Origin of the sequence: Streptomyces sp. XD-27 (assembly GCF_030553055.1) — a bacterium.
GTDB lineage: Bacteria > Actinomycetota > Actinomycetes > Streptomycetales > Streptomycetaceae > Streptomyces.
In genome coordinates this window covers 1,838,334-1,895,599 of sequence record NZ_CP130713.1, presented here as the reverse complement: position 1 = coordinate 1,895,599, position 57,266 = coordinate 1,838,334, and the positions used below count along the sequence as shown (strand labels likewise).

Here is a 57,266-nt window from a genome sequence, read left to right as displayed (position 1 = left end):
CGGGGCGCGGCGCCGGCGCCCGGTTCGGTGCGCTGGTCCACCAGCCCGTTCTTCGCCAGCCTGCTGATCGCCGGGTACAGGGCCCCGTCGCTGACCGGGCGGACGTGTCCGCTCAGCCCCCTGATGCGCTCCTTGAGTTCGTAGCCGTGCAGCGGCTCGTCGTGGAGGAAGCCGAGGATGGTCAGTTCGAGCACGCGCGCACTCCGACGGTTGGATTCTCGGGCCCTGTCATGATACCTCTCATCGCTATACATCGATTCGATGTAATGAGGGAGGGAGAAGACCACCGTGGAACCCCGCACCCACCGCAGGAGACTCCTCACGCTGGCCGGGCCGGTCTACTTCGAGCTGCTCGCCGGGGTGCTGGCCGGGATCGTCAACATGGTCTGGGTGGCGCGGCTCGGCGGTGACGCCGTCGCCGCGGTCGCCGTGGCCACGAACGTCGAGAACGTGCTCCTGGGCGTGATCCTCATGGCGGGCTCCGGCACCACCGTCCTGGTCGCCCGCGCCGCCGGAGCCCGCGACCTGGCAGCCGTGCGCTCGGCCGTCCGGGGCGGCTGGGCGCTGTGCGCGCTGCTCATCCCGCCCGTGGCGATCGGCGGCTGGTTCCTGCGCGAACCGCTCGCCCGGCTGGTGCTCGGCGGCGCGGACGGGCCCGTACACGACCTGACCGTCGGCTACTTCGCCGTCTCGCTGCCCGGCGTCGCCGTGTTCTTCGCGCAGAACCTGCTCGACGGCGCCCTCAAGGGCGCGGGCGACACCCGCACCCCGATGCGGCTCGCCTTCCTGGCCAACGCGCTGATCCTCGTCCTCGACCCGCTGCTCATCCTCGGCCTGCTCGGACTGCCGGAACTCGGCGTCCAAGGCGCCGCCGTGGCCACCGTCGCCGGCCGGACGGCCGCGTTCGCCGCCGGATGCGCGGCGCTGCGCCGCAACCGGTTGCTGCGCCAGGCGCGCGCGGTGCCGCCCGCCGCGCGGACCGCCGCCGCGCTCCGTGCCACCGCCGCCACCGGGCTGCCGATGTCCGGCGACTTCCTTATACGGATGGCCGGCTCCCTGGCGCTGGTGGCGATCGTGGCGCGGCTCGGGGTCACCTCGGTCGCCGCGTACGGCATCGCGACGAAGGCCATGTACGTGGCGACGATGGCGTTCTACGCGGTACGCCAGGCTGCCGCGATCCACACCGCCCACACCCTGGGCGCCGGACGGGACCAGCGGCGCGCGATCGGCCGTCAGGCGCTGCTGCTCGGGGCCGCGTTCGGGGCGGTGGCGGCGGTGGCGCTGCTGGTCGTGGCTCCGTGGGTGATGCGGGGGTTCGGCGCGGAGCCGGACGTGGCCGCCGCCGGGGCGCTGTTCCTGCGCGGCATCGGCCCGTACCTGACGCTGCTGGCCTGCTTCATCGCCCTGGGCGGCGTCTTCGAGGGCGGGGGCGGCAGCCCGCTGATGCTGCGGGTCACCGCCGTCGGGACCGCCGTCCAACTGCCGCTCGCCCATGGCCTGTCGGGGCTCGGGCTGCCCGGGGTGTGCCTGGCGATGGGGCTCGGCGCCGCCGTGCAGTGCCTCGCCGTCGTGGCGCTGCACCGGCGGCTGGACCGCCGCCCGCGGCCGCACGCCGAGGCCCCGGCGCCGGCAGCCCGCCTGTCGTGACCGCGCCCGGCGCGCGGTTCCGGGTACCGGCACGGGCGACCCTCGGCACCGACGAGGGGGCCCCGCTACCGGCGCCGGCGGCCCCGGCGGCGAGGCAGGCGGTCCGGTCGGCGACGCGGGTGACCCGGCCCACAGCCCGGCCGCCCGCGGCCGCCCGTACCCGGTACTGTCGGCCGCGATGCACAAGACCCTCATCGTCACCAACGACTTCCCGCCCCGCCCCGGCGGCATCCAGTCCTTCCTGCACAACATCGCGCTGCGGCTGGACCCGGAACGGATCGTCGTCTACGCCTCCACCTGGAAGCGGGGACAGGAGGGCGCCGAGGCCACCGCGCGCTTCGACGCCGAACAGCCGTATCAGGTGGTACGGGACCACACCACGATGCTGCTGCCGACCCCGCGCGTCACCCGGCGCGCCACCGCGCTGCTGCGCGAACACGGCTGCACCTCGGTGTGGTTCGGCGCCGCGGCCCCGCTCGGCCTGATGGCCCCCGCGCTGCGGAAGGCGGGCGCCACCCGGCTGGTGGCCACCACCCACGGGCACGAGGCGGGCTGGGCCCAGTTGCCCGCCTCCCGGCACTTGCTGCGCAGGATCGGCGAGGGCACCGACGCCCTCACCTATCTGGGGGAGTACACCCGCTCCCGGATCGCGGACGCGCTCACCGAGCACGCCGCCGCCCGGATGGTCCAGCTCACCCCCGGGGTGGACGAGGAGGTCTTCCACCCCGACTCGGGCGGTCAGGAGGTGCGGGCCCGGCTGGGGCTCGCCGACCGCCCCGTCGTGGTGTGCGTCTCCCGGCTCGTCCCGCGCAAGGGACAGGACACCCTGATCCACGCCATGCCGCGCATCCTGGAGCGGATTCCGGACACGGCGCTGCTCATCGTCGGCGACGGGCCGTACGCCAGGGACCTCAAGCGGCTCGCGGAGACCACGGGCGTCGCGGACTCGGTGTACTTCACCGGTGCGGTCCCCTGGGAGGAACTGCCCGCCCACTACGGCGCGGGCGACGTCTTCGCCATGCCGTGCCGGACCCGCCGCCGCGGGCTGGACGTCGAGGGCCTGGGCATCGTCTATCTGGAGGCGTCGGCCACCGGGCTGCCGGTGGTCGCCGGGGACTCCGGCGGCGCACCGGACGCGGTACTCGACGGGGAGACCGGCTGGGTGGTGCGCGGCGCCTCGCCCAGGGACTGCGCCGACCGGATCGTCGAGCTGCTCCGGGACCCCGAACTACGGCGCACCATGGGCCTGCGAGGCCGGGCCTGGGTCGAGGAGCGCTGGCGCTGGGACCACCTGGCGGAGCGTCTGGAGCACATGCTCAAGTAGCGCATGGGTAAGGGGTGTGCACCATGGTGCACACCCCTTACCCATAGGCAGAGCCTCAGGCCTGGTAGATGGCCTCGATCTCGCTCGCGAAGTCCTTCGCCACCACGTTCCGCTTGAGCTTCAGCGACGGCGTCACATGCCCGGAGTCCTCCGTGAACTGCATCGGCAGGATCCGGAACTTGCGCACCGACTCGGCCCGCGACACCGCCGCGTTGCCGTCGTCCACCGCCTCCTGGATCGCCGCCAGCAGCTCCGGGTCCTCCCGCAGCTCCGCGGCCGTGGTCCCGGCCGGCTTGCCGTGCTCGGCCAGCCAGCGGGGCAGGAACTCCTCGTCGATGGTGATCAGCGCGCCGACGAACGGGCGGCCGTCGCCGACCACCATGCACTCCGCCACCAGCGCGTGCGCCCGGATCCGGTCCTCGATCACCGCCGGGGCGACGTTCTTGCCGCCCGAGGTGATGATGATTTCCTTCTTGCGGCCGGTGATGGTCAGGAAGCCGTCCTCGTCCAGCGTGCCGACGTCGCCGGTGTGGAACCAGCCGTCGGACATCGCCTCCGCCGTCGCCTGCGGGTTGTTCCAGTACTCGGTGAACAGGTGGTCGCCGTGCAGCAGCACCTCGCCGTCGTCGGCGATCCGCACCACCGTGCCCGGCATCGGCTGCCCGACCGTGCCGATCTTCTGCCGGTCCAGCGCGTTGAAGGTGGTCGGCGCGCACGACTCCGTCAGGCCGTAGCCCTCCAGCACCGTGAAGCCGATGCCCCGGTAGAAGTGGCCCAGCCGGGCGCCCAGCGGCCCGCCGCCGGAGATGGCGTGGGTGGCCCGGCCGCCCAGCACCGCCCGCAGCTTGCTGTAGACCAGCTTGTCGAAGACCTTGTGCTTGATCCGGAGCCCGAGCGACGGGCCGGACGGGCTGTCGAGGGCCTCGCTGTAGGCGATGGCCACGTCGGCGGCCTTGTCGAAGATCTTGCCCTTGCCGTCGGCCTGGGCCTTCGCCCGAGCCGCGTTGTAGACCTTCTCGAAGACCCGCGGCACGCCGAGGATCAGCGTCGGCCGGAAGGAGGCGAGCTCGTCGGTGAGGGTCTTGATGTCCCCGACGTGCCCCAGCTTGATCGGCGCCAGCACCGCGCAGATCTCCACCAGCCTGCCGAAGACGTGCGCCTCCGGCAGGAACAGCAGGATCGACGACTCGCCGGTGACGAAGATCGGCTTGAGCCGGGCGACCGCGTTGCCGCACACGGCGAAGAAGCTGCGGTGGGAGAGCACACAGCCCTTGGGGCGGCCGGTGGTGCCCGAGGTGTAGACGATGGTGGCCGGCGAGTCGGCGTTCGCCGCGGCGCTGCGCTCGTCCACCAGTTCCTCGGAGACCCCGCTGCCCGCGGCGGCGAGCTGCCCGACCGCGTCGGTCTCGATCCGCCACACGTGCTTGAGGCCGGGCAGGGCGTCCCGTACGGACTCCACCGCCTTCTCGTGCGCGGCGCTCTCCACGACACAGGCGACCGCCCCGGAGTCGCTGAGGATCCACTGGATCTGCTCGGGCGAACTCGTCTCGTAGACCGGCACGGTGACCGCGCCCGCGCTCCAGATCGCGAAGTCCAGCAGCGTCCACTCGTAGCTGGTACGGGACATCAGGCCGACCCGGTCGCCCGGCTGCACACCGGAGGCGATCAGCCCCTTGGCCGCGGCCCGCACCTCGGCCAGGAACTGCGTCGCGGTGACGTCCTGCCACTGGCCCCCGACCTTGCGGCCGACGACGGCGACATCAGGATGCTGGGCGGCGTTGCGGCGGATGAGGTCCGTCAGATTGCCGTCGGCCGGTACCTCATAAAGGGCCGGAAGGCTGAACTCGCGCAAGACTGGCTGCTCCTTGTCGGGCGCCGGCGCCACGACACTGTGGTTGCTCGCGTCGGCTGCGGTCCATGATCAGGCAAAGGGGGGTGGTGGACTGCCCGGACGTTACCCATCGGTATGGCTTCCGGGATAGGGGTTCCCGCCCAGATGTTTTATGCGTCACACACCGCGACACTGCTGCGCGCAGACTAGTCGACGGGCCCGGTGACGCGGAAGTAACCGCAGGTAGACGACCTTCCGATGGCCTACGCCGCAGCCGTAAGGTGATCGGCATGCGAGTCCACGTGGTCAGTGACGTACACGGCAACAGCCAGGCTCTCGGCAGCGCGGGCGACGGCGCCGACGCGTTGATCTGCCTCGGTGACCTCGTTCTTTTCCTCGACTACGCGGACCACTCGCGCGGCATCTTCCCGGACCTGTTCGGCGTGGAGAACGCCGACCTCATCGTGGAACTGCGCACCGCCCGCCGCTTCGAGGAGGCGCGGGCGCTGGCCGGGCGGCTGTGGGCGGGGCTGGAGGCGCGCGGCTTCACGGAAGGCAAGGAAGCCGCCATCGAGGCCGCCGTACGCAAGCAGTACGCGGAACTGTTCGCCGCCTTCCCCGCCCCTACGTACGCCACCTACGGCAACGTCGACATCCCCCGGCTCTGGCCCGAGTACGCCGCCCCCGGCACCACCGTCCTGGACGGCGAGCGCGTCGAGATCGGCGGCCGCGTCTTCGGCTTCGTCGGCGGCGGACTGCGCAGCCCCATGCGCACGCCCTACGAGATCGACGACGAGACGTACGCCGCGAAGATCGCCGCCCTCGGCGACGTCGACGTGCTGTGCACCCACATCCCGCCGGACGTCCCCGAGCTCTGCTACGACACCGTCGCCCGGCGCTTCGAACGGGGCAGCTCGGCGATCCTCGACGCCCTCCACGCCGTCCGCCCCGCGTACCACCTCTTCGGCCACGTCCACCAGCCGCTCGCCCGCAGGATGCGGATCGGCGCCACCGAGTGCGTCAATGTCGGACACTTCGCGTCCACCGGCACCCCCTGGGCCCTGGAGTGGTGAGTCGCGCACGGTAGCCTTCACCGGCAGGGCAGACCAGGCGGCGGACGGGTACGGAGGAGCCACGGCGATGGCCGAACACACCAGCTCAAGCATCACGATCGAGGCGGCACCGGCCGACGTGATGGCGGTGATCGCCGACTTCGACCGTTACCCGGAGTGGTCCGGTGAAGTCAAGGAAGCCGACGTCCTGAGCAAGGACGAGCTGGGGCGGCCCGAACAGGTCCGGATGGTGCTCGACGCCGGCGCCATCAAGGACGACTACACCCTCTCCTACACCTGGACCGGCGCCGACCAGGTCGACTGGTCGCTGGTCAAGTCGACCATGCTGCGCACGTTGGACGGGTCGTACCGGCTCAAGGCGATCGGCGGCGGCGAGCGCACCGAGGTGACCTACCAGCTCACCGTCGACGTCAAGATCCCGATGCTCGGCATGATCAAGCGCAAGGCGGAGAAGGTCATCATCGACCGCGCGCTGGCGGGCTTGAAGAAGCGGGTCGAGAGCGGCGCCTGACGCTTGCGGCGGTGGCCGCCCCTGCCGACCGGGGTGCGCCCGGACCCGGGTGCCACGCGTTGCCCGCCGGACCGTGGCCCTCGCGGTGCTTTGTTCCCCAGCCCCGCCCCTTCCCGAACCTGTGGGCTCCGCCCCCAGGCCCCCCGGGAGGTCAGGGAGCGGCGGCACCGCCAAGCGGCTTCCCCTGCGGGCCGGGCCCGCAGGGGGCCTCGGCGCCCCTCACCCATAGCCCTTCGGGCATGGGGCCCGAGGGGGCGGAGCCCACCCACGCGGCGGAGCCGCATATCGGACGCAGCCGGGAAGGTGGGGGCACCTCCCAGCGGCCGCGCTGGGGGAGGGGTGGGGAGCAGCCCGCCGCAGGCGCCGGCCGTCACCGGATGCGACCCAGCGTTGGGGCCGACCAGCGTGGGTCCCGAGCCGGGACCCGGACGCCACCCCGAGACCGGAGGCGGAGCCGAAGACCAGGAAGCAGCCGGGAAGGGGCCGGACCGGGGAACAGCCCACCGCGGCGCCCGGTGCCACCGGCCCCGAGCCCGGGAGGGCCTCCGCAGCCCTCGGACCCGACCGCCCCACCCTCGAACCCCAGGAGACCCCATGCGTACGGTCCTCGTCACCGGACTCGGCGGCGCGGGCCGCACCACCGTCGCGGCCGCGACCGCACTCGCCGCCGCGCGCCAAGGGCGGCATGTGCTGCTGCTGACCTCCGACCGGGGTGCCGCCCCGGACGCCCTGCTCGGGGCGGCCGGGAGCGAACCGATCGGCGCCGACCCGGCCGGCAGCGACCCCCTCGGCACCGAACCGGCCGCCGCCGGCATCCCCTGGACGGCGCCGACCGAGGCCGCGCCGGGCCTGTGGGCCGCCCGGATCGCCGCCGGCGAGCACGTCCGTGCGGAGCTCACTGCCCTCCAGGAGCGGGGCCGCGGTCTGCTGGACATGCTCGGCGCCACCCCCCTGGAGGGCGAGGAACTCACCGAGCTGCCCGGCACCGAGGCGTTCGCGCTGCTGCGCGCGCTGCACCGGGTGCGCGGGACCCGGCCCCCGGTGCCCGGGACCGCCGGGTGGGACCTGGTCGTCGTCGACATGCCGCCGGTGCCGGACACCCTCGCCGTCCTCGCCCTGCCCGAGCGGCTCCGCCGCTACCTGCGGCGGCTGCTGCCCGCCGAGCGGCAGGCGGCGCGCGCCCTGCGACCCATGCTCGCCCAGCTCGCCGGGGTCCCCGCCCCCACCGAGAAGCTGTACGAGCTCGCCGAACGCTGGGAGCGCGAACTCGCCGCCGTCCAGGCCGTGGTCGACGCGCGCGGCACGACCCTGCGGCTGGTGGCCGAACCCGGCCCGCTGGCCGTCCGCACCCTGCGCGGCCTGCGCCCCGGACTCGCGCTGCACGGCTGCCGGATCGAGGCCGTCGTCGCCAACCGGCTGCTCCCCACCGGCTCCACCGACCCCTGGCTGGCCGCCCTCTCCGGACGCCAGCAGGGGGCGCTGAAGGAACTCGCCGAGGAGTGGAGCCCGTACGCCCCGGTTCACGAACTGCCGCACCTGGGAGCCGAGCCGCAGGGCGTCGAGGAGCTGGCCGCGCTCGCCGAGCTGCTCCACGCCCCCGCGGGATCCCCCGACGAACGGCCGGACGCCCCGGCCCCCGACCCGTGGCACGTGGACGACCGGCTCGCCGACGACGGCGAACTGGTCTGGCGGCTCCCGCTGCCCGCGGCCGACCGCGAGAGTCTCGGGTTGGTACGCCGGGGCGACGAACTCATCGTCACCGCGGGGCCCTTCCACCGGGTGCTGCCCCTGCCGTCCGCGCTGCGCCGTTGCGCGGTCTCCGGCGCGGGACTGCGGGACGGCGAACTGCGCGTGCGGTTCACCCCCGACCCCGCGCTGTGGCCGCACCGCCCGTGACCCCGCGCTGTGGCAGCCACGCCCGCGCCCGCCCGCTGCGGCCACGGCGCGGCCGCTGATCCCGCGCTGCGGCCGCACCGCCCCTGACCGCTCGCGGCCCGCCCCGCGCCCACGGCCTGACCGGCGCCCGCGCCCCACGCCCCACCGCCCCGTTCCGGTAACGTCGAGGACGAGCCGAGTCGACACCAGCCCCGCCGCAGGAGCCCGTCATGAGCGATGCCACCGAGCGCCCCCACGCCGACGCCCCTCAGGAGGCGGAGCCCGGCGCGGCCGCGGGAGACGCGCGCATCACGGACGAGGACCCCGCGTACGGCGTCCGGTGTGACGACGACGCGTGGCAGCAGGCCTGCGCCGAGGACCTGGCGGCGGAGCGAGCCCGCCGCCGCGCCCGCGCCGCCGGGGAGCAGGAACAGCCCGGCAGCGCTGCCGAGGAACTGCGCAAGCTCGCCGAGGCGGTCGCCGAGAAGGTGTCCGCCCTGCAGGCCCCGATCGCCGGGACGGCGGTCCACGGTGCCGTACAACAATTGATCGCACAGGCGAAGGCGGCCGTGGAGCCCGTCATCGAGCGCAATCCCGACGTCTTCGACCACCTCGCCTCGGCCGGCAACGAACTTCTGGCCGCCTACCGGGCCGCCGTCGCCGGGCAGGAGCAGCGGTGGACCAGGGGCTCCGACCGTTCGAGTAGTGAACACATCGACCTCGACTGACCGGGTCCTCCGGTACGGTTGTCCCCGGCGGGGTTCGACCTAAAAACTGAGGGACACATGGGACTCACCATCGGTGTCGACATCGGCGGCACGAAGATCGCGGCTGGCGTGGTCGACGAAGAGGGCGCGATCCTCGACATCAGCACCGTGCCGACCCCGTCGACTCCCGAAGGCGTCATCGACGCCATCGCGGACGCGGTGCGCACCGTCAGCGCCGGGCACGACGTCGAGGCCGTCGGCATCGGCGCCGCCGGATACGTGGACGACAAGCGCGCCACGGTGCTGTTCGCCCCCAACATCAACTGGCGCCACGAAGCGCTCAAGGACAAGGTCGAGCAGCGCGTCGGGCTGCCCGTCGTCGTCGAGAACGACGCCAACGCCGCCGCCTGGGGCGAGTACCGCTTCGGCGCCGGCCACGGCCACGACGACGTCGTCTGCATCACGCTCGGCACCGGCCTCGGCGGCGGCATCATCATCGGCGGCCGGCTGCACCGCGGCCGCTTCGGCGTCGCGGCCGAGTTCGGACACCTCCGGGTCGTGCCGGACGGTCTGCTGTGCGGCTGCGGCAGCCAGGGCTGCTGGGAGCAGTACGCCTCGGGCCGCGCGCTCGTCCGCTACGCCCGGCAGCGCGCCGCCGCCGCCCCCGAGAACGCCACGCTGCTCCTCGGCCTCGGCGACGGCACCCCCGAGGGCATCCAGGGCAAGCACATCAGCGACGCCGCCCGCCAGGGCGACCCGGTCGCCATCGACTCCTTCCGCGAGCTGGCGCGCTGGGCGGGCGCGGGCCTGGCCGACCTGGCCTCCCTCTTCGACCCCTCGGCGTTCATCGTCGGCGGCGGCGTCTCCGACGAGGGCGACCTGGTCCTGGACCCGATCCGCAAGTCCTTCCGGCGCTGGCTGGTGGGCAGCCAGTGGCGGCCGCACGCCCAGGTGCTCGCCGCCCAGCTCGGCGGCAAGGCCGGCCTCGTCGGCGCCGCCGACCTGGCGCGCCAGGGCTGACCCGAAAGGCCCGCCAGGGCTGGCCGGAAAGCCCCGCGCGGGCCGGGCGTGTGTGAGATCGTCGGGGTGAACCGAGCGCAGCGCACCGCATCGAGCTGAGAGGGGCAGCGACGAAGATGCTCGCGGATCTGCCGGAGTCCCGTACCGAACCGGACGGCGCGGCGGTCGTCCGCGTGCTCAGCTACAACATCCGCTCGATGCGCGACGACACGGCGGCGCTGGCCCGGGTGATCCGGGCCTGCGCCCCGGACGTGCTGTGCGTGCAGGAGGCGCCGCGCTTCTTCCGCTGGCGCAAGGCCGCCGCCCGGCTGGCCCGGGCGACCGGCCTCACGTACACCACCGGAGGGGCCACCACCGCGGGCCCGATGATCCTCACCTCGCTCCGCGCCCACGTGGAGCGTACGGAGGAGGTCCTGCTGCCCCGTACCCCCGGCCTGCACCAGCGCGGCCTGGCCGTCGCCGAACTGCGCTTCGACCCCGGTGTCCGGCTGGGGGTGGTCAGCTGCCACCTGAGCCTGTCGGCCGCCGAGCGCCACGACCAGGCGGGGCTGGTCCTCGACAAGCTGGCCGCGCTGGACGTCCCGTACGCGGTCGTCGCCGGGGACATCAACGAACCCCCTGAGGGCAGGGCCTTCCGCAGGCTCTCGGGCGGGCTCCGGGACGGCTGGGCGGCCAAGCCGTGGGGCGGCGAGCTCACCAACTCGACCCGCGAGCCCCGCCACCGCATCGACGCGGTCTTCGCGACCAATGGCGTGGAGGTCCTGGGCTGCGGGGTGCCGGCCGGTCTGCCCGGCGTCAGCGCGGCAGACCTGAGGGCGGCCACGGATCACCTACCGGTCCTGGCCGCCCTCAGGATCCCCCGCGCCGCCCCGTGACCCTGTAGCGCCGTGGCCCTGTGCCCGCCCCGCGCCCCGGCCATCCCGTAACCGCCGCTTGCCCGTTCAGGACGTTCGGACGTTCAGACGACGGCGCCGCGCCCCGGGTCGTCGTCCTCGTCCTCGTCGCCGTCGCGCATCCGCACCACCAGGGTCGCGAAGCCGCCGAGGAAGCCGCCCACCCCCACGGTGCTGAGCCACCACGTCATCTCCCACCGGAAGACGACCGCGAGCAGGAGCAGCAGCGGGCCGCCGAGCACCGCCAGCCAGGCGAAGCGCGCGGTGGTGTCGGCGTGCGGCAGGGGAGGCGGCTCGGGCGGGACGAAATGGCCCTCGTCCGTCTCGTCGAAGTCATCCTCGGACGCCTCGGCGGGCTGCCAGTCGCGCGGGCCGACCCCGGGCGCGTACACGATGAAGCCGCCGGGCCGCCCGCCGGTGCCGCCCGCGCCGGAGACGCCGGACGGACCGCCGGGGTCCGCGCCGCCCGACGCCCCGGACGTCTCGGGCCCCTCGGACTTCTCCGGCGGCTCGGGAGCGTCGTCGCCATCCGGGCCTTTGGGGCCGGAGGACGCGCCCCGGGGGCCGGACCGGGGGGAGTCCCCGGGCTCGGCGGAGTCGTCCGGCAGCTCCCGCGGGACCCGCTCGGCGTCCGGCCACGGCGGCACGCCCGGCGGGTCCGCGGGCTCCTCGCCGTACGCCGCCACGATCTCGGCGAACGCGGCGTCGTCGTCGCGCGCGTCGGCCTCGTTCGCGTCACGCTCCGCCACGGGCCGTCATCCCTTCCACCCCGGCGCCGGGCGCGAGTCTGTCGATGAACGCGGCGGTCTCGGAGAAGATCAGCTCGGCGTCGTGGTCCAGCGTCGCCACGTGGTAGCTGCGCTCCAGCAGCCGCTCCGTCATGTCCCGCGAGGAGACCCGCGCCAGGATCCGGGCCGAGTCCACCGGCGGTACGACATGGTCCTGCGGGCTGTGCATCACCAGCAGCGGCTGCGTGACCTGCGGCAGCTCGGCGTCGACCAGCCGGAAGAACCGGCGCAGCGAGTGGGCCGCGTGCAGCGGCACCCGGTCGTATCCGCTCTCCACGGCGTCCGGCTTGGCGATGTCGCTGGCGATGCCCTTGGTGGTGGGCACCAGGTGGCGCAGCACGGGCAGCGCCGCGGCCGCCCGGTCGTGCATCTTGTTGGCCGGGTTGACGAGCGCCAGGCCGCTGATCGCCGCGCCGTGCCGGGCGGCCAGGCGCAGCGCGAGGGCGCCGCCCATGGACAGCCCGCAGACGAAGACCGTCCGGCAGCGCTCGGTGAGCAGGCCGAGCTCGCGGTCCACCTCGGCGTACCAGTCCTGCCAGCCGGTGACCGCCAGGTCCTGCCACCGGGTGCCGTGCCCCGGCAGCAGCGGCAGGGACACGGTGTGGCCGCGCTCCGCGAGGTGATCGGCCCAGGGGCGTACCGACTGGGGGAACCGGTGAAGCCGTGACAGACGAGGACGCCGATGTCTCCGCCGTCGTGGCGGAACGGCTCGGCTCCGGGCAGGAGCGGCACCGCGGATCTCCGTTCGATGAGAAGTGTCGATGAGAGGTGTCGGTGAGGGAGCGGTACGAGGTGTCGGTGGGAGTCGGTACGAAGGGTGCGGCGAGGGGTCGGTGAGCGGTGAGGGCCGGGCGGGGACCGGGGCAGCCCCGGTGGTGGAAGCGTACGCGGCGCGCCGCACGGCGGGTAGGCAGGTTAAGGTCTCCTCGTCAGACACAGGAGGTCCTCGGTTGTTCTACCGCGCAATGAAGCTGTCCGTCGGAGGGTCGCTGAAGCTCGCCTTCCGCCCGTGGGTGGAGGGGCTCGAGAACATCCCGGCCGAGGGGCCCGCCATCCTGGCGAGCAACCACCTCTCCTTCTCGGACTCCTTCTTCCTTCCCGCGGTGCTCGACCGCAAGGTGACCTTCATCGCGAAGGCGGAATACTTCACCACCCCCGGAGTCAAGGGAAAGCTGACGGCGGCGTTCTTCAAGGGCGTCGGGCAGCTTCCGGTGGACCGCTCGGGCGCGCGCGGGGCGGGCGAGGCCGCCATCAAGAGCGGTATCGAGGTGCTGGAGCGCGGCGAGCTGTTCGGGATCTACCCGGAGGGCACGCGCTCGCCGGACGGGCGGCTGTACCGGGGCAAGCCGGGCGGCCTGGCGCGGGTGGCGCTGGCCACCGGCGCGCCGGTGATCCCCGTCGCGATGATCGACACCGAGAAGATCCAGCCGCCGGGCAAGGTCATGCCCAAGCTCATGCGGCCGGGCATCCGGATCGGCAAGCCGCTGGACTTCAGCCGTTACCACGGCATGGACAACGACCGGTTCATCCTGCGCTCGGTGACCGACGAGGTCATGTACGAGATCATGAAGCTGTCCGGTCAGGAGTACGTCGACATCTACGCCACCGCCGCCAAGCGGCAGCTCGCGGAGCAGGCGAAGGCGGAGGCCGAGGCGGCGAAGGCCGCGGGCAAGAAGCACTGACAAGGGTCCGGCGGGGAGCACCGCCGGGCGGCGCGTGCGCGCGGGCGGCAGTGGTTGCCGCGGGCCCCGCGCGGGGAGGGCGGGGGAGCCGGATGCCGCGGGAGCCGAGGCGCGAGCGCGTCGTGCGCATGTCCGTGGAACAGCCGCTGTGGCATGCGCTCACCGCCTACCGGGTGCTGACGACCCTGTACGCGCTCGCGTTGTACGTGTTCGCGTTCCACCACTACGACCATCCGCTGGGCGCGGGCGCGTACCTGCTGGTGCTGACCGTGTGGACGGCCGTCACCGTGCGCAAGGTCTCCTCGGCGGAGCGCTGCACGCTGCGCTTCCTGGTCGCCGATCTCACCATCGCGGTCGTCGGCATCCTGCTGACCCCCGTGGTGGACACCCACGACCGCATCGCCGACGGCGCGCCCACGCTGCCGTCGATATGGACCGCGGGCGCCGTCCTCGGCTTCGCGATCAAGGGCGGCTGGCGGTGGGCCGCGTGGACCTCCGCGATCGTCGCGGTGGCCAACATCGCGGAACGCCGTGAGTTCGCCCAGGACAGCATCCACTCGGTGGTGCTGGTGTGGGTGGCGAGCGTGGCCATCGGCTACGTCGTCGAGGTGGCCCGCGCCAGTGAGCGCACCCTGGCCCGCGCGCTCCAGATCGAGGCCGCCACCCGGGAACGCGAGCGACTGGCCCGGGACATCCACGACAGTGTGCTCCAGGTCCTGGCGATGGTGCAGCGGCGCGGCGCCGCGATCGGCGGCGAGGCGGCGAAACTCGGCCGGATGGCGGGGGAGCAGGAGATCGCCCTGCGCACGTTGGTCGCGGGCGGGCTGGTGGGCGCCCGGCGCCCGATGGACGACGCGTACGACACCCCGTACGGCACCCACGACGCGTACGACGGCGGGTACGAGGCCGAGACCGTCGCGCACGTGGAGCACGCCCAGGGCGGTCGTGCCCATACCGCCACCGCCGTACGGGCGGCGCCGGCCGACGGCCCCCGGGACGACACCCCCTGCGACCTGCGGGCGCTGCTGGCCCCGTACGCCGGGTCCCGGGTGACGTTCTCCGAGCCCGGTGCGCCGGTGCTGCTGAACGCGGACGCGGCGGCGGAGCTGGCGGCGGCGGTCGGCGCGGCCTTGGACAATGTGCGGGTGCACGCGGGGCGGAGGCCCGCGCGTGGATCCTGGTGGAGGACGAGCCGGACGCGGTGACGGTGACGGTGCGGGACGACGGGCCCGGCATCCCGGAGGGGAGGCTGGCCGACGCCGAGCGCGAGGGGCGCCTGGGAGTGGCCCTGTCGATCCGCGGCCGGCTGCGTGACCTCGGCGGCAGCGCCGAGTGGTTCTCGGCGCCCGGCCAGGGCACCGAGGTGGAGTTGAAGGTTCCGCGGGGCGGGAAGGCTTGAGCGATGAGCGGTACACCGGAGGACCGGACCGACCGGGCCGTGACGGTGATGGTGGTCGACGACCACCCCATGTGGCGGGACGCGGTCGCCCGCGACCTGGCCGAGGCGGGGTTCGACGTGGTGGCCACGGCCGGTGACGGCCCGCAGGCGGTACGCCGGGCCAAGGCCGCCGAGCCCGACGTCCTCGTCCTCGACCTCAACCTCCCCGGGCTGCCCGGCGTCCAGGTCTGCAAGGAACTGGTGGCCGCCGACCCCGGCCTGCGGGTGCTGGTGCTCTCCGCGAGCGGCGAGCACGCCGACGTCCTGGAGGCGGTGAAGTCCGGCGCCACCGGCTATCTGCTGAAGTCGGCCAGTACGGAGGAGCTCCTGGACGCGGTGCGCCGGACGGCCGCCGGCGACGCGGTGTTCACCCCGGGCCTGGCCGGTCTGGTCCTCGGCGAGTACCGGCGGCTGGCCGGCCGCCCCGCAGCCGCCACCGCCACCCCCGGCGAGCCCGCCGTGCCCCAGCTGACCGAGCGGGAGACCGAGGTGCTGCGGCTGGTCGCCAAGGGGCTGTCGTACAAGCAGATCGCCGAGCGGCTGGTCATCTCGCACCGGACCGTGCAGAACCACGTGCAGAACACCCTGGGCAAACTCCAGTTGCACAACCGAGTGGAGCTGGTGCGGTACGCGATCGAGCGCGGCCTCGACTCCTCCGAGTGAACCACTCCTCTTCCGGGTGAACCCCTCCGCGCAACTCCCTTGACCGCCGCCGGAATTCACCTTCCACCCCATCCCGTGTGACCTGGATCACCGTTAGCGTGACCCGAATCGGGTCCTCACGGGAGAAGGTCCTCACGGGAGAAGGGAAGATGCGATGCGGGTCGGAGTACTGACCGGCGGCGGTGACTGCCCCGGGCTCAACGCGGTCATCCGTGCCGCGGTCCGCAAGGGCGTGCAGGAGTACGGCTACGGCTTCACCGGCTTCCGGGACGGCTGGCGCGGTCCCCTCGAAGGCGACACCGTGACCCTCGACATCCAGGCGGTGCGCGGCATCCTGCCGCGCGGCGGCACGATCCTGGGATCGTCGCGGACCAACCCCCTCAAGGTCGAGGACGGCATCCGCCGGATCAAGGAGAACCTCGCCAAGCACGAGGTGGACGCGCTCATCGCGATCGGTGGCGAGGACACGCTCGGCGTCGCGGCGCGGCTCAGCGACGAGTACGGGGTCCGCTGCGTCGGCGTCCCCAAGACCATCGACAACGACCTGTCCGCCACGGACTACACCTTCGGCTTCGACACGGCCGTCAACATCGCCACCGAGGCCATCGACCGCCTGCACACCACCGCCGAGTCGCACATGCGCGTCCTGGTGGTGGAGGTGATGGGCCGGCACGCCGGATGGATCGCCCTGCACTCGGGTCTGGCCGGCGGCGCCAACGTCATCCTCATCCCCGAGCAGCGCTTCGACGTCGACCAGATCTGCGCCTGGGTGAGCTCGCGGTTCAAGATCCGGTACGCGCCGATCGTGGTCGTCGCCGAGGGCGCCATGCCCAAGGACGGCGACGCGGTCCTGAAGGACGAGACCCTCGACTCCTTCGGCCACGTCCGGCTCTCCGGCATCGGCGAGTGGCTGGCGAAGGAGATCGAGAAGCGCACGGGCAAGGAGGCCCGGACGACGGTCCTGGGCCACGTCCAGCGCGGCGGCACCCCCAGTGCCTTCGACCGCTGGCTGGCCACGCGCTTCGGGCTGCACGCGATCGACGCCGTGCGGGACGAGGACTTCGGGATGATGGTCGCGCTGCGGGGGACGGACATCGTCCGGGTGCCGCTGGGGACGCCACGGCGACGCTGAAGACGGTGGACCCGTCCTTGTACGCCGAAGCCGGCGTCTTCTTCGGCTGATCGCCGCGGTCCCGGTCACCACCTCACCGGTTTGTGGGCAGTCGTCCGCCAGGGGCGGACGACTGCCCACAACCTGTTGGTCAGACGCGTACGGCCGCGAGGAGCTCCGACACGATCGACGCGCCGTCGAGTGTCAGGACCGACTCGGGGTGGAACTGGACGCCCGCGAACCCCGGGCCCCGCAGGGCGTGGACGTCGCCCGTCACCGCGTCCCGGCTCACTTCGACCCCGTGCAGGGCCAGCTCACCCGCCGCACCCTCGTCGCACCGAGCCGTGAACGTGTTGTAGAAACCCACGACCTCCTCCCGCCCGAAGAAGTCGATCCGCTCCTGCGCCCCCTGGAACGGCACGTCCTTGCGGACGATGTCGAGGCCCAGCTCCGCCGCGATCAGCTCGTGCCCCAGGCACACCCCCAGCAGACCGTGCCGGTGCCCGCGCACCAGCTCCGCCGCGAGCCCCCGCAGCAGCCGCATCTTCGGGTCCCCGGCCTGCGCCGGATCGCCCGGTCCCGGCCCCAGCACCACCGGTCCCCGGTGCGCCGGCGCCGCCTCCCGCAGGCCCGGCTCGTCGAACCGCCGTACCGTCACCGCCAGCCCCGACGCGCGCAGCAGATGCGCCAGCATCGCGGTGAACGTGTCCTCGCCGTCCACCACCAGCGCGTGCCCCGACAGCCGACCGGACGCCCCAGCGGCCCCAGCCGCCCCGGGCGCGTCGGACGCGTCGGGCGTCCGCATCCGCAGCCAGAACGGAGCCAGGTCCGCGCGCCGGGCGGCCAGCGCGGCCTGGACCCGCGGGTCGTCGGCGAGCGGGGCCGTCGTCGGCCGGGCGGGCCGCGCCGGGACGTCCGCCACGCCCAGCGCGGCGAGCACCCCCGCGGCCTTGGCGTGCGTCTCGGCGACCTCGCCGTACGGATCGGAGTGGCGCACCAGCGTCGCGCCGACCGGCACCCGCAGCCGGCCGTCGCCGTCGATGTCGGCGGTGCGGATCAGGATCGGCGAGTCCAGGGTCTGGGCGCCGCCCGCGTCGCGGCCCAGCAGGGCCAGGGCGCCCGCGTAGTAGCCCCGACCCCGGTAGCGCGGGCCCCCGCCCCGGCCCCGGCCCTGGGTCCGCCCCGCGCCGTCCGGCCCCGCGGCCTCGTACCGCTCGATCACCCGGCACGCGTTCTGCACCGGCGACCCGGTGACCGTCGCCGCGAACATCGTCTCCCGCAGCACCTCCCGCGCGTCCAGCGACGACCGGCCGCGCAGCTCGTACTCGGTGTGCGCCAGGTGCGCCATCTCCTTCAGCCGGGGGCCGACGACGACCCCGCCCATGTCGCCGACGGTGCACATCATCTTCAGCTCCTCGTCCACGACCATGGACAGCTCCTCCACCTCCTTGCGGTCGTGCAGGAACTCCAGCAGCCCGGCCACGCTCGCCCCGTCGCGCGGATAGCGGTAGGTGCCGCTGATCGGGTTCATCACCACGGTCCTGCCGGTCATCCGGACATGGACCTCCGGGCTGGCCCCGACCAGCGTCCGGTCGCCCAGGTGCACCACGTACGTCCAGTAGGCCCCGCGCTCGCCGGCCAGCAGCCGGCGGAACAGCGCCAGCGCGTCGGCCGCCGAGAAGCCGGGGATGCGGCCCTCGAAGGTCCGCCGGATCACGAAGTTGGCGCCCTCGCCGGTGCCGATCTCGTCCTCGACGATCCGCCGGACGATCTCGGCGTACTCCGCGTCGCCCACGTCGAACGCCCCGCCTTCCACCCGCACTCGGTGGCCGGGCAGCTCCGCCAGTACCTCCGCCAGCGGCAGCTCGTACGTCTCCTCGGGGCGCAGGACGGCCAGCGGCGTGCCGTCGTCGTACGCGTCGAAGCCGCGCTCGCGGATCTGTCGGAACGGGATCAGCGCCAGGGCGTCGTGGGACGCCTCGCCCGCGGGCGCGCCGGTCGGCAGCGGGATGTCGGCCAGCCGCTCCACCTCGCCGACCGGCCCGATCAGCACCTCGACGACGTCGTCCGGGTGACCGGGCGTGCGGCGACGCAGCAGGGCGAAGGGCGGGCAGTCGGCGGAGAGCAGCCGTCGCACGACGGCGGCGGTGTCGTGGTGCATGTGCGGGGTTCCTTCCGGGAGGAGGGAAACGGCCCGCGCAAGAAAACGCCGAAGGCCGCCCCTCGGCGGCCTTCGCGTGTCTTGAGTGCAAGCGCGATCAGTGGGCCGCCGGATGAGCGGTCCACCACCAGTCCATGGTCAGTCGCGCGAACATGCCCGGCACCCTACCGGACCCGGCGGCGCAACGGGCCACGCGGAACGGACGAGTTGTCTCACCTTTTGGGCATCCGGCTGGACGGCCACCAAGACCCCTTACTGTTGACAGCGTGACCGTGAATGCCGAAACCCACGCCGGTGGCAACACCTGGCGCTCCCTTCCCGCGGCGCAGCAGCCCGACTGGCCGGACCACGAGGCTCTGCGCGATGTGATCGCCGAGCTCGAGTCCTATCCGCCGCTCGTCTTCGCGGGCGAGTGCGACCAGCTGCGCGCCCGGCTGGGAGCTGTCGCGCGCGGTGAGGCGTTCCTGCTCCAGGGCGGCGACTGCGCCGAGGCGTTCGACGCCGTCGGCGCCGACCAGATCCGCAACAAGCTCAAGACGCTGCTCCAGATGGGCGCCGTGCTCACCTACGCCGGGTCCGTCCCGGTGGTGAAGGTGGGCCGGATCGCCGGGCAGTACAGCAAGCCGCGCTCCAAGCCGACCGAGACCCGCGACGGCGTGACGCTGCCCACCTACCGGGGCGACTCCGTCAACGGCTTCGAGTTCACCGCCGAGGCCCGGATCCCGGACCCGCAGCGGCTGAAGCGGATGTACCAGGCGTCGGCGTCGACGCTGAACCTGGTGCGCGCCTTCACCACCGGTGGCTACGCGGACCTGCGCCAGGTGCACGCCTGGAACCAGGACTTCGTGAAGTCCTCCCCGTCCGGTCAGCGCTACGAGGCGCTGGCCCGTGAGATCGACCGGGCGCTGAACTTCATGAACGCCTGCGGGGTGGACCCGGAGGAGTTCAAGACCGTCGAGTTCTACTCCTCGCACGAGGCGCTGATCCTCGACTACGAGTCGGCGCTGACCCGCACCGACTCGCGCACCGGCCAGCTGTACGACGTGTCCGGGCACATGGTGTGGATCGGTGAGCGCACCCGGCAGCTGGACGGGGCGCACATCGAGTTCGCCTCCCGGATCCGCAACCCGATCGGGGTGAAGCTCGGCCCGACCACCACCCCGGAGGACGCGCTGACGCTGATCGACCGGCTGGACCCGGACCGCGAGCCGGGCCGGCTGACCTTCATCACGCGGATGGGCGCGGACAAGATCCGCGACCGGCTGCCGAACCTGGTGGAGAAGGTCAGCGCGTCGGGCGCGCAGGTCGTGTGGATCTGCGACCCGATGCACGGCAACACCTTCGAGGCCGCCTCCGGCCACAAGACGCGCCGCTTCGACGACGTACTGGACGAGGTCAAGGGCTTCTTCGAGGTGCACAAGAGCCTGGGCACCCACCCGGGCGGCATCCACGTCGAGCTGACCGGCGACGACGTCACCGAGTGCGTGGGCGGCGGCGACGAGATCTTCGTCGACGACCTGCACCAGCGCTACGAGACGGCCTGCGACCCGCGGCTGAACCGCAGCCAGTCCCTGGACCTGGCGTTCCTGGTCGCGGAGATGTACCGGGACCAGTAAGAGCTGCTCTGACATGCGATGGGGCGCGGATCACAGCGATCCGCGCCCTCTTGCACTTTTGCCCGACGGCCAGGGCGGGTAAGGTGAGGGTAACCTTACTGATCATCGGGTCCATCCAGGAGCACCGCGTGTACGTCTGCTCATGCTTCGGCATCACCGAGAAGCAGGTGCAAGAGCACGCGTCTGCCGGTGCCTGCACCCCCCGGCAGATAGCCGGCGCGTGCAAGGCGGGGACGGACTGCGGCTCCTGCGTGCGTCGGATCCAGGCGCTGCTCGGCCGGGGCGCGTGCCCCCGCCGCGAACTGCTCGACCAGGGGGAGCCCGCCGCCGCGGTGCTGGCCGCGGAGGCCGGCCCGGTCCCGGTCGCCTCCCGGGCCGCCTGAGCCAGGCGCCCGACCCGGACCTCAGCCGCCGTTCGGGGTCGTCTGCTCGATCTGCTGGGCGATGTAGAGCGGCTCGCCGAGCTTCTCGATGAGGTCCAGCTGGGTGTCGAGGTAGTCGATGTGGTGCTCCTCGTCCGCCAGGATGCTCTCGAAGATGTTGGCCGAGGTGATGTCCCCCTTGGCGCGCATCACCTCGATGCCGCGCTTGAGCCGGTCGATCGCCTCCACCTCGACCTGCCGGTCGGCCTGGAACATCTCGGTGAGGGTCTGGCCGATCCGGACGTGGAAGAGCCGCTGGTAGTTGGGCAGCCCGTCCAGGAACAGGATCCGGTCGGTGAGCACCTCCGCGTGCTTCATCTCGTCGAACGACTCGTGCCGGGTGTAGGCGGCGAGCTTGGTCCAGCCCAGGTTCTCCTGCATCTTGGCGTGCAGGAAGTACTGGTTGATCGCGGTCAGCTCGCCGGTCAGCTGCTCGTTGAGGAACTCGATGACCTCGGGGTCGCCCTGCATCGAGGGGCTCCTTCCAATCCAGGCGGGGAACGGCAGATTGCGCGCATCGTCGCACCGCGCCCTCGGGGAGTCCAGTAAGTTCACGCTTAGTACGGCTTGCCCGAATCGCCCTCCCGTCTCCCACCGCCACCCTCAAGGGAAGATTCTCCCTGGCCTGCGCTGGTCACGACCACCCCTCACGGTCTGACACCATGGAGCCATGGGTCAGTCGGAACACCGCGAGGGGGAGCTCGCACAGCTGCCTCCGGGGCAGCGGCTGCAGCGCGGTTGGCCGGTTACGCACTACGGGCCGGTCCCGAAGTTCAAACCGGACCGCTGGGAGTTCCGGGTCTTCGGCGCCACCGCCGACGGGGACAAGCACACCTGGACGCACGACGAGTTCTCCGCGCTGCCGTACACCACGGTCGTCGCCGACCTGCACTGCGTCACGAAGTTCAGCATGCTGGGCGCGGAATGGGGCGGCGTGGCCGCCCGTACGATCCTCGAACTCGCCCCGCCCGCGCCCGCCGCCACCCATGTGATGGTGTGGGCGGAGTACGGCTACAGCGCCAATCTGCGGCTGGCGGACTTCACCGGCGAGCGCACGATTTTCGCCACCCACAAGGACGGTGAGCCGCTCACCGCCGAGCACGGGTTCCCGGCGCGGCTGATCGTCCCGCACCTGTATGCCTGGAAGGGCCCGAAGTGGGTCCGGGGCGTTGAGTACATGACCGCCGACCGCCGCGGCTTCTGGGAGGAGCGGGGCTACCACAACCTCGGCGACCCCTGGCGCGAGCAGCGCTACTCGTACCAGGAGGAGCCGGGCGACGGCCCCGAGCTGTGACCCGGCGGCCGCGTCCCGCGCGTTTCCCGGTCGCCCTCAGGCGTCGCGCAGCTCCTTGAGCCGGGCCACGTCGGCCGCGTACTGCTCCTTGGGGCCCGGCGTCTCGATCACCAGCGGCACCCCCGCCGTCGCCGGGTGCCGGAACAGCTCACGGAACGGCTCGGCTCCGATGTGGCCCGCGCCGATGTTCTCGTGCCGGTCCTTGCGGGCGCCGGCGACGTCCTTGGAGTCGTTGGCGTGGATCAGTTTCAGCCGGCCCTCGCCCACCACCGACACCAGCTCGTCGAGGGTCTGCTTCATCCCGCCGGGCGCCGCGAGATCGTGGCCCGCCGCGAAGGCGTGGCAGGTGTCGAGGCAGACACCCAGCCTGGGGTGGCGGTCCAACGCGTCGAAGTACGGGCCGAGATCCGCCACCAGCGAGCACAGGGACGCGCCCTGCCCGGCCGTCGGCTCCAGCAGCAGCCACGGGTCGTCGTCGTGGTCCAGCTCGTCCAGCAGCGGCAGCAGCAGCGAGCGGACCTGGGTCAGCGCGGTGGCGCGATCCCGCCCTCCGGTGGCGGAACCGGTGTGCACCACGACCCCCAGCGCGCCGATGGCCCGGCCGCGGCGCAGCGAGTGGCGCAGCGAGACGCCGGAGCTGTCGGCCGTGGCCGGGGTGTGCGAGCCGAAGTTGATCAGGTACGGCGCGTGGATGTACGCCGGGATCGACCGCTCGGCGCAGCGGGCGCGGAACTCCTCGTCCTGGGCGGGGCTGCCGGGCGGGGTCGCCCAGCCGCGCGGGTTGGCGACGAAGACCTGCACGGTCTCGGCGCCGATGTCGGCGGCGTACGACAGCCCCGTGCCGGCCAGGCCGCGGGCGGCCACCGGCACATGGGAGCCGATCGGATTGCGGGCGCGGCCCCGGGCGGGCCCCGGTCAGAAGACACCACCGTCGACCTCGATGGTGATCGTGCTGCCCTCGGCGGCCTTCTCGCCCGCCTCCACCGACTGGCCGCTGACCTCGTCGCCGGGGAACAGCAGCGGACGGTCCACCTCCACCTTGAAGCCCAGGTCCTCCAGCGTCTTCTTGGCGTCGTCGACGTTCTCACCCTCGACGTCGGGCACCTCGATCATCCGCGGGCCCTTGGAGACGCTCAGCGTGATCGTGTCGCCCTTGGCGGCCGGGCCCTCCGACGGCGACTGCTTGGCGATCGTGCCCGCCTCCTCCTGGGAGAACACCCGCTCCTCGGCGTACTCGACCTTGAAGCCCGCGTCCCGCAGGTCCGACTCGGCGTCGGCCACCGACTCGCCGATCACGTCCGGGACGTCGAGCTTCTCGCCCTTGCTGACGGTGATGCCGACGGCGGTGCCCGGGCGGCGGGTGGTGCCCGCGCGCGGGTCGGTGGCGAGCACCTGGTTCTGCGGGGTCTCGTCGCTGAACGCCCGGGTCACGGTGCCGACGCTCAGCCCCGCGTCCTGAAGCTGCTTGCGCGCCTCGCTGAGGGGCATGCCGACGACGTTGGGCACATCGGTCCGCGGCCGCCCCTTGGAGACCTTGATCGTCACGGTTCCGGTGTCGCGGATCCGGGAGCCGACCGCGGGCTTGGTGCCGATGACCTTGCCCCGCTCCGTGACGTCGCTGAACTCCCGGACGACCTTGACCTCCAGGCCCTCGTCGCGCAGCTTCTGCTTCGCCTTGGCCTCGGTCATGTCGATCACGCCGGGGACCTTGGTGAACTGGCCGGAGTTGATGTACCACACGCCCGCGCCGATGCCGAGGAGCAGCAGCACGGCGGCGACCATCGTCAGCAGCGGGCGCGGCGGCAGCCCGCGCCCCGCGCCGCGCCTGCCCCGCCGGGCCGGGGCGGGCGGCTCCGGCGGCAGCTCCAGGCGGCTGGTGTGCTCCATCACGTCGGCCCCGGCCGCCATCGGCACCGGGCGCGCGATGACGCTCGTACGGTCCTCGGAGTTGTCGTGCGTGTCGGAGGTCGCACGCGGCGGTACGAGGTCCAGCTGCGCCTCGGCGAGCTCGGCGCGGGCGGCCCGGGCCAGCCCCAGCAGCTCGACCGCGTCGTCCGGGCGCGACTGCGGGTCGCGGGCCGTGGCGCCCGCCACCAGGCCGTCCAGCGCGGGCGCGAGGCCCGGCACCGCCGCGGACGGCGCGGCGATGTCCTCGTGGAGGTGCTGGTAGAGGACCTGCGCCGGGGTGCCGCCCGCGTGCGGCTTGGCGCCGGTCAGCATCTCGTACAGGACCACGCCGCAGGCGTAGACGTCCGCGCGGGTGTCGGCGGTGCCGTGCTCGATCTGCTCGGGGGCCAGGTAGGACACGGTGCCCATGACCGAGTCGGTGGAGGTGCTGGTGGCGGTGTCGACGGCGCGGGCGAGCCCGAAGTCGGCGACCTTGACCCGGCCGTCGTCCCCGATCAGGACGTTCTCCGGCTTCATGTCGCGGTGCACGAACCCGGCGCGGTGCGCGGCGCCGAGCGCGGCGAGCACCGGCTCCAGGATGTCCAGGGCGGCGCGCGGCTGCAGGGCGCCGCGCTCGCGCAGCACGTCCCGCAGGGTGCACCCCGCGACGTACTCCATCGCGAGATAGACGTACGTCCCGTCGGTCCCCTGGTCGTAGACGCCCACCACGTTGGGGTGGGCGAGCCGGGCCACGGACTTGGCCTCGCGGATGAAGCGCTCGACGAAGGCGGCGTCGGCGGCGAGCGAGGGGTGCATCACCTTGAGGGCGAGCACCCGGTCCAGCCGGGTGTCCACGGTCCGGTAGACCGTGGCCATGCCACCGGCCGCGATCCGCGCCTCGACGCGGTACCGGCCGTCGAGCACCTGCCCGACCAAGGGGTCCTGGAGGGTCGTATCCACGACAACGCAGTCTACGAGCCGACTCGCACCGGCCCTCTACCCGTGGGTCCAGGCCGCCGTACTGCAGCCGAACGGTGACATGGCCACGGCCGGGGACCGGGCCCCGGCGGCGCGGGTCAGAACGCCGGACGCTCCGGGTCGAAGTCCGCCAGGCCCTCGGTCGGCGACGACGCCTGCGCGAAGTGCCGGCGCGGAATCCGGCCCGCGCGGTACGCCAGCCGCCCCGCCTCGACCGCGTGCCGCATGGCGCCCGCCATCAGCACCGGCTCCTGCGCCCGGGTGACCGCCGAGGCGAGCATCACCGCCGCGCAGCCCAGCTCCATCGCCAGCGCCGCGTCCGAGGCGGTCCCGGCGCCCGCGTCGAGGATCACCGGGACCCGCGCCCGCTCGACGATCAGCTGGAAGTTGTGCGGGTTGCGGATGCCCAGACCGGAGCCGATGGGGGACCCCAGCGGCATGATCGCGGCGCAGCCGGCCTCCTCCAGCCGGCGGGCCAGCACGGGGTCGTCGTTGGTGTACGGCAGGACCGTGAACCCGTCGTCGACCAACGTCTCGGCGGCGTCCAGCAGCTCGACCGGGTCGGGCAGCAGGGTCCGCTCGTCCGCCACCACCTCCAGCTTGATCCAGTCGGTGCCCAGCGCCTCCCGGGCCAGCCGCGCGGTCAGCACGGCCTCACCCGCGGTGAAGCAGCCCGCGGTGTTCGGCAGCACCCGGATGCCGTGCCGCTCCAGCACGGAGAGCACCGAGCCCTGCACGGTCGGGTCGAGGCGGCGCATGGCCACGGTCGTCAGCTCGGTCCCGGACGCCAGCAGCGCCCGCTCCAGCACGTCGAGGCTCGGCGCCCCGCCGGTGCCCATGATCAGCCGGGAGTCGAAGGCGGTCCCGGCGATGACGAGGGGGTCGTCCGCCATGGTCAGCCTCCCTGGACCGCGGTGAGGACCTCGACGCGGTCGCCGTCACGGAGCGGGGTGGACGGCCACTGGCCGCGCGGTACGACGGTCTCGTTGACGGCCGCCGCGACCCCGCTGGGGGCGGCGGTGAAGCCGGCCACGAGCCGGTCGAGGGTGAGGCCCTCGGGGATTTCGCGCGGCTCACCGTTGACGCTGACGGTCATGCGGACTGCTCCTGATCGGATGAGGGGGAGGTGGGGAACCGCTGCGGGGAGAACGGGCGGGCCTGCTCGGGCAGCGAGCCGGAGGTCAGCACCTCGGCCATGACATCGCCGGTGACCGGGGTGAGCAGGACGCCGTTGCGGTGGTGGCCGGTGGCCAGATGCAGCCCCGGCAGGGCCGTCGGGCCCAGCAGCGGGGCGTTGTCGGGGGAGCCGGGGCGCAGCCCGGCGCTGGTCTCGGCGAGCGGCAGCTCGGTGATGCCGGGCACCAGCTCGTGGGCGTCGCGGAGCAGCTCGTAGACGCCGCCCGCGGTGACGGTGGTGTCCCAGCCCAGCTCCTCGGTGGTCGCGCCCACCACCAGCTCGCCGTTCTCCCGCGGCACCAGGTAGACGTGTCCGCCGCGCACGACCGCCCGTACGGTCCGGGACAGGAACGGCGCGTACGCGGCGGGGACCCGCAGCCGCAGCACCTGCCCCTTGACCGGGCGGACCGGCGGCAGCACGGCCGGGGGCAGCCCCGCGATCCGCCCGCTGTGACTGCCCGCGGCCAGGACGGTCTGACCCGCGGCGAGGCGGGTGCCACCGGCCAGCTCGGCGCCGGTGACGGTGTCCCCGCTCATCTCGACCCGGTCCGCCCGCGAGGGGTGGAAGGCGACCCCGGCGCGCCGGCACGCGGTCAGCAGCGCCGCCGCGAGCCTCCGCGGATCGGTCTGGTGGTCGCCGTCCACGCGCAGTCCGCCCCGCACGCCGGGGGCCAGCATCGGCTCCAGGCGGCGGCACTCACGGCCGCTGAGCCACTGCGCGTCCAGCCCGCAGCGCTGCTGGAGCGCGTGCAGCTCCCGCAGGTGGGCGCGGTCGTCGGCGTCGAGGGCGACGGCGAGGGTGCCGCAGGCGCGGAAACCGGTGTCCTGCCCGCTCGCCTCCTCCAGCTCGGCCGTGAAGTCCGGGTAGCGGCGCGCGGAGGCGAGGTTGAGGCCGAGCAGTGTCTCCTCGCCGTAGTGGAGTTCGGTGACGGCGGCCAGCATCCCGGCCGCCACCTGGGCGGCGCCGCCGCCGGGCGCCGGATCGGCCACCGCGGTGCGCAGCCCCCGCTGCGCCGACCGCCAGGCCGTGACCAGGCCGATGATGCCGCCGCCGACCACGAGGACGTCGTACGGTCTGTCCGTTGCGTGCATGGGCCTTCTCGCCCCTCCCTTCGCCGGCATGACCCGGATCAGGTTCGTACGGTCGGAGGCCGCCTCAGCCTCCCTCTCAGCCCGGTGCGTCCGGGCTCCCGCGAGTGCGTGTGCCGACACCCTAGTACGCCCGCCGAAGCGGCCGGAAGGGCGAGCGAGACGGCCCGGATAGCTGACGATGTGTCAGAGATCTCCTCGCGCGGTGTTCCGGCCGACCGGCGGTACCGACCTACGATGATCAGGTGACCGATGGGCTGAGCGAGCGGAAGCGGACCGATACGGGCGACGGTGGACAGGCCCCCGGCGGGACCCGGGGGAGAGTCGTGATCGTCGGCGCCGGGATGGCCGGGGTCCAGACCGCCGTCGCGCTGCGCGAGGAGGGCTGGCCCGGCGCCATCACGCTGCTGGGCGCCGAGCCCCACCAGCCGTACGACCGGCCGCCGCTGTCCAAGGCGCTGCTGCTGGGCAAGGCCGAAGGCGCCACGTTCGACGTGGACTTCGCGGCGCTCGGCGTCGACCTGCGGCTGGGCAGCCGGGCCACCGGAGTGGACCTGGAGCGGCGGAGCGTGCGGACCGACGCCGGTCCGCTGCCCTACGACCACCTGGTGATCGCCACCGGCGCCGACCCGATCTCCCTGCCCGGCGCCGAGCAGGTGCCCGGCGTCCACCTGCTGCGCACCCTCGACGACGCGGAACGGCTGCGCCCGGTCCTGGCCGCGCGGCACGACATCGTGGTGGTCGGGGCGGGCTGGATCGGCGCGGAGTTCGCCACCGCGGCGCGCGAGGCGGGCTGCGCGGTGACCGTCGTGGAGGCGGCGGAGCGGCCGCTCGCGGGAGCGCTGCCGCCCGAGGTCGCCGCGTACATGGCGGGCTGGTACCTGGACAGCGGCGCCGAGCTGATCACCAGCACGCGGGTCGCCGCGGTCGAGGAGGGCGCCGTGCTGCTGGCCCCCGGCGGCGCCGCCCGGGCCGGGGGCCCCGAGGGCGGCAGGCGGCTGCGGGCGGACGCGGTGCTCGTCGGCATCGGCGCCCGGCCCGCGACCGACTGGCTGGCCGACTCGGGCATCGACCTGGCCGCGGACGGCTCCGTGCTCGCCGACGAGCGGCTGCGGACCTCGGCGCCCGACGTGTACGCCGTGGGCGACTGCGCCTCGTTCCCGTCCGCCCGCTACGGCAGGCGGCTGCTGGTGCACCACTGGGACAACGCGTTGCAGGGGCCGCGGACCGTGGCCGCCAACCTGGTCGGCTCGCAGCGGCCGCACTTCGCCGGCGCGGTGTACGACCCGGTGCCGTACTTCTGGTCCGAGCAGTTCGGCCGCTTCGTGCAGTACGCGGGCCACCACGCCGCCGCCGACGAACTGCTCTGGCGCGGGGACCCGAGCGGTGCGGCGTGGAGCGTGTGCTGGCTGCGGGACGGCGCCCTGGTCGCTCTGCTGGCGGTGGGCCGACCGCGTGACCTGGCGCAGGGCCGCAAGCTCATCGAGAGCGGCGCGCGGATCGACCGGGCGAAGGCGGCGGACGCCTCAGTTCCGCTCAAACTCGCGGCACGGTGAGCCCGGTGGCCCCGGCGGGGCACGCCGTGTGGCCCCGCGGGCGCTCCGCGGGGCGGCCGGCGGCGTGAATCAAGGGGACGCGGAGCGTTCGCCGGTTGTCAGTCCCGGATGGCAGTCTTGGACCCGTGACCGAGATTGACGCAAAGACCGATGCTCTCGTGGCCGCCTGGCTCACCCTTCCCGACATCGCGGAGCGGCTGGACGTGGAGGTGACCCGCGTCCGGCAGCTGGTCAAGGAGGGCCAGCTGATCGCCGTGCGCCGTGGCGAGAACCGGGTGCTCCAGGTGCCCGCCGACTTCATCGGAGACGGAAAGGTCGTCAAGGGGCTCTCCGGGACCCTGACGCTGCTGAAGGACGACGGCTTCAGCGACGAGGAGATGCTGGAGTGGCTGTTCACCCCGGATCCGACCCTGCCCGGCACCCCCGCACAGGCCTTGCGCGAGAATCGCGGCACGGAGGTGAAGCGCCGGGCCCAGGCGCTCGCCGTCTGATCCGGCACCAGGGCACCTGATCCAGCACCGGACGCCCGCCGTCCGACCCGAAGTCCGGACGCCCGCTGTCCGGCCCGAGGACCGGACGCCCACCGTCCGGCCATGAGAACCGACCGCGGTGTACGGGTCGGGGCGCCCCGCCCCGTACACCGCCTACCCGGGGGAGCGCACCCATGGCCCTTGCCGCCGACGCAGCACGCCGACAGCTGGCCGACGCCCGGCTGTATCTGTGCACCGACGCGCGCAAGCGCCAGGGTGACCTGCCCGAGTTCCTCGACGCCGTGCTGGCCGGCGGCGTCGACATCCTCCAGCTGCGCGACAAGGGCATGGAGGCGGGCGAGGAGCTGGCGCACCTCGCCGTCTTCGCCGACGCCTGCCGACGGCACGGCAAGCTGCTCGCGGTCAACGACCGGGCGGACGTCGCGCACGCCATCGGCTCGGACGTCCTGCACCTGGGCCAGGGCGACCTGCCGGTCCCGGCCGCCCGGGCGGTCCTCGGCGAGGGAGTCCTGATCGGCCGCTCCACCCACGCCGAGGCGGAGGTGGACGCGGCGATCGCCGAGGACGGCGTCGACTACTTCTGCACCGGCCCGTGCTGGCCCACGCCCACCAAGCCGGGGCGGTACGCGCCCGGTCTCCCGCTCGTGCGGTACGCGGCGGAGCGGGCGCCGGAGCGGCCCTGGTTCGCCATCGGCGGCATCGACGCCGACAATCTGGACGAGGTGCTGGCGGCCGGGGCGCGGCGGGTGGTCGTGGTGCGCGCGATCACCGAGGCCGACGACCCGGGGGCGGCCGCCGTGGAGCTGGCCAAGCGGGTGCGCGCTGCGGCATCGGAGCCGTCCGGAAAGTGAGACGTCGCACGCCGGAGCGCGGGTGACGTGCCCGCGCGTGGGCGGCGGTCTGTCCGCAGTGCGGACAGCGGCCGGGCAAAGCGGGCATATCGCCCTGGCCGACTGTGCCTGCGCCACCCCGCTGGCTAACCTGCCGATATGGCCCTAGGGACAGCTTCCACCAGGACAGACCGCGCACGTACGGTGCGTGACCTGCTCGCCTCCGGCGAGCAGTCCTATTCGTTCGAGTTCGCCGCTCCGAAGACCGAGAGAGGCGAACGGACCCTGTGGAACGCCATTCGCCGGATCGAGGCGGTCTCACCGACGTTCGTGTCCGTGACGTACGGCGCGGGCGGCTCGTCGCGAGAAGGCACCGTGCGCGCCACCGAGCGCATCGCCACCGACACCACGCTCACCCCCGTCGCGCACCTCACGGCCGTCAACCACTCCATCGCGGAGCTGCGCAACATCATCGGCCAGTACGCCGACGCCGGGATCCGGAACATGCTCGCCGTGCGCGGCGACCCGCCCGGCGACCCGATGGGCGCATGGGTGCGCCACCCCGAGGGCGTCACCTACGCCGCCGAACTCGTGCGGCTGATCAAGGAGTCCGGTGACTTCTGCGTCGGTGTCGCGGCATTCCCCGAAATGCACCCGCGCTCGGTGGACTGGGAGACCGACGTCGGTCACTTCGTCGACAAATGCCGGGCGGGCGCGGATTTCGCGATCACGCAGATGTTCTTCTACGCGGAGGACTATCTGCGGCTGCGTGACCGGGTGGCCGCGGCGGGCTGCGACACCCCGATCATCCCGGAGATCATGCCGGTCACGAACGTCCGCCAGATCGAGCGGTTCGCCCAGCTCAGCAACGCGGCCTTCCCGCCCGAGCTGGCGGAGCGGATCCTCGCGGTGCAGGATGACCCGGCGGCTGTACGCTCGGTCGGAATCGACTACGCGACGAATCTGTGCGCGCGGTTGATGGCCGAGGAGATCCCCGGGCTGCACTTCATCACCCTGAACCACTCCACGGCGACCCTGGAAATCTACGAGAATCTCGGACTGCACCAGCGGTCCGGATAACGACGGCCGGCGCACGGCGGCCGTCCGGGAGGGGCGCAGATGGGCTGGACGGTCCTCTACATCGCGTTCGGCGTCGTCGCGCTGTGGCTGCTCGCCGAGGTACTGCTGCAGCACAAGGCGCGGCTGCGCTGGCGGCTGGTCGCGTTCGCCGGCTTCCTCGGCGTGGTGGCCGGTGTGCTCTTCTCGAACGTGCTCGTGATCGGGGCGGGCGCGGCGGCCTTCGCCGTCGGGCAGACCTACGTGACGCTCTCCTTCCGGCGCGGCTTCACCGCGGGCTGGGCGATCAACCTCCCGCGGGGCGGAGCCGGTCGTTCCGCCGTCCCGCCGGTCAGCGAGCCGAAGCTCCAGGTCTCCGACCTGGAGGCGGTGCCGACCGCCCCGGAGGAGCCGCCCGCCGCCCCGCAGCCGCCGCTGCCCACCTACCAGCCGGAGCCGCTGCCCGACGACGACACCGGCGGGTACGCCGCGTACCGGGACCCGGAGCCCGCCCCTGAGCAGGCCCCGTACGCGGCGGAGGCGCCCGCCTACAGCGGCTACGACTCCTACGGCGGCGGCTATGACGCCTACGGTGGCGACACCTACGGCGGCGGGGCCGGCTACGGCGGCGGCTACGGCACCCCGGCGGCCGGTCAGGACACCGGCCATGACCCGCTGACCGGCGCCGGAACGCCCGACTACGCGGCCACCGGCTCCTACGACTACGGCACCGGCGCCGCCACGTACGCGACCGAGGCCGACGGGTACGGCGCCTACTCCGACCCGTACACCGGCGGGCAGCAGCCGTACGGCGGCTACGACCAGGGTTACGACCCGTACGGGCAGCAGGGTTACGGCGCGGAGCCCCAGGACCACTACGCCGCGGCCCAGGACGGCTACGCGCCTTCGGTCGACGGCGCCTGGGTCCCCCAGCAACGCGACGGCGAGCCCCCGCAGCCCTACCCGTACCAGCAGGGCTACGGCGGCTACGACGAGCAGCACCGCTACTAGGGCCGCCGGGGCCAGGGGGCGAAGCCCCCTGCCACGCGGCGGAGCCGCACCGCGGCCGCTACTGCGAGCCGCGCCAGTCCGCGCCGTCGACGATCAGGCCCGCGACCATCGCGCCCGACATCCCGGCATGGGCCAGTCCGCCGCCCGGATGCGCTCCGCCGCCCGCCAGGTAGAGCCCGGGTATCCGGGTGAGGTTGGCGGGTCGCAGGAGTCTGCCGCCCGCTCCGGCCAGCGCGGGAGCGGGCACCGCGCCGCCCGCCGCGCCGGTGTCCGCCGCCGTGTCGTACGGCGTGCGCACCTGATGCCACAGCACCCGGTCCCGCAGACCCGGTATCGCGGCTTCGGCGGCGGCCACCATCCGGTCCGCCTCCCGCCCCGCGAGGTCCGGGTCCGACCAGTCCACCGGCCCGTGCGGGGCGACGGTCGCGGTCAGCGTGACCGCCTCGTGGTCCTCGTCCGGCCGGGTCGCCGGATCGTCCGGCCGCAGCACCGTCACGGTCCTGCTCGGGCCGGCCGCCCCCACCCCGGCCCCCGGCTCCGCACCGTCGCCGAAGACGGACGCCAGCTCGGCGCCGCGATCGGCGGCGTGCACCACGGTCCGGTGGGCGGTGCCGTCGGGCCGCGCACCGCGCAGCGCCAGGAAGACCATGAGCCTGCCGGACGCGCCGCTCGCGGGGCCGCCCTCCGGGGGCCGGACGTCACCGTCCTGCCAGGCCCGCGCCCCGCCGAGCAGCCGCGGCAGGACGGCGGGATCGACGCCGCAGACCACGGCGTCGGCGGCCACCGGTGTCCCGTCCGCCAGGGTCAGGCCCGCCGCCCGCCCGTCCTTCTCGACGATCGCCGCGACCTCGGCGCCGAAGGCGAACTCCACCTTCCGCGCCCGACAGCGCTCGTACAGCGCGTCGGCCAGCGCGCGCATCCCCCGCGCACGTACCAGCTGCCGAAGGTCTGCTCCAGATACGGCAGGACGGTGGCGCTCGCGGGCGCGGTGCGCGGATCCAGACCGTACGCCAGCGCGTAGCTCTCCAGCAGGGCGACCGGGCCCGCGTCCCGCAGCTCGCGCGAGGCGATCCGCGCCAGGGTGCCCGGCTGCGCGCCGCGGCCCGCGCGGCCCCCGCGGAACCAGCCGCGCCGCGCCTGCGCCGGATACGGGTCGCGGTCCAGAGCGTGCGCGTCGAGGCGCAGCGGCTCCTCCAGCAGCGGTCTGCGCGTGGCGTCCCATGCCTCGCGCGCCCGGTTGATCAGGTCGCCCCAGCGCTCACCCGAGCCCGTGCCGAACACCTCGTCCAGGGCTCGGACGACTCCGGCGCGCGAGGCGTTGGGCAGCCGCAGGTCCGTCCCGTCGGGGAAGACATGCCTGCTCGCCGGGTCCACCTGAGAGAGCTCGACACAGCTCTCCAGACTCTCCTTGCCGGTCTTGATGAACAGGTCGCGGTAGACCGCCGGGAGGTGGAGCAGCCCGGGGCCGGTGTCGAAGGCGAAGCCGTCCCGCGCCAGCCGGCCGACGCCGCCGCCGTGGGTGCGCCCGCGCTCGTACACCGCCACCCGGTGGCCCGCGACGGCCAGCCGGGCGGCGGCCGCCATCGCGCCCATCCCGGCGCCGATCACCGCAATACGTGCCATGCCTGCGACTTTATCCGCAGCCACTGACAACGCCGCCGGGCACCTGGTGATCTCCGCCCACGGCTGAGTACGCGTACCTAGGCCCGCAGATGAGTAGCCGCGCGGATGGGCCGCCACCGGCCGGGACGGAAGAGTGGGGGCCACGGAAGGAACACCGCGCCGGTACCGCCGACACGGGGCTGCGGAACGGCGTGGGGTTCCCGACGAACCGGGGGAGGCGCCCGCCGGAAGGAGCTATGGGGGCTCCGACGGTGGGCGTACGACGGGGGAAGGCAAAACCGGGGGAAAGAGGAAACGGGGTAACGGGGGAGGCGCTGTTCCGGCGCGGACCGAGGGGGATCGGGCCGCACCGGAACAGCGCCGCCATGTGCGGTCGGCGGCCGCCTGCTACGGAGTGTTCTGCGGTAGCGGGTGGCCGCTGACCCTGCCTTGCAGCAGCCGGGAGAGCGCGGCGTGCACATCGTCGATGGAGCGCTCCGGCTGATACGACTGCCAGTCCAGCGCGGCGACCAGCACCATGCCGAACAGCGCGGACGCGGTCAGCGGGATGTCGATCTCCTCGCTCAGCTCCCCGGCGGCCACGGCCTCGCGCAGCACGGCCTCGATGACCGCGATGGCGCGCTGCCGGACGATCATGAGGGTGGACTGCCAGGCCCGGTTCGTGCGCCACAGCTCCGCGACGTACAGCTGGGTCAGCGACGGATAGCGGGAGATGAAGTCCAGTCCGGCCCGGATCATCGCGTCGAGCGCGTCCACATGGCTGCCGCCGCGCTCGGCGGTCTCGTCGGCGGCGTGCTGGAGCGAGTCGGTGAGCAGCTCGATGCCGTGGCGCAGCAACTCCTCGAAGAGCACGGTCTTGCTGGCGAAGTTGTAATAGACCGTGCCCTTCGCCACCCCGGCGCGATCGGCGATCTCGTCGACCGTCGTGGCGGAGAACCCCTTCTCGGCGATGAGGGTGACCGCCGCTTCGAAGAGTTTCCGCCGAGTGGCCTGGCGGCGCGTACTGCTGCTGTCCATGGGGACGATTCTGCCCGCTGAACGAGCCGTTCCAGTCCCGTACCCCGCTGCCGACCACCCGGCGGAGGCCGCCCCGGACCTGTCGCGGGACCCGTACTCCGGCCGACTGACGGGCCCGGCGCCGGTCACAGGCTCAGCTCCGGATGCAGCCGGTCGAGCGACCACACCTGCTTGCGCCGGGCTGACCAGGCGGTGAGCGCGAGCGCCGCCCCCGTGCAGGCCGCCAGCACGGCGCACGCCTCCCAGACCGGGCCGAGGCCGCCGCCGCTGATCAGCCGCCGCAGCCCCGCGACGACGTACGTCATCGGCAGGTACGGGTGCAGGGCGTTGAAGAACCCGGGGCTGGTCTGCACCGGGTAGGTACCGCCCGCCGAGGTCAGCTGGAGCATCAGCAGGACGAGGACCAGGATCCGTCCGGCCGGGCCGAACTGGGCGTTCAGCCACTGCACGATGGCGGCGAAGCAGGCGGTGGCCAGCACGAGGAAGCCGACCGTGCCCGCCGGCCTGGCCATGTGCAGGCCCAGCGACGACCAGTGCAGGACCGACAGCAGCAGCGTCGCCTGGAGCACGCCGATCGCGGCGACCGGCAGCCAGCCCGCCAGCGCGACGCGCCAGGCGGAGGCGCCCACGGCCAGCGCGCGCCGGTTGAGCGGCTGGATGAGCATGTAGCCCACCATCGCGCCTACCCACAGGGACAGCGGGATGAAGTACGGCGCGAATCCGGTGCCGTAGTTGGGCGCCTTGTGCAGCGACTGGGAGGCGAGCTTGACCGGATCGGCCATGACCTCGGTGCGCGCGTCCCGGTCCCGCTTGCCGTAGTCCGGGATCTTCTCGGCGCCCTTGTGCAGGCCGCCCGCCAGTTGTCCGGAGCCGTCGGCCAGCTTGAACAGACCGCCGTCGAGGGTGTTCGCACCCTCGTGGGCCGTGCCGATGCCCGTGTCCAGCGTGGACGCGCCGGTCTTGGCGGTGGTCAGGCCCGTATGGAGGGTCTTCGCGCCGCCTGCGACCTTGTGGGCGCCCGCGTTGAGCGCCTTGATCCTCGCCACGGCGGTGTCCAGGTCCCCGGCGAGGTTCGGGGCCTTCCCGGCCAGCCAGAGGGCCTTGGTGTGCAGGTCGTCCAGGCGGCCGCCGAGCGTCTCCAGGTCGGTGGTGTGGTTCTTCACCAGCGTGTTCACGTCCTCGGCCACATCGGCGGCGGTGTCGGCCGCGCCCACGGCCTTCTTCAACGCCGGGCAGTCGGCCGCCGGGAGGGGTGCGTCCGTGCAGCGCAGCTTGTAGTCGGCGGCGAGCGTGTTCGACGCCGCGCGTGCCTTGGTCGCCGCGGTGGCCGCGGACCCGGGGAGCTTGTCGAGATCGTCGGACGCCTTCTTGGCGGCGTCGGCGACGAGTCGGGAGACCTGCCCGATCTGCTGTCCGTGCTCCTGGAGGAACGGCCGTACCTTCGCGGACACTTGGTCGGCCTTGTCCGCCAGGGCCTGCGTTCCCTCGGCGAGATCGCTCGTCCCCGTCTGCAGCGTCTTCGCGCCGCCCGCGAGCTTGGCCACGCCGGTCTTGAGGGCGCTGCTGCCCTTCTTGGCCTTGGCCAGCCCCTGGGCGAGACTCGCCGTTCCCTTCTTGGCGTCCCCGATGCCCTTGTCGATCGTGTCGGCGCCCTCGGCGGCCTTCACCGTCTCGCCGTGGATGTCGGAGAAGGAGAGGAAGATCTTGTCGTAGAAGCCCCGGGACGCCTTGGTGGACGCGGCCGCGCGCACCTCGGAGAACACCGTTCGGGAGATCTGGCTGACGATGTAGTTGTTGGCGTCGTTGGTCCGCACCCGCAGCGCGCCGGTCTCGGGGTCGCCGCCGGAACTGGAGGCGATCCGCTCGCTGAAGTCGGCGGGCATGGTCAGGGACAGGTAGTACGTGCCGTTCTCCACGCCCTCGCGGGCCTCGGCGTCGCTGGTCTCGTGCCACTCGAAGGTGCCGCTGTCGAGGAGCTTCCTGGCGATGTCGTCGCCCGCGGTGAGCTTGTGCCCCTGGACGGTGGTGCCGCGGTCCGCGTTGACGAGCGCGACCGGGATCTTGTCCAGCCGGGAGTACGGGTCCCAGAACGACCACAGGTAGAGCGCGCCGTACAGCAGCGGCAGGAGTACCAGGGCCACGAGCGCCGCGCGCGGCATCCTTCCCCTGCCGAAGCGCTTGAGCTCAAGCGCGGCCAGCTTCGGTGCCCGCATCGTCGGCCCCCTCCTCGTTTTCGTTGGCTTCGGCTTCGGGCCGCTCGGCGGTCGAGACGACGACCGCCCCGTCGGGGGCCTGGCTGCACACCGCGAGGACGGTGGTGCCGCCCGCCGCGACGGCGCGCAGCATCGCCCACGCCTGTTCGCGCTCGGTGTCCGAGAGCTTCAGGTCGACGTCGTCGAGGGCGAGCAGCCGAGGCCGGCCGATCAGCGCCAGCGCCACCGAGAGCCGCAGCGTCTCCAGGCGTTCCAGGTCGCGTACGGACGTCCGCAGCCCCTTGGGCAGCGCGCCCGCCTCCAGACCGGACACCTTCATGGCCGCGTCGATCCGCGCCCTCGCCGCGGCCGTCCTCTCGCGGCGCGGCCGCAGCAGGGTCAGCGGCGAACCGCCGAATCTGCGGTCCAGGAGGGCGCGTTCGCGCAGGTGCTCGGCGACGGTGAGGGCCGGATCCAGCTCGCTGACCCCGGGTACGTGGGCGAGCGCGGAGACACGCCGGACCGCGGACATCTGCCGGGGCAGGCGCAGCCCGGCGACCTCGGCGTGCCCGGCGGAGGTGCGCATACGGCCGGTGAGCGCGAGCAGCGCGCTGGTGCGGCCCGAGCCGGACGGGCCGGTCAGGGCGATCAGCGCGCCGGGCCCCGCGGCGAGGCCGAGATGGCGGAACGCCCAGCCGCGCGCTCCTGCGACGCCGAGCCCCTCGGCCCGGACCGCCGCCCCGCGCGCGGTGTCCTTCGGTGGGGTGGTGTCCACGAGGCCTCCGTTCGGAGCGTCCGGTTGCTTTTTGAACTGACTGGTCAGTTCAAAAGAATTATGCAGCACGGCGCTCGGGCTTCGCGAGGGGGCTCCGTACCGGAGGCGTTCAGGCAGGTCACAGCCGATTGTCAGGGGGGCGCCCGACGAACTGACCGAAGGGAGCGCCCTGTTCGCCGCCGGCGCTCCCGCGGCGGCCGATGGCGGGGTGAGGGCAAGGAGGGTTGAGCGGGGGCGAGGGGAGACGCACCGGCCGCGGGGCAGCCTGTGCGGCATCGGGCGGGCGGCGAGGCAATAGGCTGGTGGCGCCGACGTCAGTCACTCGTCGTCACCGCCGCAGGCGGTGCCGGCGCCGCGCCGAGGAGCCATCCGCCGTGTCAGACCCGCTGCGCCCCCGTGCGTCCCTCCGTACCGCTGTGGTGTGGGAGGTCCTCCAAGACGCCCTGGACCGCCGGGCCAAGACCGCGGATCCGGCCGGGGGAGTTCTCGACGTCCTGGACACCGGAGGCGGCACCGGCAAGTTCGCCGTCCCCGTCGCCCGGCTCGGGCACCGCGTCACCGTGGTCGACCCGAGCCCGAACGCGCTGTTCGCGCTGGAGCGCCGGGCCGCCGAGGCGGGCGTCGCCGACCGGGTGCGCGGCGTCCAGGGCGACGCCCACGGACTCTTCGACGTCGTGGAGCGCGCCCAGTACGACGTCGTGCTGTGCCACGGCGTGCTGGAGTACGTGGACGACCCGGCCGAGGGCGTCCGCAACGCCGTCGCCGCGTTGCGTCCCGCGGGCACCCTCAGCCTGCTGGCCGCAGGCCTCGGCGGCGCCGTGCTCGCCCGTGCGCTGGCCGGGCACTTCACCGAGGCCCGGCACGCCCTGACCGATCCCGCGGGCCGCTGGGGCAAGGGCGACCCGGTCCCGCGCCGGTTCACCGCCGAGCAGCTGTCCGAGCTGGTCACCGCGGCCGGGCTGGAGGTCGGCGCGGTGCACGGCGTACGCGTCTTCGCCGACCTGGTGCCCGGCGTGCTGGTGGACACCGAGCCCGGCGCCGCCGACGCGCTGATGCGGCTGGAGGCGGCCGCCGCGGAGCTGCCCGCCTTCCACGCCATCGCGACCCAGCTCCACGTCCTCGCCGAGCGGGGCTGACCGCGCCACGTCGTCCCGCCCGCCACGCCGCGCCCGTCACGCCCGCCACGCCCCGTCACGCCCGGTGCGAACCGCAGGTCGGGACGGGTGGAGTGGGCCACAGGAACCCCGTCGCGGGCCCTCGCCCCGTATGATCAGGGGACGCCGCTCGGCATGGCGGATCGGCGGGTGGGGAATGCAGGTTTCAGCGCCACTGTCCACCACAGCGGTACCGGTGGGTGAATTGGCGCAGAGGGGCGGGTTTCACGGGGGCGATTCCCTGCCTATCCTGAAAGGGTCGCACCCGGTCGCACCCCCGCGACCGACGAGTAGGAGGACTCTGTGCCGCTCTCGGAGCACGAGCAGCGCATGCTCGAGCAGATGGAGCGAGCGCTGTACGCCGAAGATCCCAAGTTCGCGACAGCGCTTGAGGGTAGCGGCCTGCGCACGTACACCCGGCGACGGGTCTACCAGGCGGTCGTTGGTTTTCTGGTGGGCATCGCGCTCCTCATGGTCGGCGTGGCTGTCCAGCAGATCTGGGTCAGCGTGGTGGGGTTCCTCGTCATGCTCGGCTGTGCCGTGCTCGCGGTGACCGGCTGGCGCAAGGCGCCCAAGCCGGGGGAGCGGCGGGAGCGGGGTGCCGGACACGGCGGAGCCGCCTCCGGCCGCCGCCAGGGCCGTCAGCGCCGCTCGATGATGGACCGCATCGAGGAGCGGTGGCAGCGCCGCCGCGATGAACAGGGGCACTGAGACATCATCTGATCGGTGAGGGCGGATGCCGCACGGCATCCGCCCCTCACCGCTGTCTGCCCCGCACCGCCGCCCGGCTCTGGCCGGGCGGCGGGACGGCGGTCGCCCTCACCGGGCCGGGCTCACTGGCGCCGGGCCCGTCGCGGCAGCGTGGACCAGCGCGTCCACCGGCGGGATGCCCGGCTCCAGCGGTCCGTCCACACGGACCAGCGCTGCGAGCCCGCCCATACCAGTCGGACGGCCGACCGCGGGGCGAGCAGCGCCCGCCACCGCGTACGCCGGCCTGCCGAGGTCTTCAGGCCGGTGATCACCAGCCGCACGTCGTCGGCCAGCCCGGTCACCGGGCGCGGCAGCGGGGCGTACAGCGCCTGCTCGACCGCCTGCGCGACCCGGCCCGCCGCCTCGGACGCCGCCGGGTCCAGTCTCCCGGCCTCCGTGATCCGGGCAACGGCCCGGCGCGAGGTCTGCGCGTCGTCCGGTGCGATGCCGTAGTCCCAGGCCGTGTCCACGAGCTCCCGCCAGGCCGCGAGGGTGCGGTCGGCCGCGTCCTCGGGGGTGCGACCGCCGGAGCCGCCCAGCCGCCGCCTGCGGACGCGCAGCCGCCACAGCATCGGCGCCAGCGGTAGCGCGATCAGCAGCCCCGCCAGCGCGCCGAACCCCACGATCGTGGTCGCGCGGGATGTCCAGCCGCCGCTCTGCGAGTCGTCGTCGGACGGGGCGGGCGGCGCGGCACCGCAGTCGCCGAGCTTGCGCGCGTCGGGCGGGCAGCTGTCCGAGGGCGAAGGAGCCACCACCGGCGGGCGCTGCGCTCCGCTGGGCCGCGGCGTCGGGACCTCGGGGTCGTCGCCCGACGGAATCGGCTCGATGGTGTAGTCGGGCTGCGAGCCGCGGCTCGGGGTGGGCTCGAAGCGGGTCCAGCCCACGCCCTCGAAGTACAGCTCGGGCCAGGCGTGCGCGTCCTTGATGCCCACCGACATGGAGCCGTTCGACTGGGCCGTCCCCGGAGTGAACCCGACCGCGACCCGGGCCGGAATGCCCAGCGTGCGGGCCATCGCCGCCATCGAGAACGAGAAGTGGACGCAGAAGCCCTCCTTCTGCTCCAGGAACCGCGCGATGGCCTGGCTTCCGGTGCCCGCCCGCACCTGCGTGTCGTAACGGAACCCGCCCTCGTAGGAGAACCAGTCCTGGAGCTTGACGGCCTTCTCGTAGGCGTTGCGGGCCCCGGCTGTCACCTTCTCCGCCGTCTGTCGCACCACCGGCGGCAGGGAGTCCGGCACCTGGGTGTACTCGCGCAGCAGCCGCGCGGACGGGGCGGGAGCGGCGGCCAGCTGATCGGCGGTCGGCTGCACTCGCAGGCTGGAGACCTGGTACCGCGCGCCCTTGGTGGTCTGCCCCCGGTCGCCGACCAACGTGCGGCCTTCCGGTTCGAAGCGCCAGCGGCCGTCGATGTCGACCTTGGAGGCGGGGTAGGGGAGCGGCAGCCAGCTCTGGGCGTACCACTCGGCGGCCGATATGGACGTGGTGATCTCGGTGGTGCGGATGTCCGAGCCGAGTCCCGGCGGCCGGGGCAGGGTCTCCGGCACATCCGTGACCTTGCGCTCCGACGGCTTCCACGCCGTCCCGTCGAACTGGTCCAGGGCGACGATCCGCAGATACAGGTCCTTGGTGGTGTCCGCATCGGTGCGGTAGCTGAGCACCTGGCGGTTCTTCGGCTGGTTGAGGCTGTTCTGCAGCGACACCAGCGGGTTCACCGCGGAGATCGTGCTGCTCCCGCCGCCGCCCGTCTTGCCGTTCCCGCGGCGGTCCAGCAGCCCGCCGTCCAGCGACGGCAGCGCCGCGGGCACGGCGAGCGCGACCCCCAGCGCCAGCGCGCCGATCCGGCGTCCGGTGCGGACCGGGACGAGTGGCGCTCCTCCGCCCGCCGCGGCCGGCCCGGACGCCATCCGGTCCGGCGAGCGCGGACCGCCACCGGCGAAGAGCCGCCCCCACTGCGACAGCCGGTCCCGGCCCTCGGCCAGGAGCAGCAGCAGATAGCCGCCCGCGGCCAGCAGGAACCACAGCCAGTCGCGGCCGTCGTCCGACAGTCCGGCGGCCACCGAGAACAGCGCGAGCAGCGGCAGCCCGGCGGGCGCGGCGCTGCGGTACGTCACCGCCAGCGCGTCCACCACGAGCCCGATCACCAGCACGCCGCCGACCAGCAGCAGCCGGATGCCGTCGGTGAGCGGCGCCGGGATGGCGTACCGCCCGACGTCATCGGCACCGGCCCGCAGCAGCCGGCCCAGCTCCTGGAACGCCTGTGGGGTGGGGACCACGCCGCCGAGCGCCCGCTCCCGCGCGAAGACCGCGGTGAGCAGCAGCAGTGTCACCAGGACCTGGGCCGCCAGAGTCAGCGGCCGCGCCAGCGGGACCCGTCGTGCCGCGACGCCCACCCCGCTCTGGACGCAGACCAGAAGGATCGCCTGAAGCAGCCACCGGGTCGGATGGACCAGCGGCAGCAGTGCGCACGCCGACGTCAGCGTGGCCACCGCCGCGAAGATCGCCAATCGCGCCCGACCGCTCATGAGACCCCCATCGTGCTCGCCGTCGGCGCGGGACCCGCGTCCGCCCGGTTCCCGAACCGGGCATCGGTGTGCCGCCACAGGTGGGACAGCGGCACACCGGGCCCGACCAGCAGCGCCGTCCACCCCGCCTCGCGCAGCAGTCGCAGCCGCGCCTGGAGCCCGCCGGGATCGGCCGGCCACACGCCCCGCGTCCAGGCCGCGTTGTCCAGGACGAACGCCACCGCGGCGCCGCTGCGCTGCCGCATCCGCGCCACGATCGCGGCCTGCTCCTCGTCGAGATCGCCGAGGAACGCCACCAGCAGCCCCTCGGTCCCGCCCCGCAGCACGTCGTACGCGGACGAGAGGCTCTCCCCGCCCGAGTGGTCGACGACGGCCAGGGCGTCCAGCAGCATCCCGGCGGTGTCCGCCGACTCCAGGGACGAGCCGGAAAAGCCCACCCCGTCGGCACCGGGGATCGAACTGCCGGTGTCGGTCAGCAACCGGACGGCGTATCCCCGCTCCAGCAGGTGCACCGCCGCGGAGGCCGCGCCGGACACCGCCCATTCGAAGGCGGAGTCCGGCCCCGCGCCGATGTGGGCGACGGCCCGGGTGTCCAGCAACACTGTGCAGTGCGCCCGCTGCGGCTGCTCCTCGCGCCGGACCATCAGTTCGCCGTAGCGCGCGGTGGACCGCCAGTGGACGCGGCGCAGATCGTCCCCGTGGCGGTAGCCGCGCGGGATCACGTCGTCCTCGCCGGCCAGCGCCAGCGAGCGGTTCCGCCCGTCGCCGTACCCCGCGGCCTCACCCGCGAGCCGCACCGCCGGCAGCGGCTCCGCCCTCGGCACCACCGTCAGTGTGTCGTAGGCGCTGAACCCGCGCGTCAGCTCGCACATGCCGAACGGGTCGGTCAGCCGCAGCTGGAGCGGGCCCAGGGGATAGCGCCCGCGCAGGTCGGAGCGGACCCGGTAGGACACCTCACGCCGCCCGCCCGGCTCGATCCGGTCCAGCACGAACCGAGGGCGCGGCCCCAGCACGTACGGCACCCGGTCCTGGAGCATGAGCAGTCCGGTGGGCAGACGCGAGACGTTGTCGATCCGCAGGTGCACCCGTGCCTCGGAACCGGCGGGCACCCGCCCGGGGTTCAGCCGCCGGCTGCCCGCCACCCGGTACCGCGTGCGGTACAGCACCACGACGCACATGATCGGCAGCACCGCGAGCAGCAGCCCGACCCGCAGCAGATCGGTCTGTCCCAGGGCGAAGCTGCACCCCGCCGCCGCGATCCCGGCGGCCAGGAAGGAACGCCCCCGTGTCGTCAGCCCGGAGAACGCGGACCGCATCCCGCTCTCGTCGTCACCGCCGCCCGGCGGTGTCCCCCGCCGGACATCACACCCTCCGCACGCCGGGCGGCTGCCGGCCGTACTCCACCGGAGGCATGGGGGGCATACCGGGCGGTGCCGCCGGCGGCATGGCGGGCGCCGGGCGCGCCGCGGCGCGCGGCGCGGCGGTCGGCACCGGCACCCGGTGCAGGATCTCGGCCACGACCTGCTCGGAGGTACGCCGGTTCAGCTGGGCCTGGGCCGTGGGCAGCAGCCGGTGCGCGAGCACGGGCACGGCCAGCGACTGCACATCGTCCGGCAGCGCGAACTCCCGCCCGGCGAGCGCCGCGGCCGCCTTGGCCGCCCGCAGCAGGTGCAGCGTCGCGCGCGGCGAGGCGCCGAGCCGCAGATCAGGGTGGTTGCGGGTGGCGGCGACCAGCTCGACCACGTACCGCCGGACGGGCTCGGCCACATGGACGGTGCGGACGGCGTCCACGAGCTTGACGATCTCGTGCGCGTGCGCGACGGGCCGCAGGTCGTCCAGCGGCGAGGTACCGCCGTGCACGTCCAGCATCCGCAGCTCGGCCTCCGGACTCGGATAGCCGACCGACACGCGGGCCATGAAGCGGTCCCGCTGCGCCTCCGGCAGCGGATAGGTGCCCTCCATCTCCACGGGGTTCTGTGTGGCCACCACCATGAAGGGGCTGGGCAGTTCGTACGACTGCCCGTCCATCGTGACCTGCCGCTCCTCCATCGACTCCAGCAGCGCCGACTGGGTCTTGGGCGAGGCGCGGTTGATCTCGTCGCCGATGACGATCTGCGCGAAGATCGCGCCCGGCTTGAACTCGAACTCCTTGCGCTGCTGGTCGTAGATACTCACGCCGGTGACGTCCGACGGCAGCAGGTCGGGCGTGAACTGGATGCGCCGCACCGAGCAGTCGATGGACCGCGCGAGCGCCTTGGCGAGCATGGTCTTCCCCACGCCCGGGACGTCCTCGAGCAGCAGATGCCCCTCGGCCAGCAGCACCGTCAGCGAGAGCCGGACGACCTCGGGCTTGCCCTCGATGACGCTCTCCACCGAACGGCGGATCCGCTCCGCCGTGGCGGTCAGATCTCCCCGAGTCGCGACTCCGCCCGACTGGGGGCACCCCCATGGCTCGCCCGCTCGTCATAGGTCGTCACCCGGCCCTCCTCGGCCCTTCCCCACGCTCGCGAGGAGCAGGGGATACCCCAGGGCCGACGCCTTGGACACGGACCGGCCCACCCCGAAACGCGTACACCGGTCCCTCCGCTGCCGCGGTGGGGATGTACGTACGCAATCTTGCCGTCACCGCGGCAATCCCGTCACTCGCCTGTGGATAACTCCGGGCGAAGCGCCGAGACCGCCGCGGCAACGGCTGCCTGTTCGAACTCAGGCCTGCGGATCGATCTCCCGGAGCAGGCCCGTGTGCACATCGAAGACGAAGCCTCGCACATCGTCCGTGTGCGGCAGGAAGGGGGAGGTGCGCACGCGCTGCATGGACTGGCGCACGTCCTTGTCGAGGTCCTTGAACGCCTCCACCGCCCACGCCGGCCGCTGGCCGACCTCGGCCTCCAGGTCGTGCCGGAAGTCCTCGGTGAGGTTCAGCAGACCGCAACCGGTGTGGTGGATGAGCACCACGCTGCGGGTGCCCAGCGCTCGCTGGCTGATGGTGAGGGAGCGGATGACGTCGTCCGTGACCACACCGCCCGCGTTGCGGATGGTGTGGCAGTCACCGAGCCGCAGGCCGAGGGCGGCGTGCAGGTCGAGACGGGCGTCCATACAGGCGACGACGGCGACGTGCAGGACGGGCCGGGCGTCCATCCCCGGGTCGTGGAACTCGGTGGCGTATCGGGCGTTGGCTGCGACGAGACGGTCAGTGACCGTGCCTCCTTCACGAGACACGCTGTCGGCTGAGTGGGGCAGCGGCTGAGGCGCGGATATCGACATGGTTACGAAGGTATGCGGAGCTGCGGAAACGCGCTGCCTGTGAGGTCGGGCAAAAGGGAGGCAAAGAGGCGCGACGGCCTCTTGTGTGAGGTAACCCACACGAGTGGTGCGGGGGCGGTCGTCCAGGTGGCGGCCGGGATCCGGCGCGCCCGCGAGACGCGCTGGCCGGTTGGTTGACCGAAGGGACGAGTGGACTAAAGTGACGCGAAGTGGGAGGCGTGACGCTCCCCTCAGGATCCCGAACACCTACGCGTGCGCGGCGCGTACGTACCACTCGGCCTCCTCCCGCTCCCGGTCGCCTGACGCCTCTTCCCCGGCGCCAGAAGGCCGCTTCCCCTTCAGAGCGGGTGGGGACCAGGCGGTACGTACCTGCGCGCCGGACCTCAGAAGGGCGCATGAGCAGCAACGCTCTCCACGTTCCCGTCATGCTCCAGCGGTGCCTGGACATGCTCGCTCCCGCCCTCGCCCAGCCCGGTGCGGTCGTGGTGGACTGCACGCTCGGCCTGGGCGGGCACAGCGAGGCGCTGCTCGCCACCTTCCCCGCCGCCCGACTGGTCGCACTCGACCGGGACCCGGCCGCGCTCGAGCTCTCGGCCGAACGGCTGGCTCCCTACGGCGACCGGGCGACGCTCGTCCACGCCGTCTACGACGAGCTGCCGGAGGTCCTGGATCGGCTGGGCATCCCCCGGGTCCAGGGCATCCTCTTCGACCTCGGCGTCTCCTCCATGCAACTGGACGAGGCCGACCGCGGCTTCGCGTACGCCCAGGACGCGCCCCTGGACATGCGCATGGACCAGACGACCGGGATCAGCGCCGCCGAGGTGCTCAACACCTATCCGCCCGGTGAGCTGGTCCGCATTCTGCGCACCTACGGCGAGGAGAAGTTCGCCCGGAAGATCGTGGAAGCGGTGGTCCGGGAGCGCGAGAAGGAACCGTTCAGCAACAGCGCCCGGCTCGTGGAGCTGATCCGCACCGCGCTCCCGCAGGCCGCCAAGCGCACCGGGGCAACCCGGCCAAGCGCACCTTCCAGGCGCTGCGGATCGAGGTCAACGGCGAGCTCGCGGTCCTGGAGCGCGCGATCCCGGCGGCCGTCTCGGCCCTGGCCGTGGGCGGCCGGATCGCCGTCCTGTCGTACCACTCGCTGGAGGACCGCCTGGTCAAGCAGGTCTTCGCGGCGGGTGCGGCGAACACCGCGCCCCCCGGGCTGCCGGTCGTCCCCGAGCGCTACCAGCCGCGCCTGAAACTGCTGACGCGCGGCGCCGAGCTGCCCACGGAGGAGGAGGTCGCGGAGAACCGGCGCGCCGCCCCGGCGCGGCTGCGCGGCGCCCAGCGCATCCGCGAGGACGTGGCGTGAGCGCGGGCGCGGGCGACGACGCGACGGCAGCGGGACGAGGCCCGCGGAGGAACGCGGCGGCAGCGGAACGCAGCCCGCGGGGGAACGAGGGGGGATGGGGGGAATGGTGAGCCTGTCGGGGGCATCGGGCGCGGCGGCCGCCAAGCGGACCCCGTTCGTCCTGCTCGTCGTGGCGCTGCTCGGCGCCGGGCTGATCAGCCTGCTGGTGCTCAACTCGGCCCTCAATCAGGGCTCCTTCGAACTCGACCGGCTGGAGAAGCAGACCACGGAGCTCACCGACGAGCGGCAGGCGCTGCAGCAGGAGGTGGACCAGCTCTCGGCCCCCGACGCACTGGAGCGCCGCGCCCGCGAACTGGGTCTGGTGCCCGGCGGCAGCCCGGTCTTCATCGGCCCGGACGGCGCGGTGCGCGGCGTCCCGCAGGCGGCCGACGGTCTGCCCGCCACGCTGTTCGCCCCCGCCGCGCCGCAGGTCTCGCTGCCGGCCCCCAGGCCGTCCGCGGGTCCGGCGCCCGCCCTGCCCGTGCTGTCCGTCCCGACCTCCGGGAGGTGACGCCGTGCCGCGCTCCTGGCCGCTTCCCGCCGTACGCCGCACCGTCGGCGCAGGCCCGGTCGGCGCGGGCGTCGACGCAGGCCCGGTCGCCGCGACTGTCGACGTAGGCCCGATCGGCGCCGTACGCCGGGCGGTCGCCGTATGACGGCCCCACGCGACCCCCGGCGCCGGGTCCCGCGCCCCGCGCGACCCCGCGGTGACGGCGCCGCCCGGTCCCGCGGACAGGCGGCGGCCCGCAAGCGCGGCGAATCCGGTACGGCCCGGCCGCGCCCCGCCGTACGCCGCCCCGGCCGGCGCCCGACCCGCCCCGGCACCGGCACCGGCAAGGGAAGCCAGGCTCTGCGGCTCGGCAGCCCGCGGCCCCGGCTCCGGCTGGTCACCCTCGGCCTGACGCTGGTGATGCTCGCCTTCGTCGTCCGGCTGCTCCAGGTCCAGGCCGTCGACGCCGACGCGTACGCCTCCAAGGCCAACGTCAACCGCTACATCCCGGTCCGGCTCGCCGCCGAGCGCGGCACCATCACCGACCGGTCCGGCGTCGACCTGGCCACCACCGTGGACGCGTACGACATCACCGCCGCCCCCGACCTGCTCACCCGCGAGAACACCGGCATCCACGACGCGCCGCGGCGGGCCGCCGCGCTGCTCGCGCCGATCCTCGACGCGACGGAGGCGGACCTGACCGAGAAGCTCACCGCCAACCCGCGGTCGAAGTACGTCGTCCTGGCCCGCCAGCAGACACCGCAGGTCTGGAACCGGATCAAGGACCTCAAGAGCGACCTGGCGGGCAAGGCGAGCCGGCACAAGGGCGTGAACGTCCTCGCCGGGGTCAACCGGGAGGCGCACAGCAAGCGGGTCTACCCCAACGGAGACCTCGCCGCCGGAATACTGGGCTTCGTCAACGCGCAGGGCGAGGGCGCCGGGGGCGTGGAGCGCCTGTTCGACAAGGAGCTGGCGGGCCAGGACGGCAAGCGCGTCTACGCCCAGTCCGGCGGCCGCCAGGTGCCCACCGCCGACGTCCAGGAGCAGCCCGCGGTACCCGGCTCCGACGTCGAGCTCACCATCGACCGCGACATCCAGTGGGCCGCCCAGAGCGCCATCAGCGAGCAGGTCGAGCGGTCCAAGGCGGACCGCGGCTACGTCGTCGTCCAGGACACCCGTACCGGGGAGATCCTGGCCCTGGCCAACGCGCCCGGCTTTGACCCCAACGACGTGTCGGGGGCCGACTCGGAAGCGCTGGGCAACGCCGCGCTCACCGACGCCTACGAGCCCGGCAGCGTCAGCAAGGTGATGTCGATGGCCGCCGTGCTGGAGGAGGGCGCCGCGCGCTGGGACACCCACGTGGAGGTCCCCAACCGGCTGCCCCGCGCCGACCGGGCCTTCGCCGACGACATCGACCACGCCACCTGGTTCCTCACCCTCAACGGCGTGCTCGCCAAGTCCAGCAACATCGGCACCATCCTGGCCGTGGAACAGCTGGGCAGGACCCAGCGGGAGGCCAACCAGGTCCTCTACTCCTACCTGCGGAAATTCGGCATCGGCAGGCCCACGGGACTCGGCTTCCCCGGCGAGACCTCGGGCATCCTGGCCGCACCGCGCGACTGGAGCGCCTCCCAGCAGTACACGATCCCGTTCGGCCAGGGCCTGTCCCTCAACGCCGTGCAGGCCGCCTCCGTCTACTCCACCATCGCCAACGGCGGCGAGCGCATCGCACCGTCGCTGGTGCGCGGCACCAAGGACGCCGACGGCGGGTTCACCCCCGCCCCCGCCTCCCAGCGCACCCGCGTGGTCAGCAAGGACACCGCGAAGACGCTGGCCACCATGCTGGAGTCCGTCGTGGACGACCGGGAGGGCACCGGCGCCAGGGCCAAGATCCCCGGCTACCGGGTCGCGGGGAAGACCGGCACCTCCAACCGGGTGGATCCGCGCACCGGCCGCTACCACGGGTACACCGCCTCGTTCGCCGGGTTCGCGCCCGCCGACGAGCCGCGGGTCACCGTCTACTGCGCCGTCCAGAACCCGACCAAGGGCAGCTACTTCGGTGGCCAGGTCTGCGGCCCGGTGTACAAACAGGTCATGGAGTTCGCACTGAAGACGCTGCGGGTCGCGCCGTCCGGCAAGCCCTCGGCGCGGCTGCCCGTGAGCTACTCCCCGGGCACCTGAGGGGACGCGCCGTGACGACGATCACGCCCTCGCCCGGGAATCGCGGCCCATTTCGCGGCGAGGCGGGTACGCCCGGTACGCTCACGGCCGTGCCCCACGCTGATCAGTCTCAAACCTCCCAGCCGGACGCTCCCGCGGTTCACCCGGGAGCGCCCCGGCCCCGCCAGGTCCGCCCCGTCCCGTTCGCGGAGCTGGGCGATCAGCTCGGCGTCGAGGCGCCGGCAGGGAAGCCGGTCACCGGGATCACCCATGACTCGAGGGCGGTACGCCCCGGCGACCTGTACGCCGCGCTGCCCGGCGCCCGCTTCCACGGCGCGGACTTCGCCGCCCAGGCCGCCGACCTCGGCGCCGTCGGCGTGCTGACCGACCCGGCCGGCGCCGACCGCGCCGCCGCCACCGGGCTGCCGGTCCTCACCGTGCCGGACCCGCGGGCCCGGATGGGTGCCCTGGCGGCCACCATCTACGGCGAACCGGGCCGGGACCTGCTCCAGATCGGCATCACCGGCACGTCCGGCAAGACCACCACCGCGTACCTCATCGAGGGCGGGCTGCGCGCCGCGGCGGGAGCACAGGGACTGGCCGGCCTCATCGGCACCGTCGAGACCCGGATCGGCGACGAGCGCGTCAAGTCCGAGCGCACCACGCCGGAGGCCACCGACCTCCAGGCGCTGTTCGCCGTCATGCGCGAGCGCGACGTCCGCTCCGTGGTGATGGAGGTCTCCAGCCACGCCCTGGTCCTGGGCCGGGTGGACGGCTGCGTCTTCGACGTCGCCGTCTTCAACAACCTCAGCCCGGAGCACATGGAGTTCCACTCCGGCATGGACGACTACTTCCAGGCCAAGGCGCAGCTGTTCACCAAGGCCCGCAGCCGCGCCGCGGTCGTCAACTACGACGACGAGTACGGCAAGCGGCTGGTCGGGCTCGCCGAGGTCCCGGTCACCACCTTCTCGGCCGAGGGCCACCCGGACGCCGACTGGCGCGCCGCGGACGTCGAGGTCGGCGCGCTCGGCTCCACGTTCACCATCCTGGGGCCGAAGGGTGAGCGCGTCCGGGCCGCGTCCCCGATCCCCGGCCCGTTCAACGTCGCCAACGCGCTCGCCGCCGTCACCGCCCTCGTGGCCGCCGGAGTCGACCCGCAGACCGCGGCCGACGGCGTCGCCGCCGTACCCGGCGTGCCCGGCCGGCTGGAGCGGGTGGACGCCGGACAGCCGTACCTCGCGGTCGTCGACTACGCCCACAAGACCGACGCCGTCGAATCGGTCCTGCGCGCGCTGCGCAAGGTCACCAAGGGCCGGCTGCACGCCGTCCTCGGCTGCGGCGGCGACCGCGACCCGCACAAGCGCGCCCCGATGGGCGCCGCGGTCGCCCGGTACGCCGACACCGCCGTGCTCACCTCCGACAACCCCCGCTCCGAGGACCCCCTCGCGATCCTCGCCACGATGCTCGCCGGCGCCGCCGAGGTGCCCGCCCACGAGCGCGGCGAGGTGGTGGTGGACGCCGACCGTGCCGCCGCCATCGCCGCCGCCGTGGCCCGCGCCGAGCCCGGCGACACCGTCCTCGTCGCGGGCAAGGGCCACGAGCAGGGCCAGGACATCGCCGGCGTGATCCGCCCCTTCGACGACCGCCAGGTGCTGCGCCAGGCCATCGAGCGGGCCAGGGCCGCCGACCACGAAGCGCTTACCTCCCACGACTCTCTCCCACCCGCCCACCCGGCATCGCACCCTCACGATCAGGGATGACAGAACGCATGCGCCCACCAGCCGCCGCCAGGCAGCTCTGTACCGCCGGAGGTGACCAGTGATCGCACTGTCCCTCGCCGAGATCACCGGCATCACCGGCGGACGGCCTCACGACATACCGGACCTCGAGCTGCGCGTGACGGGCCCGGTCGTGATCGACTCCCGCGAGGTACGGCCGGGCGGCCTCTTCGCGGCCTTCGTCGGAGAGCGCGTCGACGGCCACGACTACGCGCAGCGCGCCGTCGAGGCGGGCGCGGCAGCCGTGCTGGCCGCCCGCCCCGTCGGCGTCCCCGCGATCGTCGTGGACGACGTCGAGCGCGCCCTGGGGGCGCTGGCCCGCGCCGTCGTCGAGCGGCTGGGCACCACCGTGGTGGCCCTCACCGGCTCGGCGGGCAAGACCAGCACCAAGGACCTGATCGCGCAGCTGCTCCAGCGGAGCGCGCCCACGGTCTGGACCCCCGGCTCGCTCAACAACGAGATCGGTCTGCCGCTGACCGCGCTCCTCGCCGACACCGGCACCCGGCACCTCGTGCTGGAGATGGGCGCCCGCGGCGTCGGCCACATCCGCTACCTCACCGAGCTCACCCCGCCGCGGATCGGCGTGGTCCTCAACGTCGGCACCGCCCACCTCGGCGAGTTCGGCGGCCGCGACCAGATCGCCGAGGCCAAGGGCGAGCTGATCGAGGCGCTTCCGCTCGCCGACGAGGGCGGGATCGCGGTGCTCAACGCCGACGATCCGATCGTCCGCGCCATGCGGACCCGCACCAAGGCCCACGTACTGCTGTTCGGCGAGGCCGAGGACGCCGACGTACGCGCCGAGAATGTCCGGCTCACTACGGAAGGTCAGCCCGCCTTCACGCTTCACACCCCCACCGGGTGCAGCGACGTGACCTTGCGCCTGTACGGTGAGCACCACGTGTCGAACGCGCTCGCCGCGGCCGCCGTCGCCCATGCGTTGGGCATGTCCGCTGGGGAGATCGCCGTGGCGCTCTCCGAGGCGGGACAGCTCTCCCGCTGGCGGATGGAGGTCACCGAGCGCGCGGACGGCGTGACGGTCGTCAACGACGCCTACAACGCGAACCCCGACTCCATGCGAGCCGCGCTGCGCGCGCTGGTCGCCATGGGCCGGTCCACCCGGGCTCAGGGGGGTCGTACGTGGGCGGTGCTGGGCCAGATGGCCGAGCTGGGCGAGGAGTCACTCGCCGAGCACGACGCGGTCGGGCGGCTGGCCGTCCGGCTCAACGTCAGCAAGCTCGTGGCGGTCGGCGGCCGGGAGGCCGCCTGGCTCGACATGGGCGCCAAGAACGAGGGTTCGTGGGGTGAGGAGTCGGTGCACGTGTCCGACGTGCAGGCGGCGGTCGATCTGTTGCGCAGCGAGCTGCGCCCGGGGGACGTCGTGCTGGTGAAGGCATCCAGGTCGGTCGGTCTGGAGCGGATCGCGCAGGCGCTGCTCGATGGTGAGGGTGAGGTCGCCGGGCGATGAGGCAGATCCTCTTCTCCGGAGCCATCGGGCTCTTCCTGACGCTGATCGGCACGCCTCTGCTGATCAAGCTGCTGGCGCGCAAGGGTTACGGGCAGTTCATCCGCGACGACGGCCCGCGCGGCCACGCCGGGAAGAAGGGGACGCCCACCATGGGCGGCATCGCCTTCATCCTGGCCACGATCATCGCGTACGCCCTCACGAAGGTGATCACCTCCAGCGACCCGACCTTCTCCGGTGTGCTGGTGCTCTTCCTCTTCGCGGGCATGGGCCTGGTCGGCTTCCTCGACGACTACATCAAGATCGTCAAGCAGCGGAGCCTGGGCCTGCGGGCCAAGGCGAAGATGGCCGGTCAGCTCATCGTCGGCATCGCCTTCGCGGTGCTGTCCCTGAACTTCGCGGACGCCCGCAACCAGACCCCGGCCTCCGACCGGCTCTCCTTCACCCAGGACTTCGGCTGGCAGATCGGCCCGGTGATCTTCGCCATCTGGGCGCTGTTCATGATCCTGGCGATGTCCAACGGCGTGAACCTCACCGACGGTCTGGACGGCCTGGCCACCGGCGCCTCGGTGATGGTCTTCGGCGCGTACACCTTCATCGGCGTCTGGCAGTACCAGGAGAGCTGCGCCAACCAGCTCACCGCGGGCCCCGCCTGCTACGAGGTACGCGACCCGCTCGACCTGGCGGTCGTCGCCTCCGCCCTGATGGGCGCCTGCTTCGGCTTCCTGTGGTGGAACACCTCGCCCGCCAAGATCTTCATGGGCGACACCGGTTCGCTCGCCCTCGGCGGCGCGCTCGCGGGCCTCGCGATCTGCTCCCGTACCGAGCTGCTGCTCGCCATCCTCGGCGGTCTCTTCGTCCTGATCACCATGTCCGTGGTCATCCAGGTCGGATCGTTCCGGCTCACCGGCCGACGGGTCTTCCGGATGGCACCGCTCCAGCACCACTTCGAACTCAAGGGGTGGAGCGAGGTCCTGGTGGTGGTCCGGTTCTGGATCATTCAGGGTATGTGTGTGATTGTCGGACTCGGCACCTTCTATGCTGGCTGGCGGGCCACCAAGTGACGCGGGACTCCAAAGTGACACGGCAGGACTGGGGGCACCTCCCAGCGGCAGCGCTGGGGGAGGGCAAGCACGTCACCGTCGCCGGTCTCGGCGTCTCCGGGGTCCCGGCGGCACGTGTGCTGCGGGGCCTCGGCGCCGAGGTCACGGTCGTCAACGACGGCGACGACGAGCGTGCGCGGGCCCAGGCGGCCGACCTCGAGGCACTGGGCGTCACCGTGCGCCTCGGCGACGGGGACACGCTCCCCGAGGGCACCGAGCTGATCGTCACCGCGCCGGGCTGGAAGCCGGACAAGCCGCTGTTCCAGGCGGCGGCCGCGGCCGGCGTCCCGGTCTGGGGCGACGTCGAGCTGGCCTGGCAGCTGCGCGACCCGGACACGGCGGCGCCCTGGCTCGCGATCACCGGTACCAACGGCAAGACCACCACCGTCCAGATGCTGGCCTCGATCCTGCGGGCCGCCGGGCTGCGCACCGCCGCCGTCGGCAACATCGGCGTCTCGCTGCTGGACGTCGTCCTGGGCGAGGAGCCCTACGACGTGCTCGCGGTGGAGCTGTCCAGCTACCAGCTGCACTGGGCGCCCTCGGTCCGCGCGCACTCCGCCGCTGTCCTCAACCTCGCGCCGGACCACCTGGACTGGCACGGCTCCATGGCCGCGTACGCCGCCGACAAGGGCCGCATCTACGAGGGCAACCAGGTCGCCTGCGTGTACAACGCCGCCGACCCGGCCACCGAGGACCTGGTGCGCGAGGCCGACGTCGAGGAGGGCTGCCGGGCCATCGGCTTCACCCTCGGCACCCCCGGCCCGTCCCAACTCGGCATCGTCGACGGCATCCTCGTCGACCGCGCCTTCGTACCGAACCGGCACAAGCAGGCCCAGGAGCTGGCCGAGGTCTCCGACGTCACCCCGGCCGCCCCGCACAACATCGCCAACGCCCTCGCCGCCGCCGCCCTGGCGCGCGCCTTCGGCGTGGAGCCCGCGGCCGTGCGGGACGGGCTACGCGCCTTCCGGCCGGACGCGCACCGCATCGCGCACGTCGCCGACGTCGACGGCGTCCGCTACGTGGACGATTCCAAGGCCACCAACACCCACGCCGCCCAGGCGTCGTTGGCGGCCTACGAGCCGATCGTGTGGATCGCCGGCGGTCTGGCCAAGGGCGCCGACTTCGACGACCTCGTCGTGGCCTCCGCCAAGCGGCTGCGCGGCGCCGTCCTCATCGGCGCCGACCGCGCCCTGATCGCCGAAGCGCTTCGGCGACACGCCCCGGATGTCCCGGTCGTGGACCTCGACCGGACGGACACTGGGGCGATGGCGGCGGCGGTCCGGGAAGCGGCGCGGCTCGCCAGGCCGGGGGACACGGTCCTCATGGCCCCGGCCTGCGCGTCGATGGACATGTTCGTCAACTACAACGCGCGGGGCGACGCCTTCGCCGCAGCCGTGCGCGAGCTGGCCTCCGGCTCCGAAGGCTCCGCCCAGGCTTCGCAGCGTTCGAACGAGCATTGACCCGCCGGTCCCCCGCGAGGGCCGCTCGCGCGGGGATGCTTACGGAGGGATGTGACATGACCGCTGACCGGCCCGCCACGCGGCCGCCGAGACGTGCGACCGCCGGGCCCCCGGGCCCGGCCCGCGGCCGCCCGGGACCGGGGGCGTCCGGGCCCCCGCGCGGCACCGCGCTCGGGGGCCTGCGGACGCTGCAGATGCGGGCCAGGCGCGCCTGGGACCGGCCGCTCACCGCCTACTACGTGATCCTGGGCGCCAGCCTGCTGATCATCGTGCTGGGCCTGGTGATGGTCTACTCCGCCTCCCAGATCAAGGCGCTGCAGTCCGGCCTCGCGCCGTCCTACTTCTTCCGCAAGCAGCTGTTCGCGGCCGCCCTCGGCGGCCTCCTGATGCTGCTGGCGGCCCGTACGCCCATCAAGCTGCACCGCGCCCTCGCCTATCCGCTGCTGGCCGTCTCCGTCTTCCTGATGTGCATGGTCCAGGTGCCGGGGATAGGAGTCGCGGTCAACGGCAACCAGAACTGGATCTCCTTCGGCGGGCCGTTCCTGCTCCAGCCGAGCGAGTTCGGGAAGCTGGCGCTGGTGCTGTGGGGCGCCGACCTGCTGGCGCGCAAGAAGGACAAGCGGCTGCTGACCCAGTGGAAGCACCTGCTGGTCCCGCTCGTGCCCGCCGCCGGCGTGCTGATCTGCCTGATCATGATGGGCGGTGACATGGGCACGGCGATCATCGTCACCGCGATCCTGTTCGGCGTACTGTGGCTGGCGGGGGCGCCCACCCGGCTCTTCGTCGGCGTCCTGTCCGTCGCCGCGGCCATCGGGATCGTGCTGATCAAGTCCAGCGCCAACCGGATGTCGCGGCTGGCCTGCATCGGCGCGACCGATCCCGGGCCCAATGATCAGTGCTGGCAGGCCGTGCACGGGATCTATGCTCTCGCCAACGGCGGATGGTTCGGTTCCGGACTGGGTGCGAGCATGGAGAAATGGGGTGAACTCCCTGAACCCCACACCGACTTCATCTTCGCCATTACCGGGGAGGAACTCGGCCTGGCGGGGACACTGTCGGTGCTCGCCCTCTTCGCGGCTCTAGGCTATGCGGGTATCCGCGTGGCCGGACGCACGGAGGACCCCTTCGTGAGGTACGCCGCGGGAGGTGTGACCACCTGGGTCACGGCGCAGGCCGTGGTCAATATCGGTGCGGTGCTCGGTCTGCTGCCGATCGCCGGGGTCCCGCTCCCGCTGTTCTCCTACGGAGGGTCCGCCCTGCTGCCGACCATGTTCGCCATCGGTCTGCTCATCGCCTTCGCGCGTGCGGAACCCGGTGCCCGAGCGGCGTTGGCCATGCGGCAGCCTGTCTTCGGCAGGAAGCGGGCTGGGGTGAGATGGAAGACGATGAGACGGCGCGTCAAGAAGCTGCCGTCCGGAGAGCGGTGAATTTCGGTGCATGTCGTACTCGCCGGTGGGGGGACCGCCGGCCACATCGAGCCCGCGCTCGCCCTCGCGGACGCCCTGCGCAGGCAGGACCCGACCGTGGGGATCACGGCGCTCGGCACGGAGCGGGGGCTCGAGACGCGGCTCGTACCCGAGCGGGGCTACGAGCTCGGGCTCATCCCGGCCGTGCCGCTGCCCCGTAAACCCACCCCAGAGCTGATCACCGTCCCCGGACGGCTGCGCGGCACGATCAAGGCCGCCGAGCAGATCCTGGAGCGCACCAAGGCGGACTGCGTCGTCGGGTTCGGCGGCTATGTCGCGCTGCCCGGCTATCTGGCCGCCAAGCGGCTCGGGGTGCCGATCGTGGTGCACGAGGCCAACGCGCGGCCCGGCCTGGCCAACAAGATCGGCTCCCGTTACGCGAAGTTCGTGGCGGTCAGCACGCCGGACAGCAAGCTGCGCAACGCGCGGTACATCGGCATCCCGCTGCGCCGCTCCATCGCCACGCTCGACCGGGCGGCGATCCGGCCGGAGGCGCGCGCGGCCTTCGGGCTCGACCCCAACCTGCC

The 57,266-nt window shown here is 73.3% G+C and carries 47 protein-coding genes, 5 pseudogenes and 1 riboswitch (2 of these 53 cut by a window edge); of the genes and pseudogenes, 32 read left to right on the top strand and 20 right to left on the bottom strand.

The features are described from left to right. Positions 1-194, bottom strand: partial view of a PadR family transcriptional regulator gene (locus tag Q3Y56_RS08070; RefSeq protein ID WP_304461265.1) — the 5' end (the start) only. 352 nt of this gene lie to the left of the window's left edge; only the first 194 of its 546 coding nucleotides appear in the window; it begins with the start codon at positions 192-194; its stop codon lies beyond the left edge, outside the window. 94 nt (positions 195-288) lie between these two features. Here Q3Y56_RS08070 and Q3Y56_RS08065 point away from each other — a divergent pair, with 94 nt between their 5' ends. Further along, on the top strand, positions 289-1,647 hold the full coding sequence (locus tag Q3Y56_RS08065; RefSeq protein WP_304461264.1) for an MATE family efflux transporter: 1,359 nt from the start codon (positions 289-291) through the stop codon (positions 1,645-1,647). 178 nt (positions 1,648-1,825) lie between these two features. Next, positions 1,826-2,971 (top strand): glycosyltransferase family 4 protein, encoded by a 1,146-nt coding sequence (locus Q3Y56_RS08060; RefSeq protein WP_304461263.1) that lies wholly within the window; start codon positions 1,826-1,828, stop codon positions 2,969-2,971. A 55-nt stretch (positions 2,972-3,026) separates the two neighbouring features. Here Q3Y56_RS08060 and Q3Y56_RS08055 read toward each other — a convergent pair whose 3' ends face one another. Continuing rightward, a complete protein-coding gene (locus Q3Y56_RS08055) occupies positions 3,027-4,823 on the bottom strand; it encodes a long-chain fatty acid--CoA ligase (protein ID WP_304461262.1) in 1,797 nt (598 codons plus the stop codon). A gap of 269 nt (positions 4,824-5,092) precedes the next feature. On the opposite strand from Q3Y56_RS08055, the gene Q3Y56_RS08050 reads away from it, so the two are divergent. The 6 genes from Q3Y56_RS08050 to Q3Y56_RS08025 all read left to right on the top strand — a co-directional run bounded on the left by Q3Y56_RS08050 (position 5,093) and on the right by Q3Y56_RS08025 (position 10,863). After that, positions 5,093-5,875 (top strand): metallophosphoesterase, encoded by a 783-nt coding sequence (locus Q3Y56_RS08050; RefSeq protein ID WP_304461261.1) that lies wholly within the window; start codon positions 5,093-5,095, stop codon positions 5,873-5,875. A gap of 67 nt (positions 5,876-5,942) precedes the next feature. Next, positions 5,943-6,386, top strand: coding sequence for an SRPBCC family protein (locus Q3Y56_RS08045; protein WP_304461260.1), 444 nt, complete (start codon positions 5,943-5,945; stop codon positions 6,384-6,386). A gap of 594 nt (positions 6,387-6,980) precedes the next feature. Beyond that, positions 6,981-8,282 carry an ArsA family ATPase gene (locus Q3Y56_RS08040; protein WP_304461259.1) on the top strand — a complete coding sequence of 434 codons (1,302 nt, stop codon included), beginning with the start codon at positions 6,981-6,983 and terminating at the stop codon, positions 8,280-8,282. Between the two features lie 209 nt (positions 8,283-8,491). After that, complete coding sequence (locus tag Q3Y56_RS08035; RefSeq protein ID WP_304461258.1) at positions 8,492-8,989, top strand: DUF5304 family protein; 498 nt, start codon at positions 8,492-8,494, stop codon at positions 8,987-8,989. 57 nt (positions 8,990-9,046) lie between these two features. Further along, a complete protein-coding gene (locus tag Q3Y56_RS08030) occupies positions 9,047-9,988 on the top strand; it encodes an ROK family glucokinase (protein WP_304461257.1) in 942 nt (313 codons plus the stop codon). A 116-nt stretch (positions 9,989-10,104) separates the two neighbouring features. Then, a complete protein-coding gene (locus Q3Y56_RS08025; protein ID WP_304461256.1) occupies positions 10,105-10,863 on the top strand; it encodes an endonuclease/exonuclease/phosphatase family protein in 759 nt (252 codons plus the stop codon). A gap of 83 nt (positions 10,864-10,946) precedes the next feature. Here the strand turns inward: Q3Y56_RS08025 and Q3Y56_RS08020 are convergent, their stop codons facing one another. Next, positions 10,947-11,630, bottom strand: a complete 684-nt coding sequence (locus Q3Y56_RS08020; RefSeq protein WP_304461255.1) for a hypothetical protein — start codon at positions 11,628-11,630, stop codon at positions 10,947-10,949. Further along, positions 11,617-12,401, bottom strand: a pseudogene (locus tag Q3Y56_RS08015) (alpha/beta hydrolase). The gene Q3Y56_RS08020 and the pseudogene Q3Y56_RS08015 overlap by 14 nt, the downstream one beginning before the upstream one ends. Positions 12,402-12,634: 233 nt before the next feature. On the opposite strand from Q3Y56_RS08015, the gene Q3Y56_RS08010 reads away from it, so the two are divergent. The 4 genes and pseudogenes from Q3Y56_RS08010 (at position 12,635) to Q3Y56_RS07995 (ending at position 16,634) form a co-directional block, all read left to right on the top strand. Then, the gene (locus Q3Y56_RS08010) at positions 12,635-13,351 is read left to right on the top strand and encodes a 1-acyl-sn-glycerol-3-phosphate acyltransferase (RefSeq protein WP_304465513.1); all 717 of its coding nucleotides are present in this window, start codon (positions 12,635-12,637) and stop codon (positions 13,349-13,351) included. A 92-nt stretch (positions 13,352-13,443) separates the two neighbouring features. Next, positions 13,444-14,750: pseudogene (gene macS, locus Q3Y56_RS08005) on the top strand (MacS family sensor histidine kinase). Positions 14,751-14,753: 3 nt separating this feature from the next. Further along, positions 14,754-15,452, top strand: a complete 699-nt coding sequence (locus tag Q3Y56_RS08000) for a response regulator transcription factor (RefSeq protein ID WP_304461254.1) — start codon at positions 14,754-14,756, stop codon at positions 15,450-15,452. Between the two features lie 154 nt (positions 15,453-15,606). Then, positions 15,607-16,634 (top strand): annotated as a pseudogene (locus Q3Y56_RS07995) (6-phosphofructokinase). 80 nt (positions 16,635-16,714) lie between these two features. Here Q3Y56_RS07995 and Q3Y56_RS07990 read toward each other — a convergent pair. Then, complete coding sequence (locus Q3Y56_RS07990) at positions 16,715-18,724, bottom strand: anthranilate synthase family protein (RefSeq protein WP_304461253.1); 2,010 nt, start codon at positions 18,722-18,724, stop codon at positions 16,715-16,717. 97 nt (positions 18,725-18,821) lie between these two features. Continuing rightward, a complete protein-coding gene (locus tag Q3Y56_RS33380; RefSeq protein WP_369696850.1) occupies positions 18,822-18,878 on the bottom strand; it encodes a trp operon leader peptide in 57 nt (18 codons plus the stop codon). A 112-nt stretch (positions 18,879-18,990) separates the two neighbouring features. Between Q3Y56_RS33380 and Q3Y56_RS07985 the strand changes: the two genes are divergently transcribed. Then, positions 18,991-20,340 carry a class II 3-deoxy-7-phosphoheptulonate synthase gene (locus Q3Y56_RS07985; protein ID WP_304461252.1) on the top strand — a complete coding sequence of 450 codons (1,350 nt, stop codon included), beginning with the start codon at positions 18,991-18,993 and terminating at the stop codon, positions 20,338-20,340. 83 nt (positions 20,341-20,423) lie between these two features. Then, positions 20,424-20,723 carry a bacterioferritin-associated ferredoxin gene (locus tag Q3Y56_RS07980; protein ID WP_304461251.1) on the top strand — a complete coding sequence of 100 codons (300 nt, stop codon included), beginning with the start codon at positions 20,424-20,426 and terminating at the stop codon, positions 20,721-20,723. A 21-nt stretch (positions 20,724-20,744) separates the two neighbouring features. Here the strand turns inward: Q3Y56_RS07980 and bfr are convergent, their stop codons facing one another. Further along, positions 20,745-21,233, bottom strand: coding sequence for a bacterioferritin (gene bfr / locus Q3Y56_RS07975; protein WP_304461250.1), 489 nt, complete (start codon positions 21,231-21,233; stop codon positions 20,745-20,747). Between the two features lie 199 nt (positions 21,234-21,432). On the opposite strand from bfr, the gene Q3Y56_RS07970 reads away from it, so the two are divergent. Next, positions 21,433-22,056 carry a sulfite oxidase-like oxidoreductase gene (locus tag Q3Y56_RS07970; protein WP_304461249.1) on the top strand — a complete coding sequence of 208 codons (624 nt, stop codon included), beginning with the start codon at positions 21,433-21,435 and terminating at the stop codon, positions 22,054-22,056. A 36-nt stretch (positions 22,057-22,092) separates the two neighbouring features. On the opposite strand, the gene Q3Y56_RS07965 is transcribed toward Q3Y56_RS07970, so the two are convergent. The 5 genes from Q3Y56_RS07965 to thiO all read right to left on the bottom strand — a co-directional run bounded on the left by Q3Y56_RS07965 (position 22,093) and on the right by thiO (position 27,189). Continuing rightward, complete coding sequence (locus Q3Y56_RS07965) at positions 22,093-22,938, bottom strand: deoxyribonuclease IV (RefSeq protein WP_304465512.1); 846 nt, start codon at positions 22,936-22,938, stop codon at positions 22,093-22,095. A 33-nt stretch (positions 22,939-22,971) separates the two neighbouring features. Next, positions 22,972-24,903 (bottom strand): Stk1 family PASTA domain-containing Ser/Thr kinase, encoded by a 1,932-nt coding sequence (gene pknB, locus Q3Y56_RS07960; protein WP_304461248.1) that lies wholly within the window; start codon positions 24,901-24,903, stop codon positions 22,972-22,974. A gap of 116 nt (positions 24,904-25,019) precedes the next feature. Beyond that, positions 25,020-25,814: a thiazole synthase gene (locus Q3Y56_RS07955; protein WP_304461247.1), complete on the bottom strand. Its 795-nt coding sequence runs from the start codon at positions 25,812-25,814 to the stop codon at positions 25,020-25,022. Between the two features lie 2 nt (positions 25,815-25,816). Beyond that, positions 25,817-26,017 (bottom strand): sulfur carrier protein ThiS, encoded by a 201-nt coding sequence (gene thiS, locus Q3Y56_RS07950; protein WP_304461246.1) that lies wholly within the window; start codon positions 26,015-26,017, stop codon positions 25,817-25,819. Then, positions 26,014-27,189, bottom strand: coding sequence for a glycine oxidase ThiO (thiO, locus tag Q3Y56_RS07945; RefSeq protein ID WP_304461245.1), 1,176 nt, complete (start codon positions 27,187-27,189; stop codon positions 26,014-26,016). Before thiO ends, thiS begins: the two co-directional genes overlap by 4 nt. Next, a riboswitch (TPP riboswitch) is annotated at positions 27,187-27,301 on the bottom strand. Its footprint overlaps the gene before it by 3 nt. 229 nt (positions 27,302-27,530) lie before the next feature. Here thiO and Q3Y56_RS07940 point away from each other — a divergent pair. From Q3Y56_RS07940 to Q3Y56_RS07920, 5 genes are all read left to right on the top strand, one after another. Further along, a complete protein-coding gene (locus Q3Y56_RS07940; RefSeq protein WP_304465511.1) occupies positions 27,531-28,742 on the top strand; it encodes an NAD(P)/FAD-dependent oxidoreductase in 1,212 nt (403 codons plus the stop codon). 125 nt (positions 28,743-28,867) lie between these two features. Next, positions 28,868-29,233, top strand: a complete 366-nt coding sequence (locus Q3Y56_RS07935; RefSeq protein WP_304461244.1) for an Rv2175c family DNA-binding protein — start codon at positions 28,868-28,870, stop codon at positions 29,231-29,233. 173 nt (positions 29,234-29,406) lie between these two features. Beyond that, a complete protein-coding gene (gene thiE / locus Q3Y56_RS07930; protein ID WP_304461243.1) occupies positions 29,407-30,084 on the top strand; it encodes a thiamine phosphate synthase in 678 nt (225 codons plus the stop codon). A 138-nt stretch (positions 30,085-30,222) separates the two neighbouring features. After that, positions 30,223-31,143 carry a methylenetetrahydrofolate reductase [NAD(P)H] gene (metF, locus tag Q3Y56_RS07925; protein ID WP_304461242.1) on the top strand — a complete coding sequence of 307 codons (921 nt, stop codon included), beginning with the start codon at positions 30,223-30,225 and terminating at the stop codon, positions 31,141-31,143. A 39-nt stretch (positions 31,144-31,182) separates the two neighbouring features. Continuing rightward, positions 31,183-32,130: a hypothetical protein gene (locus tag Q3Y56_RS07920; protein WP_304461241.1), complete on the top strand. Its 948-nt coding sequence runs from the start codon at positions 31,183-31,185 to the stop codon at positions 32,128-32,130. Between the two features lie 58 nt (positions 32,131-32,188). On the opposite strand, the pseudogene Q3Y56_RS07915 reads toward Q3Y56_RS07920, so the two are convergent. The 4 genes and pseudogenes from Q3Y56_RS07915 to Q3Y56_RS07900 all read right to left on the bottom strand — a co-directional run bounded on the left by Q3Y56_RS07915 (position 32,189) and on the right by Q3Y56_RS07900 (position 37,737). Then, positions 32,189-33,753, bottom strand: a pseudogene (locus tag Q3Y56_RS07915) (phytoene desaturase family protein). A gap of 387 nt (positions 33,754-34,140) precedes the next feature. After that, positions 34,141-34,770 carry a TetR/AcrR family transcriptional regulator gene (locus tag Q3Y56_RS07910; RefSeq protein WP_304461240.1) on the bottom strand — a complete coding sequence of 210 codons (630 nt, stop codon included), beginning with the start codon at positions 34,768-34,770 and terminating at the stop codon, positions 34,141-34,143. A gap of 125 nt (positions 34,771-34,895) precedes the next feature. Next, positions 34,896-36,983, bottom strand: a complete 2,088-nt coding sequence (locus Q3Y56_RS07905) for a YhgE/Pip family protein (RefSeq protein ID WP_304461239.1) — start codon at positions 36,981-36,983, stop codon at positions 34,896-34,898. Further along, positions 36,955-37,737 carry an ATP-binding cassette domain-containing protein gene (locus Q3Y56_RS07900; protein ID WP_304461238.1) on the bottom strand — a complete coding sequence of 261 codons (783 nt, stop codon included), beginning with the start codon at positions 37,735-37,737 and terminating at the stop codon, positions 36,955-36,957. The genes Q3Y56_RS07905 and Q3Y56_RS07900 overlap by 29 nt, the downstream gene beginning before the upstream one ends. Before the next feature lie 374 nt (positions 37,738-38,111). Here Q3Y56_RS07900 and Q3Y56_RS07895 point away from each other — a divergent pair, with 374 nt between their 5' ends. Beyond that, complete coding sequence (locus Q3Y56_RS07895) at positions 38,112-38,873, top strand: methyltransferase (RefSeq protein WP_304461237.1); 762 nt, start codon at positions 38,112-38,114, stop codon at positions 38,871-38,873. 321 nt (positions 38,874-39,194) lie between these two features. Continuing rightward, a complete protein-coding gene (locus Q3Y56_RS07890) occupies positions 39,195-39,602 on the top strand; it encodes a DUF3040 domain-containing protein (RefSeq protein WP_304461236.1) in 408 nt (135 codons plus the stop codon). 122 nt (positions 39,603-39,724) lie between these two features. Here Q3Y56_RS07890 and Q3Y56_RS07885 read toward each other — a convergent pair whose 3' ends face one another. The 4 genes from Q3Y56_RS07885 to Q3Y56_RS07870 form a co-directional block, all read right to left on the bottom strand. Then, positions 39,725-42,163, bottom strand: coding sequence for a DUF3488 and transglutaminase-like domain-containing protein (locus tag Q3Y56_RS07885; RefSeq protein WP_304461235.1), 2,439 nt, complete (start codon positions 42,161-42,163; stop codon positions 39,725-39,727). Further along, entirely contained in the window at positions 42,160-43,479 is a 1,320-nt protein-coding gene (locus Q3Y56_RS07880) for a DUF58 domain-containing protein (RefSeq protein WP_304461234.1), read from the bottom strand. Before Q3Y56_RS07880 ends, Q3Y56_RS07885 begins: the two co-directional genes overlap by 4 nt. A 46-nt stretch (positions 43,480-43,525) precedes the next feature. After that, on the bottom strand, positions 43,526-44,536 hold the full coding sequence (locus Q3Y56_RS07875) for a MoxR family ATPase (protein WP_304461233.1): 1,011 nt from the start codon (positions 44,534-44,536) through the stop codon (positions 43,526-43,528). 333 nt (positions 44,537-44,869) lie between these two features. Next, positions 44,870-45,427, bottom strand: a complete 558-nt coding sequence (locus tag Q3Y56_RS07870) for a carbonic anhydrase (RefSeq protein ID WP_304461232.1) — start codon at positions 45,425-45,427, stop codon at positions 44,870-44,872. A 395-nt stretch (positions 45,428-45,822) separates the two neighbouring features. On the opposite strand from Q3Y56_RS07870, the pseudogene rsmH reads away from it, so the two are divergent. The 10 genes and pseudogenes from rsmH to murG all read left to right on the top strand — a co-directional run. Further along, a pseudogene (gene rsmH / locus Q3Y56_RS07865) lies at positions 45,823-46,781 on the top strand (16S rRNA (cytosine(1402)-N(4))-methyltransferase RsmH). Between the two features lie 94 nt (positions 46,782-46,875). Further along, the gene (locus tag Q3Y56_RS07860; protein WP_304461231.1) at positions 46,876-47,331 is read left to right on the top strand and encodes a septum formation initiator family protein; all 456 of its coding nucleotides are present in this window, start codon (positions 46,876-46,878) and stop codon (positions 47,329-47,331) included. Positions 47,332-47,335: 4 nt separating this feature from the next. Beyond that, positions 47,336-47,476 carry a hypothetical protein gene (locus Q3Y56_RS07855; protein ID WP_304461230.1) on the top strand — a complete coding sequence of 47 codons (141 nt, stop codon included), beginning with the start codon at positions 47,336-47,338 and terminating at the stop codon, positions 47,474-47,476. Continuing rightward, positions 47,473-49,491 (top strand): penicillin-binding protein 2, encoded by a 2,019-nt coding sequence (locus Q3Y56_RS07850; protein WP_304461229.1) that lies wholly within the window; start codon positions 47,473-47,475, stop codon positions 49,489-49,491. Before Q3Y56_RS07855 ends, Q3Y56_RS07850 begins: the two co-directional genes overlap by 4 nt. An 11-nt stretch (positions 49,492-49,502) precedes the next feature. Continuing rightward, the gene (locus Q3Y56_RS07845) at positions 49,503-51,230 is read left to right on the top strand and encodes a UDP-N-acetylmuramoyl-L-alanyl-D-glutamate--2,6-diaminopimelate ligase (protein ID WP_304461228.1); all 1,728 of its coding nucleotides are present in this window, start codon (positions 49,503-49,505) and stop codon (positions 51,228-51,230) included. Between the two features lie 58 nt (positions 51,231-51,288). Further along, positions 51,289-52,713 carry a UDP-N-acetylmuramoyl-tripeptide--D-alanyl-D-alanine ligase gene (gene murF / locus Q3Y56_RS07840; protein ID WP_304461227.1) on the top strand — a complete coding sequence of 475 codons (1,425 nt, stop codon included), beginning with the start codon at positions 51,289-51,291 and terminating at the stop codon, positions 52,711-52,713. Continuing rightward, the gene (gene mraY / locus Q3Y56_RS07835) at positions 52,710-53,774 is read left to right on the top strand and encodes a phospho-N-acetylmuramoyl-pentapeptide-transferase (RefSeq protein WP_304461226.1); all 1,065 of its coding nucleotides are present in this window, start codon (positions 52,710-52,712) and stop codon (positions 53,772-53,774) included. The genes murF and mraY overlap by 4 nt, the downstream gene beginning before the upstream one ends. A gap of 14 nt (positions 53,775-53,788) precedes the next feature. Beyond that, positions 53,789-55,273 carry a UDP-N-acetylmuramoyl-L-alanine--D-glutamate ligase gene (gene murD / locus Q3Y56_RS07830; protein WP_304461225.1) on the top strand — a complete coding sequence of 495 codons (1,485 nt, stop codon included), beginning with the start codon at positions 53,789-53,791 and terminating at the stop codon, positions 55,271-55,273. A gap of 56 nt (positions 55,274-55,329) precedes the next feature. Then, a complete protein-coding gene (ftsW, locus tag Q3Y56_RS07825; protein WP_369696721.1) occupies positions 55,330-56,700 on the top strand; it encodes a putative lipid II flippase FtsW in 1,371 nt (456 codons plus the stop codon). Positions 56,701-56,706: 6 nt separating this feature from the next. Beyond that, positions 56,707-57,266 carry the 5' portion of an undecaprenyldiphospho-muramoylpentapeptide beta-N-acetylglucosaminyltransferase gene (gene murG, locus Q3Y56_RS07820; protein WP_304461224.1) on the top strand. The gene runs 535 nt beyond the window's last position, so the window shows 560 of its 1,095 coding nt (coding positions 1-560); it begins with the start codon at positions 56,707-56,709; its stop codon lies off the right edge, out of view.

What these genes read in the sequence shown, in the direction of transcription:
- Q3Y56_RS07990 (WP_304461253.1), bottom strand. Translation starts at nt 18,724, where the DNA reads ATGCACCACGACACCGCCGCCGTCGTGCGACGGCTGCTCTCCGCCGAC.
- Q3Y56_RS07885 (WP_304461235.1), bottom strand. Translation starts at nt 42,163, where the DNA reads ATGAGCGGTCGGGCGCGATTGGCGATCTTCGCGGCGGTGGCCACGCTG.
- thiS (WP_304461246.1), bottom strand. Translation starts at nt 26,017, where the DNA reads ATGACCGTCAGCGTCAACGGTGAGCCGCGCGAAATCCCCGAGGGCCTC.
- Q3Y56_RS08050 (WP_304461261.1), top strand. Translation starts at nt 5,093, where the DNA reads ATGCGAGTCCACGTGGTCAGTGACGTACACGGCAACAGCCAGGCTCTC.
- Q3Y56_RS08045 (WP_304461260.1), top strand. Translation starts at nt 5,943, where the DNA reads ATGGCCGAACACACCAGCTCAAGCATCACGATCGAGGCGGCACCGGCC.
- bfr (WP_304461250.1), bottom strand. Translation starts at nt 21,233, where the DNA reads ATGCAGGGCGACCCCGAGGTCATCGAGTTCCTCAACGAGCAGCTGACC.
- Q3Y56_RS07905 (WP_304461239.1), bottom strand. Translation starts at nt 36,983, where the DNA reads ATGCGGGCACCGAAGCTGGCCGCGCTTGAGCTCAAGCGCTTCGGCAGG.
- Q3Y56_RS07970 (WP_304461249.1), top strand. Translation starts at nt 21,433, where the DNA reads ATGGGTCAGTCGGAACACCGCGAGGGGGAGCTCGCACAGCTGCCTCCG.
- Q3Y56_RS08025 (WP_304461256.1), top strand. Translation starts at nt 10,105, where the DNA reads ATGCTCGCGGATCTGCCGGAGTCCCGTACCGAACCGGACGGCGCGGCG.
- metF (WP_304461242.1), top strand. Translation starts at nt 30,223, where the DNA reads ATGGCCCTAGGGACAGCTTCCACCAGGACAGACCGCGCACGTACGGTG.
- Q3Y56_RS08000 (WP_304461254.1), top strand. Translation starts at nt 14,754, where the DNA reads ATGAGCGGTACACCGGAGGACCGGACCGACCGGGCCGTGACGGTGATG.
- Q3Y56_RS08040 (WP_304461259.1), top strand. Translation starts at nt 6,981, where the DNA reads ATGCGTACGGTCCTCGTCACCGGACTCGGCGGCGCGGGCCGCACCACC.
- Q3Y56_RS07955 (WP_304461247.1), bottom strand. Translation starts at nt 25,814, where the DNA reads ATGGCGGACGACCCCCTCGTCATCGCCGGGACCGCCTTCGACTCCCGG.
- Q3Y56_RS08060 (WP_304461263.1), top strand. Translation starts at nt 1,826, where the DNA reads ATGCACAAGACCCTCATCGTCACCAACGACTTCCCGCCCCGCCCCGGC.
- Q3Y56_RS08010 (WP_304465513.1), top strand. Translation starts at nt 12,635, where the DNA reads ATGAAGCTGTCCGTCGGAGGGTCGCTGAAGCTCGCCTTCCGCCCGTGG.
- Q3Y56_RS07920 (WP_304461241.1), top strand. Translation starts at nt 31,183, where the DNA reads ATGGGCTGGACGGTCCTCTACATCGCGTTCGGCGTCGTCGCGCTGTGG.
- thiE (WP_304461243.1), top strand. Translation starts at nt 29,407, where the DNA reads ATGGCCCTTGCCGCCGACGCAGCACGCCGACAGCTGGCCGACGCCCGG.
- mraY (WP_304461226.1), top strand. Translation starts at nt 52,710, where the DNA reads ATGAGGCAGATCCTCTTCTCCGGAGCCATCGGGCTCTTCCTGACGCTG.
- Q3Y56_RS08030 (WP_304461257.1), top strand. Translation starts at nt 9,047, where the DNA reads ATGGGACTCACCATCGGTGTCGACATCGGCGGCACGAAGATCGCGGCT.
- Q3Y56_RS07860 (WP_304461231.1), top strand. Translation starts at nt 46,876, where the DNA reads ATGGGGGGAATGGTGAGCCTGTCGGGGGCATCGGGCGCGGCGGCCGCC.
- Q3Y56_RS07910 (WP_304461240.1), bottom strand. Translation starts at nt 34,770, where the DNA reads ATGGACAGCAGCAGTACGCGCCGCCAGGCCACTCGGCGGAAACTCTTC.
- Q3Y56_RS07880 (WP_304461234.1), bottom strand. Translation starts at nt 43,479, where the DNA reads ATGCGGTCCGCGTTCTCCGGGCTGACGACACGGGGGCGTTCCTTCCTG.
- Q3Y56_RS08035 (WP_304461258.1), top strand. Translation starts at nt 8,492, where the DNA reads ATGAGCGATGCCACCGAGCGCCCCCACGCCGACGCCCCTCAGGAGGCG.
- thiO (WP_304461245.1), bottom strand. Translation starts at nt 27,189, where the DNA reads ATGCACGCAACGGACAGACCGTACGACGTCCTCGTGGTCGGCGGCGGC.
- Q3Y56_RS07940 (WP_304465511.1), top strand. Translation starts at nt 27,531, where the DNA reads ATGGCCGGGGTCCAGACCGCCGTCGCGCTGCGCGAGGAGGGCTGGCCC.
- Q3Y56_RS07870 (WP_304461232.1), bottom strand. Translation starts at nt 45,427, where the DNA reads ATGTCGATATCCGCGCCTCAGCCGCTGCCCCACTCAGCCGACAGCGTG.
- ftsW (WP_369696721.1), top strand. Translation starts at nt 55,330, where the DNA reads ATGACCGCTGACCGGCCCGCCACGCGGCCGCCGAGACGTGCGACCGCC.
- Q3Y56_RS07850 (WP_304461229.1), top strand. Translation starts at nt 47,473, where the DNA reads ATGACGGCCCCACGCGACCCCCGGCGCCGGGTCCCGCGCCCCGCGCGA.